Genomic DNA, 57,671 nt, shown 5'->3' on the forward strand with positions numbered 1-57,671 from the left:
GTAGCCGTAACGGCGAATGCCGTACTTCTCGTAGAACTCCATTGGAATGGCATAGAAATATGCCTCCGGAGCCATGGACTTGACGTGGAAGGAGGTATCGAAGGCCGCCGCGTGCGGAACGTTGGGAAGCTCCTCGCGCCCGATCTTGATGCCGAGCACGTTTGGCGGATTGTGCAGCGGCGCGCGGTGATTGCACTTCTCGATCTCGGCGAGAACCTCGTCGGTGATCAGCGTCGTTTCGGTGAACTGCTCGCCGCCGTGAATGACGCGGTGGCCCACCGCCGCGACGGAACCCAGGAGGTTCTGCTCCTTCAGGATTTCGATCAGCGTTCCAAGCGCGACATGGTGGTCGCCGCTGTTGGCCAAGGGGCGCTGTGTCTTCCCCCCGTTCTGCTTCACGGTGAGGCGGCTCTCGGGCTGGCCGAGGTTTTCCGCAAGGCCCGAAAGCATCGGCTCGCGCTCGCCCGCCGCCAGGAGCGCGAACTTCAACGATGAAGAACCGCAGTTGATGACCAGGATCAGAGGTTTATCGACCATGTCGTGTTCTTTGCCCACCGGGAAAAAAGTCATCCCGCAAAATATGTTGATCGGATACGCCTGTCGAATGCCTTAGGCCGGCAAAAGATCGAGCATTGCCTGGAAAGCTTTCTTTTCTCCTGGCTGCTGGCTCGAAAAATCGTCATCGTCCGTCTTTTCGATCAGGCCGTCATAACTCTCCCGAGGTCACTGAAGGACCAGCTCAGGATATCCCGTCAGATGACGCCTCCGAGCCATGTCATCATTGATCATGGTCAAGCCAACTCGCCGGGACTGCCGCGTCCTACATGGACAGCCCGGCCCAGTTCAATGCGGCCGCCACCGCATGGGTGCCATGAGTAAAATGGGCAGTGGCCTCCAGCTAAGCGCTTCAATCGTTTCGCATGCAAAAATTGACCACGAAAAGGCGATATTTGGCGATCTGGAGTGACCGCCGCGAGACGCTATGACGCATACGAAAGGGCTTGCGCGCCTCGCATAAAAGAGCACCCACCGCGATAGCGCAACGCACTCTTGCGTTTATGCACAGTCAAGGGCCGGAGGAGCAGCGGGACGCAGAGAGCGGGAATTTCGCCACGCTTTGAAGCGTCTTCAGTCGGATCGACTTGGCGCACGCCCGTCCTCGCGGGCCGAGAGGCCAAAGCCATGCACGAGGCTCGCGGTTTCGTGGGAGACATTGCCCGACGTGAAGATAGCAAGGTCCGGTGTGGTCGGAAGCTCCGAGGCGTCGTTGGGAAGGAGGTCGAGCGCCCGCCGGGCGATCGCTTCCGCAGGGTCGAGCCAGTCGACGGGCCAGGGCGCAATCTTGCGGAATGCGTTGGCAAGGAAGGGATAGTGGGTGCAGGCCAACGCGACGATGTCCGTGTGACGACCGTCCTTCTCGACAAAGCACTCCGCGATTTCGCTTTTGAGCTCATCCATGTCGAGCGAGCCACCGCGAAGGTGGAGCTCGGCCATGGTGGCGAGCCGCGCCGATCCGACAAGACGCACATGGCAGTGGCGGGCGAAATCGCGGATCAGTTCGCGCGTGTATTCGCGCTTCACGGTCCCCGGCGTCGCCAGGACGCTGATGAGGCCCGATCGACTACGCTCGGCGGCAGGCTTGATGGCGGGCACGGTGCCAACGAAGGGGAGGGGGAAACGGGCACGAAGGTCCGGCATGACGAGCGTCGATGCGGTGTTGCAGGCGATCACCGCCAAATGCGGATCGTAAGTGCGGATCAGCCGGTCAAAGAGCCGGACGATATGCTCCTTGAGTGCCGTTTCTTCCCAGTCGCCATAGGGGAACGCTGCATCGTCGGCCACGTAGACGAAGCGGCGGGCCGGCATCATCACCCGCAGCTCGCGGAGCACCGTGAGCCCGCCGATGCCGGAATCGAACACCAGAACCGGCCGTTCCCGTGTCATTTTTCGTCTCCGTCCGCCGGTTTGCGCGTAAGGGAGCGGATGACGCCGCGCAGCATCCGGACCTCGGGCTCCGAGAACCCCGCCTTCGTCAGCAGGGCGCGCAGATCCTCTACGATCACCTCCCGCCGCTCCGGCGGACGGAAGAAGCCGCGTCGCCCGAGCTCTTCCTCCAGATGCTCGAAAAGCCGGTACAGATCATCCTTGGAAGCAGGCGGTGCCTCGGGCGCTGAAAAACGCGGCGGTAGACGGCCCCGCGCGGACGACGCCATCCACTGATAGCTCATCAGAAGCACGGCCTGGGCGATGTTGAGCGAGGCGAAACTGGGATCGACCGGGAAGGTGACGATCTCGTCGGCCAGACCAACCTCGGCGTTGGAAAGACCGAAGCGCTCCCGCCCGAAAAGAATGCCGCTCTTCTGGCCTGCTCCCATGCGCAGGCGAAGCTCGTCCGTCGCCTCCTCGGGGCCTCTTACCCTCTTGAAGCTGTCGCGCGAGCGCGCCGTGGTGGCCAGAACATAGGTAAGGTCGGAAACGGCCTCCTCGACACTCTCAAATAGGCGCGCGCCGTCGATGACGTGGTCGGCGCGCGAGGCGGCGGCTCGAGCCTTCTCACTCGGCCAACCGTCGCGCGGCTTCACCAGGCGAAGGTCCGAGAGGCCGAAATTTGCCATGGCGCGCGCGACCATGCCGATGTTCTCGCCGAGCTGCGGCTCGACAAGGACGATGGCGGGGCCAAGGGCGAGAAGCGTGTCATCGCCAGCGCCAGCGTCTGATGGTGAGGTGCGGTCCATGCCCTCGCTGATAGATCAAGAGCCAGCCGCGGCCAAGAGGCGGCATCGAAGAGGCGCTCCCTTGCGCGGCGCGTCGGCGATGGTATACGCCGCACACTACCGAATTGTCGCACGTTTACCGCTATCACTTTGGCTGTCTAACCAGCCCCGTCACCCGCAGAGGATGGATTTCATGGCGAAGATCAAGGTCGATAACCCGGTCGTCGAGTTGGATGGCGACGAGATGACCCGGATCATCTGGCAGTTCATCAAGGAGAAGTTGATCCATCCTTATCTCGACGTTCCGCTGGAATATTACGACCTGTCGATCCAGAAGCGCGACGAGACCAACGACCAGATCACCGTCGATGCAGCCAACGCCATCAAGCGCCACGGCGTTGGCGTCAAATGCGCGACGATCACGCCCGACGAGGCCCGCGTCGAGGAGTTCGGCCTTAAGAAGATGTGGCGTTCGCCCAACGGGACGATCCGCAACATTCTCGGCGGCGTGATTTTCCGCGAGCCGATCATCATGAAGAACGTGCCGCGCCTCGTGCCGGGCTGGACGCAGCCGATCATCGTCGGCCGCCATGCCTTCGGCGATCAGTATCGCGCGACGGACTTCCGTTTCCCGGGCAAGGGCAAGCTGACCATCAAGTTCGTCGGCGAGGACGGCAACACCATCGAGCACGAGGTCTTCGACGCGCCGAGCTCTGGCGTGGCGATGGCCATGTACAACCTCGACGATTCGATCCGCGACTTTGCCCGCGCCTCGTTCAACTACGCCCTGCAGCGCGGCGTGCCCTGCTATCTCTCCACCAAGAACACGATCCTCAAGGCCTATGACGGCCGCTTCAAGGATCTCTTCCAGGAGATCTTCGACGCCGAGTTCAAGGCGGCGTTCGACGCGAAGAAGCTGACCTACGAGCATCGCCTGATCGACGACATGGTGGCGTCGGCCCTCAAGTGGTCGGGCGGCTATGTCTGGGCCTGCAAGAACTATGATGGCGACGTCCAGTCGGATATCGTCGCCCAGGGCTTCGGCTCGCTCGGCCTGATGACCTCGGTGCTGATGACGCCGGACGGCGAGACCGTCGAGGCGGAAGCTGCACACGGAACGGTGACCCGCCACTACAGGCAGCATCAGAAGGGGCAGGAGACCTCCACCAACCCCATCGCCTCCATCTTCGCCTGGACGCGCGGCCTCGCGCATCGCGCCAAGCTGGACGACAATGCCGACCTCAAGGCCTTCTCCGAGACGCTGGAAAAGGTCTGCATCGACACCGTCGAGAGCGGCTACATGACCAAGGATCTGGCGCTCCTCATCGGCCCGGACCAGGCGTGGCTGACGACCAACGGCTTCCTCGACAAGCTGGACGAGAACCTCAAGAAGGCGATGGCGGCCTAACGTTCAGCGGCATTGGCCGGGGGGAGGTTCCTCGCCAGAAAACGCGCCAGATCAGAATGTTGAAGCGGGATGCTGATTCAAGAAATCAGCATCCCGCTTCAATTCCTATATCGCAATGAAAAGGCCCGGCCGCACGAAGCGCCGGGCCTTTTCATTTGTCAGGGAGGATCAGAAGAAGAGCAGGCGGCTGGCAGCCTGCCGAGAACGGTGTCCTGTCCGCTTCAGGCGGCGGAGAGGGCCTTTTCGACTGCGGCGATCGCTTCGCTCGCCTTGTCTGCGTCCGGACCGCCAGCCTGCGCCATATCGGGCCGACCACCGCCGCCCTTGCCGCCGATCGCCTGGCTCGCCGCGCGAACCAAGCTGACGGCATCGAGGCGCGCGGTCAGGTCCTGCGTGACGCCGACGACCACGCTCGCCTTGCCGTCCGCCACACCAACGAAGGCGACAACTCCCGAGCCGAGAGACGCTTTTGCCTCGTCGACGAGGCCCTTGAGGTCCTTGCCGGAAACGCCTTCGAGGACGCGGCCGAGATATTGCACCCCGCCGACTTCCTTTGCGGGCGTGGCGGCCGCTCCGCCACCATCGCCAGCCAGAGCCAAACGCTTCTTGGCATCCGAGAGCTCACGCTCCAGGCGCCGGCGCTCCTCGATGATGGTCTCCAGTCGCTCGCACGCCTCTGCGGGAGAAACCTTCATGGCGGCAGCCATGCGCCGCACGCGGGCATCCTGCTCCAGGAGGTAGTCCCGCGCCGCGTCGCCCGTCAGCGCTTCGAGACGCCGCACGCCTGCCGCAACGGCTCCTTCCGAGACGACATGCACAAGGCCGATGTCGCCAGTGGAGCGTGCGTGGGTGCCGCCGCAAAGCTCGATCGAATAGGTCTTGCCCGCCTTTTCGCCTTCCTTTGCGACGCCCATCGAGACGACGCGGACCTCATCGCCGTATTTCTCACCGAATAGAGCCATGGCGCCGGTGGCGATCGCATCGTCAACCGCCATGATCCGCGTCTCGACCGGAGCATTCTGGAGGACAATGCCGTTCGCAAGGCGCTCGACCTCGGCAATCTCGGCCGCGTCCATCGGCTTGGGATGGGAAAAATCGAAGCGAAGGCGCTCCGGCGCGACCATCGATCCCTTCTGCGCGACATGCGTGCCCAGCACCTCGCGCAGCGCCTCATGCAGCAGATGCGTGGCGGAGTGATTGAGGCGGATGCGTCCCCGCCGCTCCTGATCGACGACCAGTTCCAGCGGCGTTTCGGGTTTTACCGTTCCCTCGACGACTTTGCCCTTATGAACGAAGAGGCCGTTCGCAACCTTCTGGGTGTCCTCGATCGCGATCCTGATGCCGTCGCCCTTCATGACGCCGGTATCGCCAAGCTGGCCGCCCGACTCGCCATAGAAGGGCGTCTGATTGACGATGACGGAGACATCCTCCCCGGTGCTCGCCGACGCGACTTCCGCGCCATCGCGCACGAGCGCCAACACGATCCCTTCGGCCTGCTCCGTATCGTAACCGAGGAACTCGGTTGCGCCGACGCGTTCGCGAATCGAGAACCAGACGCCTTCAGACGCGCGTTCTCCCGAACCGACCCAGCTCGCACGGGCCTCGGCACGCTGACGCTCCATCGCGTCCTGGAAACCCGCAAGGTCGACCGATATGCCGCGTTGGCGCAAGGCATCCTGGGTGAGGTCCAGCGGAAAGCCATAGGTGTCGTAGAGCTTGAACGCGGTGATGCCGGGAAGCAGGTCGCCCTTGGACATCGACTGCGTTTCTTCCGCCAGGAGGGCGAGGCCGCGATCGAGCGTCTGGAGGAAACGCTTCTCCTCCAGCTTCAGCGTCTCGGTGGTCAGCGCTTCGGCGCGAACCAGCTCAGGATAGGCGCGGCCCATCTCAGCGACCAGCGTGGGCAGGATCTTGTAAAGCACCGGCTCGCGCGCGCCGAGCAGCTTGGCGTGGCGCATAGCCCGCCGCATGATGCGGCGCAGCACGTAGCCGCGTCCCTCATTGGAAGGAAGAACGCCGTCGGCGATCAGGAACGCGCACGACCGGATGTGGTCCGCGATGACGCGGTGGCTGGGCGCCGCATCGCCCTTGGCCTCGGAGCCGATGGCATCCTCGACCGATCCGATGAGCCGCCGGAACAGATCGGTGTCGTAGTTGCTGTGAACGCCCTGGAGGACCGCCGCCATGCGCTCGAGGCCCATGCCGGTGTCGATGGACGGGCGAGGCAGATCGACGCGGGTATCCTTGTCGACCTGGTCGTACTGCATGAAGACCAGGTTCCAGAACTCCAGGAATCGGTCGCCATCCTCGTCGGCGCTTCCCGGAGGCCCGCCGAACACGTCCTCGCCCTGATCATAGAAGATCTCGGAGCAGGGCCCGCACGGACCGGTCTCGCCCATGGTCCAGAAGTTGTCCGAGGTCGGAATGCGGATGATGCGATCGTCGGAGAAGCCCGCGATCTTCTTCCACAGCGTGGCCGCCTCGTCGTCCTCGGAATAGACGGTGACGAGCAGACGATCCTTGGGCAGGGCGAACTCGCGCGTGATCAGCGTCCACGCCAGCTCGATCGCGTGCTCCTTGAAATAGTCCCCAAAGGAGAAATTCCCGAGCATCTCGAAGAAGGTGTGGTGACGGGCGGTATAGCCGACATTGTCCAGGTCGTTGTGCTTGCCGCCGGCGCGGACCACCTTCTGCGCCGTGGTCGCCCGCTGATAGGGACGCTGCTCAAGGCCGGTGAAGACGTTCTTGAACTGCACCATCCCCGCGTTGGTGAACATCAGCGTCGGATCGTTGCGCGGGACGAGAGGCGAGGACGGAACCTTCTCGTGCCCATCCTTGGCGAAGTAGTCGAGAAAGGTCGACCGGATTTCGTTGACGCCGCTCATGCCAGATCCTTCGAAGGACAACCGATGTGCCGGGCCGATCGATCGGGATTGGCAATCGGATTGACCGATTGTTTTGAAAGTAGGCCGGCCGATGAGGCCGGCTCACCCCGCCATGATCCGTTGGATCGGCGCTTGGCCGAGCCGGCTTTTTAGCGGCGGGATCAAGCGCTGTAAATGCGCCGGCAATCACGCGTTTGACCGGCACAAACCGCAGAGCGAGGTGTTGTCGGATCGGCCGCGCGAGGATGGCGCGCGGTCGAGAGGAGCCACCATGACGGGGGAGGGCGATGCACCAGCCTCCGTTCCCTGCCTTCGTCCTAATCTTCCGACGCTTCTTCTTCCCCACCGCGATCGAGAAGTTGATCGGCCAAGAGACCGGCATTTTGCCGGATCGCCGTCTCGATCTCGTTGGCGACATCCTTGTTGTCTCGCAGGAACTGCTTGGCGTTTTCCCGCCCCTGACCGAGGCGCTGGCTGTTGTAGGAGAACCAGGCGCCTGATTTCTCGACAATGCCGGTCTTGACGCCGAGATCGACGAGCTCGCCCATCTTCGACACGCCTTCACCGTACATGATGTCGAACTCCACCTGCTTGAAGGGGGGAGCAAGCTTGTTCTTCACCACCTTGACGCGGGTCTGATTGCCGACCACCTCGTCACGATCCTTGATCGACCCGATGCGGCGGATATCGAGACGGACGGAAGCATAGAACTTCAACGCATTGCCGCCGGTCGTCGTTTCGGGCGAGCCGAACATCACGCCGATCTTCATGCGGATCTGGTTGATGAAGATGACCATGCACTTGGAGCGCGAGATCGAGGCGGTCAGCTTGCGCAGTGCCTGGCTCATCAGGCGGGCCTGCATGCCAGGAAGGGAATCGCCCATCTCGCCTTCGATTTCGGCGCGGGGCGTTAGCGCCGCCACCGAATCGACGACGAGAACGTCGATCGCGCCGGAGCGCACCAGCGTGTCCGTAATTTCGAGCGCCTGCTCGCCGGTGTCGGGCTGTGAAATGAGAAGGTTCTCGAGGTCGACGCCCAGCTTGCGGGCGTAGACCGGGTCCAGCGCGTGCTCGGCGTCCACAAAGCCGCAGATGCCGCCCTTCTTCTGTGCCTCGGCGATCGTATGCAGCGCCAGGGTCGTCTTGCCCGAGCTTTCCGGACCATAAATCTCGACGATTCTTCCCTTGGGCAGGCCACCGACGCCGAGCGCGATATCCAGCCCGAGGGAGCCGGTGGGCACCGTCTCGACCTCGACGATCTTCTCGTTGCTGCCGAGCCGCATCACCGAGCCCTTGCCGAAAGCCCGCTCGATTTGCGCCAATGCGGCGTCCAGCGCCTTATCCTTGTCCAATGCGGTATCCTCTACGAGACGAAGCATGTTTTGAGCCATGGGACGCTGCCTTATTTCACGGGCGGGGAAGCGACGCAATGTGAGAACGCCAATCAGATGTACGTGGTTTGTTCTCATTTCGCAAGAGTGTGTGGTCTCGTTTTGTTCTTTTCTGGCCTGTTGATTCGCTTCGTGTCCCTCTGGTCATTCACCGCAAAATGGTGAATGGCATCCGCATGTCGAACGCACAGTCATTCCTGCTTGTGGGAGCCGCTCATATCGACCGGCGCGCCCGTTCCCAGTCTGCTTTCGTTCCCGCCGCGTCCAATCCTGGTCATCTCCACACTGCTGTCGGTGGGGCGGTCTTCAATGCCGCTGTCGTGCTGCGCGCTGTCGGCGCTGAGGTGGCATATCTAGGTGCACGTGGCGGCGACGCGGATGGCGAGTTGGTCGAATCGACGCTTTCGGAGATGGGCGTGCGTGATTGCGCGACGACCTGGCTCGACCGCGCCACGCCCAGCTACACGGCAATTCTCGACGACCACGGCGATCTCGTCGCGGGCATCGCCGATATGGCGCTCTATGATTTTCTTTCGCCGCGCTTTTTCGCGCGGCGCCATATTCGTGAGCTGATCGCCGGCAGCAACGCGCTCCTGTTTGACGCCAATTTGCCTTCTGCGACGATTGAGCGGCTCGTTCGGGAGGCTTCGGGCCGCCCCACCGCTGCCATTGGTGTTTCTCCGGCGAAGGTTACGCGGCTTAGAGGAGCGCTGCCGCTTCTGTCGGCGGTTTTTCTAAGCCGCGCCGAGGCGGCTGCACTGGTCGATGCCGATGCCTCGGCGGATGTGGTCGAACTCGCCAACGCGCTCGTCGAGCGCGGCATCCGGCAGGCGTCTATCAGCGATGGGCCGCGACTGCTCGCCATTCTTGACGACGGCGTCGTGCTACAACAGGAACCGCTCGTCCTCCCCAACGTCGCTGATGTCACCGGAGCCGGTGACACGCTGGCCGGCGCCGCGTTCTTCTGGTTTTGCCAGGGGGTGCCCTTTAAGGAAGCCGTTCGCCGAGGAATGGCCGCCGCCTTCGTTCGGGTCGCGGGGGGCGCGCTCACCGCGCCGGCCTTCAGTGAGAATTCATCCGCGGTGCTTGCGGAAATGCCGCCGGCCAGACCGGTCGCCAGATAGGATCCATAACGATGCACGATACGCCCTACGTCCTCTCGCCGGCTGTTGCCGAAGCCATTCGCGGCGGCCGCCCGGTGGTGGCCCTTGAGTCGACCATTATCACCCACGGAATGCCCTGGCCGTCGAACCTCGAAATGGCGGTGAAGGTCGAGGAGATTATCACGCAGGAAGGGGCCGTTCCCGCGACCATCGCGGTGGTCGACGGCGTGCTCCGAATTGGCCTCGAGCGTCCGACGCTGGAGGCGCTGGCGCAAACGAAGGATGCGATGAAGGTCTCGCGCGCGGACCTGGCCTTCGCGGTCGCGACGGGGCGCACGGGCGCGACGACGGTCGCCGCCACGATGATTGCCGCCGCACTGGCCGGGATTTCGGTCTTCGCGACAGGCGGAATCGGCGGTGTTCATCGCGGCGCCGAGCAGAGCTTCGACATCTCGGCGGATCTCGAGGAGTTCGCTCGCACGCCAGTCATTGTCGTCTCGGCCGGCGCCAAGGCGATTCTCGATTTGAAGAAAACGCTCGAAGTTCTGGAAACCAAGGGCGTTCCTGTGGTTGCCTTCGGCTCGGACGAATTCCCCTCATTCTGGTCGCGCTCGTCCGGTCTGCCGGCGCCTCTGCGCCTCGATGATGCGGTCGACGTGGCCTCATTTCAAAATGCCCGCGCGCGGCTCGGCCTCACCGGGGGAATGTTGGTCGCCAACCCCGTGCCGGAAGCCTCGGCTATCGATAATCAGACGATCGAGGCGTGGATCGCCACCGCGCTCGCCGATGCGGAAGCCGCGGGAATCTCCCACAAGGAGGTGACGCCGTTCCTCCTGTCGCGGATGTTCGAACTCAGCGGCGGCAAGACGCTCGAAACCAACATCGCACTGGTGGAATCGAACGCGCGGCTCGCTGCGCGCATCGCCCGCGCTCTCGCTCAGTCATAATCCTACACGCGGCGGGCGTTTCGATCCTGGCGGGGCCGGGCCGGGCGCCCACGCTTCATTTGCCGTATCGGCAGTTGACCTGTGTCAACCAGCCTTGATCGCGCGCGTTGTAACGAAACTGGCGTCCAGTGCGCTCTCCATGATACGTTGATCCGCATCTGGGAGGTAGCATCGCGGTTTCCACAAGCGCTTGATCTGGGTTGGAGGCAGGTGCATGACGCTGACAGAGAGCCTCAAGGCTGACGCCCAATGCATTTCCGGTTGCGAGGGTGATGGTTCCATCGCCGAGCGCTGCCTGACCTGCAACGAGCCGTCCCGCCCTCAAGGGCAGATCCGTCATTGCGTCATTGCGAATTCCCCCCGAGGCACGGGCCGCGATGCCCAGACGCTGCTGACCGCGCGTCGCCGCTTCCTTTCCGACGGGGTTATCCCGCGCGGTATCTCGCTGCCGGTCCTGCGCTCCTGGCGGCGCAGCGCCGCTCGCGGTCTAGATCCCGAGATGCGGCCGAAGATCGAGCATTCCACCCGCCACGAAATGCGCGAGGCGCTCCAGCGCAACGAAACGCTGATACAGGCGGCGTGGGGTGAGGTCGAGACGCTGTGCCGCGATGCCGAGCCGGCGGGAGGCATTGTCGTTCTGACCGACCCTAACGGGCTCGTCCTGTTGCGCGTCGGCGACGGCCAGTTTGCGGAGCAAGCCTCCGCCGCCGCGCTGCATCCCGGCGCGAACTGGAGCGAGGATTCAGTCGGCACCAGCGCCATCGGCGTATCGCTGGTAGAACAGGGTGAAATTTCGGTTTTCGGAGCCGAACATTTCCTCTCGCGGCACAGCTGCTTTTCCTGTTCCGCCATGCCGATCTTCGGACCCGATGGCGCAGTCGCAGGGGTCTTGGACCTCTCGACGCCGCACGATGTTTCCCACGCTTATAGTCTTGCTCTGGTGCGGCGCGCCGTCGAACAGGTGGAGCGGCGGCTTTTCGAGCGCCGGTTCGGCAAGCTCGAACAGATGCATCTCCACTCCAATCCCTACCTTGTCGGGGGGCCACACGAGGGCTTGCTGGCCTTCGACGGCGAGCGCCTGATCGGCGCCAACCGCAACGCGATCAATCTGCTGGGCCTTGCCTGGTCGGCGGTCGGCGCCATGCGTTTCGACCAGCTCTTTTCCGTGGAACGGGAGAGCATCGGCGTGGCCTCCGACAACTCCATGGTTCAGACAACGCGCGGGTCGACGCTGTTCGCGAGAATGCAGACGCCACCCGGCAGCAGCCACAGCGCGGCGCCGGTGCCGGCGGCGAGGAGACAGGCGACGGACGCCGAATGGTCGGTCGCCGAGGAGCCTGAGGCGAGAGAGGACAGCGAGAGCCGGACCATCGTCGACCGGCTGATGCCCTTCATGTCCAGCGGCCAGTTTTCCATGAGAAAGCTGAAGGCCGGAAGGCTGATCTATGGCTTCCAGGATCTCGATGACGACGAAGGCAGCCTGATGGTGGTGCGGAGCGGCCGCATCCGTTCCTTCGCCTCGTTCGAAGGCAAGGAGCTGACGCTTTTCACCCTTGATGCCGGCGACGCCATGATCCTCCACGACAACACCATGTTGGAGGTCAAGAAGGACGCGGAAATTCTCGTCGTGAGGAGCAGCGTGTTCCGGCAGCTGGTCAAGGCGGATCCGGAGCTGGCGCTCCAAATCGTGCCGGAGATCGAGCGGCGGCTGGGAAAGTCGATCCGCATGATCGAGGAGATGGCGTTCCACGGCGTGCGGTATCGGCTGGTTCGAACGCTCTGCGAGACGGCCGATCGAGACGGCCGCAAGGCCAACCGCGGTATCGTCATCGATATCGCGCCCCATGGCGAGGATTTGGCGATGCAGATTGGGGCGACGCGCCAGACCGTGTCGACGGTCATCGCGGAGCTCGTGCGGGGCGGAATTCTTCAGCGCAACGGGAACACCTCCATCATCATCCCCGACATCAACCGGCTCAAGGCAGAACTCGACCTGCCCAAATAGAGGCGGGCGCGCCCGTGAAGCGCTCGCGGCGCGGCGATCGGCCGGCGCGGGCGGAAACTGAAAAGGACTTAAGCTTATGTGCCAAACCTGTGGCTGCGGCGGACACCGCGCCAGCGACAGCGAAACGGTGACGGTGCTCGAAAATCTCCTGGCGGAGAATGATCGGGTCGCCAGTCACGTGCGCGAGCACTTCAACCAGCATGGCGTCCTGGCCGTGAACCTGATGTCCTCGCCCGGCTCGGGTAAGACCGCGCTCTTGGAAGCGACGGTCAAGGCCTTGCCGGCGGGCGTGAGGGCAGCTGTCGTGGTAGGCGACCTCGAAACCGAAAACGATGCTGACCGCATTCGGCGCCATGGTGTTCCAGCCGTGCAGATCACGACGGGCGTTACCTGCCATCTCGACGCCGTCATGGTGCATGACGCGCTTCACGATCTGTCCCTGGCCGATATCGACATTCTCTTCATCGAGAACGTCGGCAATCTCGTCTGTCCGGCGGACTTCGACCTCGGCCACCACAAGAACGTGGTGCTGCTCTCGGTGACGGAAGGCGACGACAAGCCCGAGAAGTACCCGGTGATGTTCCGCGCCTCCGATCTGGTTCTCGTCACGAAGGCGGACCTGCTGCCGTTCATCGAGGAGTTTGATCCGGAACGCGCGCGGCGCTCTATCGCTCGTGTCCGGGGCGAGGGGGCCGTGGTCGACGTCTCCTCGAAGAAGGGCGAGGGTATGGCCGCCTGGGCCGATTGGCTCGTGAGCCAACTCGCCGATCTTCGCCGGCAGTACCCCAAGGACGGCAAGGCGCACGGGCATAGTCACGATCACGATGAGGTGGCTGCAGACCATAGCCACGTTCACGAGCACGACCATGCCCATGGACATCACCACCATCATCATGAGCACGGCCACAGCCACGCTTGACGGGGCGTCCGGCGGGAGAGCCTCCCGCCGAACCCGTCGCCAATCGTCTCTGAGTCGTGGCCCGGTGTGAGAGGGCGGCTCGGACGCCGCCGCCCATAAGGGCAAGAGCTCAGCGTCTCGCGATCACTGGAGGGCGGCCGCCTGGGCAACGGCGTCTGCGCCCGCCGGTAGATGCATCGGACAGTTCGGGTCCGTCGCGGCCCGCCATACGCCTTCCGCGACGTCGAGAGGGCGGGTCACGAGGCTATCTTGCGCCCAGCTCGCGAAAACGCCCTGTGCGATGTCGGCATAGGCTTCGGGGATGCCGGCGGTCATGCGCGCCCGGGCATTGTCGCCAAAGCGCGTTTCCGGCGCCCGCCCCGGCAGGACGATGCGCGCGCGCACTCCGAACGGTTCGAGTTCCAGCGCCAGGCATTCGGTGAAGGCGTTCACCGCGGCCTTGCTCGCCGTGTAGACGGAGAGAAGGTGGAGGGGCTTCAGCGTCACCGTCGAGGTGACATTAACGATGACGCCCGACCCTCGCTCGCGCATCTGGGGGATGCCAGCCTGGGTCATGGCCATCGTGCCGAGCGTGTTCGTCTCGAATATCTCCCGCGCCGTCGGAATCGGCGTTCCTTCCAGCGGATTGAGCCAGCCGATACCGGCGTTGTTGACGAGCACGTCGATGGCGCCCGCATCGGCCACGGCGCGCTCGATGCTCGCGGCATCGGTGACGTCGAGCGCCAGCACCTTGAGACGGTCGGAAGCCGGCAGAACGTCCTCGCGTGGCTTTCGCATGGTGGCGACGACGTCCCAGCCTCGGTCGAGGAAAAGGCGGGCGGTCTCTAGGCCGAAGCCGGACGAACATCCGGTGATGAGTGCGGTGGGCATAATGCTACTCCTGTCGGTGGGTGGCGATGGCGAAGGAGATAGGCGCGGACCTTCGGACCTGCTACGATAGATCGTCCGTATGATCTTGGCGAAAGTCCGGAAATGGTCGATCCTTTGACGCAGGTCGTCAGTCTTCTCCAGCCACGGGCGGAGTTGTCGAAGGTGGTGACCGCCCACGGCGTCTGGCGTGTGAGGCGCACCGAGGCAGGCCGCCCCTTCTACTGTGCCGCGTTGGACGGATCGGCGCGCCTTCTCCTCAATGACCGCGAGCCGCTCGTGCTGGAGAAGGGGGATTTTCTCCTGATTCCGGCGGCCTTCGACTTCGCGATGGAGAGCATCGATCAGCCTTCAGGGAGAAGCCTGGATTCGGAACCGACGATGGTGCGGCCGGGTGCCGCCCGGATCGGCGACGAGGGCGACCTGCCCGTGACCCGGATGCTCGTCGGTTATTGCTCCTTCGGATCGAGCGATGCGGCGCTGCTGGTTTCCTTGCTGCCGCAGTTGGTTCATGTGTGGGGGGAGCGGCGCCTGACCATCCTCGTCAAGCTGGTCGATGAGGAGTCCCGTGGTTTTCGTCCGGGGCGCGAGGTCATCCTTTCGCGTCTCCTCGAGGTGCTCCTGATCGAGGCTCTGCGCGCGACGGCCGGCCCGAGCGCGGCGCCCGGCCTCCTCCGGGGGCTCGGCGATGAGCGCCTGGCGGCCGTTCTCCGGCGCATTCATGAGGAGCCGAGGAGGCCGTGGACCGTCGGCCAGCTGGCGCGGGAAGCCGCGCTGTCCCGCTCCTCCTTCTTCGAGCGCTTCCGGCGCGCGGTTGGCGTTGCGCCGATGGAATATCTTCTCGGCTGGCGGATGGCGCTGGCCAAGGATCTCCTTCGTCGCGGGGAGGGAGGTGTCGCCGAAGTGGCTGAGCGCATCGGATACGGGTCGGCGAGCACGTTCAGCGTCGCTTTCGCCCGCCACGTCGGCATGGCTCCGACCGCTTACGCGAGGATGCAGCGCGTTCCTTGAGGGGGGTTTCGGGACGTAGCCGAGAAGTCTCTCCGGCCCAGGGCCCGCGGTATGCCGAGCGATCAGATCGGGAGTGCGCCTGTCGGCGCCAGTCGCTTCCGCGCCGTCTCGTGTAGCAATTCCAGAAAGGCTCGGACGGCCGGATTGGCACGGCGGCTTTCCGGCCAGAGCGCAGTGATGTTGTTCCGTTCCACGGCAAATTCGGTAAGCAGCGGGACAAGTTCACCGCGCGCCACATGGGGAGCCGCGACAAAGGCGGTACTGATGCCGATTCCTCCGCCGGCCGCGAGGGCCGCGACCAGCGCATCGCTCACATCCACGACAATGCCGGACGGCGGCACAAGCTCGACCTCACGGCCACCGATCCGAAAAGGCCAGCGCATGGCGTGCCCGCTGCTCTGATAGCGCAGGCTGACGGTGTCGTGGGAGATCAGCTCGTCGGGGTGCTGCGGGGTGCCCCGGGCCGCCAGATAGGCAGGAGACGCGAACGCGCACAGACGATGCGACGCGATGCGACGCGAGAGCAGCCGGGAATCGGCGAGATCGCCGATGCGGATCGCGATATCGATGCCCTCTTCAACGATGTCGATGATCTGGTCGTTGAGCCGTAGATCGATCGCCACATTCGGATGGCGGGATCGGAACGCCGGCAGCATGGGCGCTATCAAATGGACACCGATCGGCAGAGGCGCCGCGATTCGCAAGGTACCGGCCGGCTCGGAGCGCGCTGAAAGAGCCACCTGCTCGATTTCTTCCGCCTCCTGCAACAGCCGCAGCGCGCGCTCGTGCAGCTCGCGGCCCTCCGGCGTCAGCGTCAGCGAACGCGTGGTGCGGGTGAACAGCGGGACGCCGAGATTCTGTTCGAGCCGCTGAACGCTCTTGCTGACCGCTGACGGCGAGACGGACAGCGAGCGAGCCGCAGCGGTGTAGCTTCCGAGCGCTCCCGCGCGGGCGAAGGCGATGAGGCCCGTCAGCCGCTCCAATGCCATTTGTTCCTTCATGGCATGAGTAATGCGAATTCCGGCGCAATTATCAATACTCAAGTTCGAATGCACATAGCCGCCGAAGCAATCAAGCTGATGGAGATACCCTATGAACGACGGGATGAAGGCGGTCCGCTTCCATGCATTCGGTGGCCCTGAGGTGCTGGTCTACGAAGACGCGGCAAAGCCCGAACCAAAGGCGGGGGAGGTGCTAGTTCGCGTCCGCGCGGTCGGCATCAACCCGCCCGACTGGTACTTGCGCGAGGGCTACAAAACGCTGCCCCCGGAATGGCGGCCAAGGGTGGCCTTTCCGGTGACGCCGGGAACCGACATCTCCGGCGTGGTCGAGGTCGTTGCCGAGGATGTCGAGGGCTTCCAGGTTGGTGACGACGTCTATTCCATGGTGCGGTTTCCGGAGGGGGGCGCGGGAGATAGCGCGGCCTATGCCGAATATGTCGCCGTGCCCGCCTCGCAGCTCGCGCTGAAGCCCACCGGAATCGATCATGCCCATGCCGCCGGAGCGCCGATGTCGCTGCTCACGGCTTGGCAATTCATGATCGAGCTGGGCCACGACGTGCCCAACCCGCTCCAACCCAACCGACATCGGCCGGTGCCGCTCGAGGGCAGGACCGTGCTCGTCAACGGCGCCGCCGGAGGCGTCGGGCACTTTGCGGTTCAGCTTGCGGTGTGGAAAGGGGCGCGGGTGATCGCCGCGGCATCCGCCAAGAACGAGACGCTTCTGCGAGACCTCGGCGCCGCCGAATTCATAGACTATGCCAAAAATCGCCCCGAGGATGTCGTTCGGGAGGCTGATCTGGTCGTCGATGCGGTCGGAGGACCAGCCACAAGCCGATTCCTTCGAACATTGAAGCGCGGCGGCGCCTTGTTCCCCATCTTTCCCCTGGGGTTTTCAGGCGCGGAAGAAGCCGAGCAGCGGGGCGTGACGGTCTCTTCGACCCAAGTCCGATCGAACGGCAGTCAGCTGGCCGAATTGGCGGCTCTGCTCGATGACAGCACCGTCCGCGTCGTCATCGACAGCACCTTCCCTCTCGCCGACGCCCGAAAGGCGCATGAGCGGGCCGCCAGAGGACATATCCAGGGAAAGATCGTGCTGACGGTGAATTGAGCCGTCGACACGGAGAAAGCCCGCCGAGAGGACCGGGGCCGTTGGGTCAGTCCTCGACTGACGCGCTCGTTTCGGTGCGCTCCCCCTCGAAGGTCTCGATGTAAAGTTCCCGGCCGGCGATGATTTCCGCATCGCCGGCCTGGCAGGAAGGGCATTCCAGACGATAGTTTTGCGTGACCCATACGGTTTCGCAGCGTCGGCAACGGGCGGAAACCGGGATCTCGTCGATGTCGAGGCGCGCGCCCTCGGCGAGGGTGCCTTCCGCGAAGAGTTCGAAACATCCTCGGATCTGACGGATATCGATGCCGCGCAGCCGCCCGATCTTGAGTCGCACCACCGAAATTCGACCGATATTGTTTTCCCGCGCCTTGTCTCTGAGGATGCGGATCAGGCCCTCGACGATGGCTGTCTCGTGCATTCTTGCTTCCCGACTCGTGCGCGTTGCCTGACGGCATTCTATCGTCTTTTCCCGGATGCTGTCATGCGCGGTGCCTCAGTCGTCTGATAACGTGTTGTAACTGTTGTATTTTTCGCCGAACTGTCGGCTAGCCGACAGTTCGGCCGCGATCGCTGTCGCCGAGACGACAGACCGGCACCTCCAACAGCGCTATCGACCGTAGCGTGGATGCGCATGTCCGGGGGAGGGCTCTGAAAGTGACAGCGAGTACACATGACCCTTTGGCCTGGGCTTGGCTCGGGACCATCTTTCTGCTGTTCGGAGAAATCGCCGCACTCATCAGCCTGCCAAATCTCACGCGCGTCGTCATTGTGTCGACCGTCGCCGAGCTTGGCTATGTGTTGATGGGCCTGGGCCTGGGAGGGGCCGTGGGCGACACGGGCGCGGTGATGCACATCGGCTATCAGCTGCTGATGCGCGGCCTCGTCGTCGTTGCCGGCTGGTATCTGATCCGCCGCACGGCGTCCTCGAACCTCAACGATCTCGCGGGCAGCGGCTACCGCATGCCCTTTGCCGCGACGCTGTTCGGCTTCGGCATGTTCTCGGTGATGGGCCTTTCTCCGTTCAAGGGTTCGTTCTCCAAGTTCCTCATCCTCTATGAGGCGATAGAGCAGGGACAGTGGGTCATGGCCGCTGTGGGCACGGTCGCCTCGATCGTCGCCGCGGCCTATTACATCCTGGTCATCCAGAAGGTGTGTTTCGAGCATCCCGGCAAGCGCATCGAGCTGCATGCCGCGCCATCCTTCGCGATTCCTGCTGCCGTGGCCCTGGCCGTAGCGACCATCGTCGTCAGCCTTTGGCCGCACCCCTTCCAGCATCTGGCGGAAGAGATCGTCGGCGTTGCCGGCTCCGCCACCGTGCCCGAGTTCGAGTCGCCCTGGGAGTGGCTCGTCATGGTGCCCTATGTGGGCGGCTTCCTGATCTACGGCATCGGCCGCTACAGCGCTGCGTGGCGCGATCGTGCCGCTGTTTGCCTCGCCGTGGCTACGGTGGCGATGACGGCGTTTTATGACGGGCTCGACCCGGCCTCGCGTCTCTTCGCGCTGCTCTTCGCCGGCATCGCCTGCGTCATGGTCGTCTATTCCGTCGGCGCCATGGCGCGCGCGGAATGGGCCAACCGCTACTACTTTTTCGTCTTTCTCATGATCGGCTCGATGCTCGGCCTCACCACCGCGCACGAGCTCGGCAATTTCTATGTCTTCTGGGAGTTGATGACCTGGACGTCCTATTTCCTGGTCATTCACAACCAGTCGCAGAAGGCCCTCAAGGCAGGCTTCCTCTACTTCATCATGTGCGCCGGCGGCGCCTACGTCATGCACTACGGCATTCTGCTCGTGCATGTGGAACTCGGAACCTTCGAGTTCGGCGAGATTGCCCAGCGCGTCTCCAGCCTTTCGCCTCTTGCGGGGCTCGTGACGGCCGCCTGTTTCTTCGTCGGCTTCGCGGTGAAGGCGGGGCTCTTCCCGCTCCATTCCTGGTTGCCGGCGGCCTATCCGCAGGCGCCCTCGGCGGCTTCCGGCCCCTTGTCCGGCATTCTTTCCAAGGCCGGCGTCTTCGGGATGGTGAAGGTGCTCTACGTCGTCTTCGGCGTAGGGGCGCTGTCGAGCTTCTCGATCCAGGGCTTCGACATCACCCATCTGATGCTGGTCCTCGGCTGCGTCACCATCCTCTATGGCGAGGGGCAGGCGCTGTTCCAGACCGAGCTGAAGCGGATGCTCGCCTATTCTTCGCTGGCACAGCTCGGCGAAATCATCGCCATCCTCGGCATCGGCACGGCGCTTGCCACGGACGCGGCGCTTCTGCATGTCACCAATCATGCCATAATGAAGACGCTGCTCTTTTACGCGGCCGGCGCCTTCATTCTTCGCACAGGCCTGCGTCATATCGACGACTTCGCCGGACTTGGCCGGGTCATGCCGGTCAGCGCCGGCGCCTATGCGCTGGCAAGCTTCGCCATCATGGGACTGCCGCCGTTCTCGGGCTTCACGTCCAAGTTCCTGATGATCTATGCCGCCGCGCATGCGGGCCACGTCCTCGTCGCCGCGATCATGCTTCTCGGCGGCATCATCGGCGTGGTCTATTACACACGCGTCGTCGCCGTGCTGTTCTATCACCCCTACAAGGGCGATGCCGCCGTCCGCGAGGCGCCGGCGACCATGCTGACCGCCATCTGCGTCCTTGCCGGCGCCATCGTGCTCGGTGGGATCGCCCCCGGCTATCAGCTCGATCTGGTGGCTCGCGTCGGCGATCTCGTCGCCAGCCGCGGTGGCCTTGCAATGGCCGAGCTGCCGAATCTCGTCACCCATTGGCCGCTCCCGGCGAGCATCGCCATGGTCGGGGCCATCGCCGTTCTCCTCACCGGCACCCGCTCGGTGAAGTGGGCAGGGCGGCTGGCCGTCTCGGTTCTGCTGGCCGCGCTCGTAGCCGTCCTCTTTGATGCCGGGCGCATGGACCTTCTGTCCTTCTGCTTCGCGATCCTGATCGCCGGCGTCGGCGCACTCAACATGATGCACACCACCGCCTATCTGGCACACAGCCACTCGCAGGCCCGCTTCTTTGCCGCCTTCACGGTGATGATCGCCGGTCTTCTCGGTATGACGGCGGCGAAGGACATCTTCACCTTCTTCGCCTTCTGGGAGCTGATGTCGAGCTGGGCGCTGTGGGCCGCCATCGTTCACGAGGAGACGGTTGCGGCGCGGCGGGAAGGCTTCAAGTACTTCCTCTTCAACTCGATCGGCGCCGCCTTCCTCTTTCTCGGGGTCGCGCTGGCGGCGGCCCAGGCCGGCACCTTCCAGCTCACCGACATGGGCGCTGCGCTCGCCGCGCTGCCGGCAATCAAGGTTGCTCCTGCGGTCGCCCTGATCTTCCTCGGCTTCGTCATGAAGGCCGCGATGCTGCCGGTCCGCATCGACTATCAGATGCACCCGGCTTTGGCGCCGACGCCCGTGTCTGGCTATATCTCGGCGGTTCTTCTGAAGGCCGGCCCGTGGGGCGTTCTGAAGTTCTTCGTGCTCTTCGGCGGAGCGGCCTTCTTCTCCAAGTTCGGCGGCACCTTCGACGGCCAGCCGCTGTTCATGGAGGCGATCTCCGTCATCGCGGGCGTGACCATCGTTTATGCCGGCGCGATGGCGGTGCTGCAGAACGGCATCAAGCTGCTGCTGATCTATTCCACTGTCTGCCAGCTCGGCTACGTGCTCATGGCGCTGTCCTTCGGCACCTCGCTCGGCGTCGCCGGCGGGCTCATGTATTTCGTCAATCACATGCTGCTCAAGGACTCCCTGTTCCTGGTCGCAGGCGCGATCATGGTTCAGGGGCATGCGACGATGCTCGACGAGCTCGGTGGCCTGGGGCGCAGGATGCCGATCACCTTCGGCGTATTCCTCTTCGCCGGGTTGTCGCTGGCCGGCATCCCGCCGCTCAACGGCTTCGCCTCCAAGTGGATGGTGTTCGAGGCCGCCTTCCAGTCGGGCCATTGGCTCCTGGGCTCCATGGCCATGATCTCAAGCCTCTTCACGCTGGCGGCCGTGCTGAAGTTCGCTCATGCGGCGTTCCTCGGCGCGCCCAGCGAAAAATCGCTTCAGGCGAGCGAGGCACCGCTGGCCATGCTGGTGCCCATGCTGGTGCTGACCGGAGCGAGCGTGGCGGTGGGCGTGATGCCGGGCCTCCTCCTGGTGCCCATCGCGGCGATCCAGGCTGATCTCGGCATGGTGCCCATCGAGGCGACCCTCGCCGGGCCGTTGCCGGGCGCCGGGGGCTGGAGCCCCGGTCTCATGTCGGTGCTGATGCTTGTGCTGACGCTCCTCACCATGCCGTGGCTGCGGCTCGGGCGCGGGGCGGGCGTGGTCAAGACGCCGGTCCATGAGTGCGGAGCGGAAGAGCTCTCGGCCGCCACGACCAGGGTCGGAGCCGGCAATCTCTATGAGGCACCCAGCGCCCTGATCCGCCGCACTCTGATTCCCTCGGGTCTGATCCCGGCGAAGAAGCTCAAGGGACGGTGAACGACAATGTCCAGTCAGATCGCCATTCTCATCGCCGTGTTGCTGTTTCCAGGCGGCCTGTTCGCTCTGGCCCTGGGCCTCGGCCTCAAGGGCGCCGATCGCAGGATCGCCGCCCGCCTGCAGGGGCGTGTCGGACCGCCGCTGGTTCAGCCCTTCCTGGATCTGGTGAAGCTCGCCTTCAAGCGCACCATGGTGCCGACGACGGCTCACGATCTGGTCTTCCTCGGCGCGCCGCTGATCGGCGTCGTCTCGATGTTGGTGGCGGCGGCCCTGGTGCCGATCTCGGGCGTCTATTCGCCCGCGCCGGCGCTCGGGAACCTGCTCGTCCTCATCTATCTCCTGCTGGTGCCGGCCGTGGTTCTGATGCTTGCCGGCTCGTCCTCCAGCTCGCCCTACGGCGCCATCGGTTTCTCGCGCGAGATGGCACTGATGATGGCCTACGAGGCGCCGCTCGTGTTGATCGTCGCGGCCGTGGCGGTGCGCACCGGGATGGCCCAGGGACATTGGGTCACATTCTCTCTCACCGAGATCGTGGAGTATCAGCGCACCCACGGGCTCTTCCTGCTCGATCCGGTGATGTGGCCGGCGGTCGCCGCCTTCGGCTTCTTCTATCCAGCCAATCTGGGGATCGTGCCCTTCGATATTCCGGAGGCGGAGACGGAGGTTCTGGAAGGTCCGTTGCTCGAGTACTCGGGGCCGGCGCTCGGCCTCTTCAAAATCATGTCGGCCTTGAAGGCGGTCGTCGTGATCGGGCTCGACATAGCGCTCTTCATGCCGCTGCCGCTCGATGGCGTCCCCGCCTTTCTGGGCTGGGTCGTCGAGATGGTGGTGCTGATGGTCGCGGGGGTGACGGTGCTGCGGATTTCGATGGGGCGCATGCGCATCGATCAGGCCTTCGTCTTTTTCCTTCGGTGGCCGCTGCTTCTGGCAGCCGCCAGCCTTGCCGTGGTCGTGGTCTGAGGAGAGAACCGATGAGCGTCATCGAAAGACTGAAGACCATGGCGACGAAGTCGCCTTGGATCTATCGGATCAACGCCGGCTCCTGCAACGGATGCGATGTGGAGATGGCGACCTGCGCGCTCATCCCGCGCTATGATGTGGAGCGCCTCGGCTGCCAATACTGCGGCAGCCCGCGCCACGCCGACATCGTCCTCATCTCGGGGCCGCTCACCCGGCGCGTGCTCGATGCGACGCTGCGCGTCTTCGACGAGATTCCCGACCCCAAGGTGACGGTCGCCGTTGGTGTCTGCCCGATCTCGGGCGGCATCTTCCGCGAGAGCTACGCCGTCCTCGCCCCCATCGACCAGTATTTCCCCGTCGACGTCAACGTGCCCGGCTGTCCGCCACGCCCCCAGGCGATCATCGAGGGCATCGCGCAAGCCGTGCAGATCTGGCGCGAGCGGCTGTAAGAAAAGGACGACCCGATGAACTTCCTTCGTCTTTTTGCGAGGAACCTGCGCGAAGGGCCTTATACAGAGGCCTTCCCGTTCGCGCCGGCGCCGACGGCCAAACGCTTTCGCGGCAAGATCGAGTTCGATGCGGAAACCTGTGAGGGTTGCCGCCTGTGCGAGCGCGTCTGCCCCGCCGGCGCCATCAAGATGGAGCGCACGGCCGAGGGCATGACCTTCGACTGCTGGCACGACACCTGCGTGTTCTGCGGCAACTGCGAATTCCATTGCCCGACGAAGTCGATCCATCAGACCGCCGACTGGCACCTGGCCCATCGCCAGGAAGACAAATACCGCATGGTCGAGCACGGGCTCATCCCGTTTCAGGTCTGCACGGAGTGCGGCAGCAAGGGCCTCGCCACGGCGCCGGCGGCCGGCTCGGCCAATCCGCCCCTGACGGCGGAAGAGTTTCAGCATGTGAAATCGCTCTGCCCGAAGTGCCGCGGCAAGTTCATGAGGGCCAGAAAGACGAAGGCGAAGGCATGACCCGTTTTCCCGAAGACCTGGAAGCGCGGCTCAGGGCCGCCGCACCCGCCGGAATAGATTTTTCGGCAGCCACGGATAGCCATGGGGTCACGTCCGCCTGGGTGGCTCTCGCCGACAAGGACGAGCTCAAGGCCGTGGGCGAAGTAATGGCCCGCCTCGGCGCGCGGCTCTCCTTGATCACCGGTTCCCAGACCCCGCCGCCGCCGGAAGTGGAGGACGAGGAGGAGGAAGAGGCCGAGGAGGGAGAGACAGCCGAAGCGGCGGAAAAGCCTGTGCCCATGACCTTCGGCGGCACGCCGATGGACGGAACGGCCTACGAGATCACCTACAGCTTCGACCTCGTCGGCGACACCGTGACGGTGATCGCCTACGCGCCCCAGGGCGGCTCCGTCGAATCTCTCACCTCGCTGTTCCGCACCGCCGACTGGCCGGAGCGCGAGATCATGGAGACCTACAACCTGCGGATCGAGAACCATCCCGATCCCCGCCGCCTGTTCCTCGACAAGTCGATCGAGCCGGCGGTGATGGAGCGGCTCATCCCATTCTCGACCCTGACCAACGCCAGCAGCACCACCGCGCTTTGGGAAAAGGTCATGGAAAGCGCCAAGGCCAAGGAGGCGAGCGAGTCATGAGCAGCGCTGTAACCACTCCTGGCAAGAGCGTCGGCAAGAGCAACTACACGATCCCGGTGGGGCCTTTGCACGTCGCGCTCGAGGAGCCGATGTATTTCCGCATCGACGTTTCCGGCGAGACCGTGAACGCGGTCGAGATCAACGCCGGCCACGTCCATCGTGGCATCGAGTATCTGGCGACCAAGCGCTCGCTCAACCAGAACATCGTTCTGACCGAGCGCATCTGCTCGCTGTGTTCCAACAGCCACCCGGAGGCCTTCGCCATGGCCGCCGAGACCATCGCCGGACTGACGGTCCCCGAGCGCGGGCAGTACCTGCGCGTGATCGCGGGCGAGGTGAAGCGGCTGGCCTCCAACCTCTTCAACGTCGCCATCCTGACACATCTCGTCGGCTACGAGTCGATGTTCATGCACATTATGCAGGTTCGCGAGACTGCCCAGGACATCAAGGAGGGCGTCTTCGGCAACCGCATGGACCTCGGCGCGATGTGCATCGGCGGCGTGCGCTACGACCTCGACGAGGAGACCATCGGCATCCTGACCGCCGGCCTCGACAAGATCGAACCGGAGGTCGCCGAGATCGTCAAGACCTTCAAGACCAACGGCTCGATCCTGCGGCGCACCAAGGAAATCGGCGTGCTGGCCAAGGAGGACGCCATCGCCTGCGGCGTGGTCGGCCCGGTCGCGCGCGGCAGCGGCGTCGATTACGACGTCCGGCGCGAGGCGCCCTACCACGTCTACGACAGAATGCCGTTGGAAGTGCGCACCTTCGACGATGGCGATGTCTGGTCCCGAGCGATGATCCGCCTGCATGAGGCGCAAAACGCCATCGCGATCATTCGAAGCTGCCTGAAAGAACTTCCGGGCGGTGCGGTCAATCTCGGCACCAAGCTCGACATCCCTCCCGGACACGCGGTGGCCAAGGCGGAAGCCCCTCGGGGCGAGCTCATCTACTACCTGAAAACCAACGACACCGAGCAGCCCGAGAGGCTGAAGTGGCGGGTGCCGACCTTCATGAATTGGGACGCACTCGGATTGATGCTGCGCAATGCCAAGGTGGCCGACATAGCCATCATCGTGAACAGCATCGACCCCTGCATCTCGTGCACGGAGCGTTGAGCACCCACGGTTCCCGTCAGGGGCGGTGACCGTCAAACCCCTCAAAAAATGGAGACGAGCATGGCCTACAAGATCGACAACGAAACCTGCACCTCGTGCGGCGACTGCGAAGAGAACTGCCCGAACGGCGCGATCTCGCACAAGGGCACGGTCTACAAGATCAACCCCGCGAAGTGCACCGAATGTGAGGGCGAGCATGACGAGCCGCAGTGCGGCGAAATCTGCCCGTCGGGCTCGTGCATTCCGGCCGCCGCGTAAGGGGGACGGATCAACCTCGCTTGCCCGGCCCGGGTTTTGACCCAGCGGCCGGGAGGCGTGGGGGAGGCGGCCGAACGGTGCGTGTGGCGCTCTCCGGCCGATAAGAAGGCACCAGCGGCTTCCGATAGCTCCCGCTTCTCTGCGGGAACAGGGGCCTCGCTGGCGATCCTGACGAGCCGATCCGCCCTGGAGGCGAGTGGAGAGGAGAAACTCGATGGGTTGTTGTTCGCTACGTGATTTCAAAGGCGGCATCGGTGTCGTCGTTCTGGCGTCCGGCGCCATGGATGCGCTCGCCGTCGACGAGCCATTCCTCGCGACCACGGAGGAAACGCCCATCGGTTTCACGCTTCGCTGTCTGGAAGAGGCGGGCTTACGGCGTGTGGAAATCGTCGTCGACCGGCAGGGGCGCCGGATGGAGCTGTCCCGTGATCCCAGCGACCGCGGCACCATCTTCGCGCTCACGGGCGGTGAGGCGGCGCGCGGCGGGATCGCTTTGCTTTCCCCTCTGCTCGACGGTTGTCTCGTGCTGCCGGCTGAGCTTCCCCTTCTGCGCCCCGGCACCATCGACAGGGTGCTGCGTGCCGCTTTCGAGACGGCGGCCCCCGTCGTCTATCCCACCTTCCAGGGAGACAGGGGATTCCCGGTCTATCTCGACCGGACCCTCTTTGCCGAAATCGTCGACGAGCCGGCGCCCGAGGCGCTTGCCGCCGTCCTCGCCCGTCATGAGGGAGAAGCGCGCGAAATCGCGGTCTTCGATCATGGCTGCGTCGAGGCTGCTGGCGTGGAGATGACAGACTGGACGGAGAAGCTCGCCAGCCACCACGCTCCTGACGACGCGGAGTGCGAAGCGATGATGGCGGTCGTGGCCATGGATGAGCCGGTGTGCCGTCATTGCCAAGCCGTGGCCGAGCTCGCGACCTGGCTCGCCGAGCAGCTCAACGAGAAGGGCCATGGCCTCGACGTCGGGCTTGTCCGCTCGGCAGCGCTTGTTCACGACATCGGCAAGGGCCACTCGCACCACGCCGAAGTGGGATCGGGGATGCTGCGTGTCTTCGGCTTCCCGAAAGTCGCCGACCTGGTGGCCGATCACCATCTGGGCGCTGCCTTCGACGGCAAGACCATCGATGAAAGAGCGGTGCTCTTTCTGGCTGAGAAGCTGGTTCAGGGAGAACGAAGAGTTTCCCTGGCCGAACGGTTCGCACCGGCCTTTACGAGGTTCGGCAGCGATCCCGAAGCCGTACGCGAGATCAGCGCGCGGCTGGCCACTGCCGAGACCATGCTCCACGCCGTGGAGTCAGAAATCGACATGACGCCTTTCGAACCTCTTTCCATCAGGGCTCCCGAGGGTGCCGTGATGGGAGATTTCTAGCAACGACCGAGGGCTCCGTTCGCCCCATTCGAGGCGAAAGGCGAAACATCGCCACGGCACCACAAACATCTGGAGATCCAAGAATGGATACCATCAACTTCGTAGCGTCGGACGACGGGAAGGCGAAGTATCCGGGCAAGCCGGAAGTGATTAACGGCAACGGCGCGGTTGCCTACGTGATGGGGCAGGTCTGCGGCGGTGTCATCGGCTATCCCATCACGCCGTCGACGGAAATCAGCGAGACGTTCGAGGCCTATCGCGCCGCGGGCGGCGTCAACGTCTTCGGCAAGCATCCGTTCTTCTATGAGCCGGAGGGCGAGCATTCGGCGCAGAGCGGCGCGCTTGGCGCTGCGCTGACCGGTGGCAAGTACGTCTCCAACGCCTCGTCCAGCCAGGGCATCCTCTACGGCCTCGAGTCCCACTACGTGACGGTCGGCAAGAAGGTCGGCGGCTTCGTTCTGCAGGTGGCGGCTCGCGTCGTCTCCAAGCACTCGCTGAACGTCATGGCCGGGCACGACGACGTTTATGCCCTGCTTCCCTCGGGCTATACGATCATGTTCGGCTCGAACCCGGAGGAGGCGGCGGACCTTGCCGCGATCTCCTATCGCACGGCGGCGCTGTCTCTGATCCCCGTCGCCAACTGCATGGACGGTTTCGCCACCAGCCACATGATGAGCGAGGCTCGCCTGCCTGAGCCCGCGCTGCTGAAGCAGTATCTCGGCGATCCCCAGAGCCGCATCAAGGCGCCGACCGTTGCTCAGGAGATCCTCTTCGGCGCCAAGGGGCGCGTCACGCAGCTGCGTCATTGGCTGATGCGCCATCGCACCGAGATCGGTGAAGCGGCGCGCGCCCAACTCGAAACCTATCTCAAGGACCATGCGGAAGCGGTGGAGACCGACAGCGCGGGCGCACTGCTGACGGCGACGCTGCCGAACGTGCCGGAATCCCTGCGCGGCCAATGGCGCCGCCAGTGGCTGAACGCCTGGGAGAAGGGCACCCGCCAGCTGGTTCCGGCACTCGTCGACGTCGACAATCCCGGCCTCACCGGCGGCGTGCAGAACCAGCCGGACTTCCAGTCCGGCGCGGTCGACCATCTCTCGCACTTCGCGGCCGATGTTCCGGCCCTGGCGCGTCAGGCGATGGCCGAATATTCGGCGCTCACCGGGCGTAGCTATACGCCGCTCAAGGCCTATCGTTGCGAGGACGCCGAGACCGTCATGGTCGGCCTCGGTTCCGTCACCGAGGACGTCGAGGCGGTGGTGGATCACCTGCGCAAGCAGGGCCGCAAGGTCGGCTCGATCTCCGTCAAGCTGCTTCAGCCGTTCCCGGAGGCTGAGCTGATTGAGGCTCTCGCCGGCAAGCGCGCCGTCACCATCCTGGAGCGCTCCGACGTCACGGCGCTGACCTCCTTCGTCACTGCCGCGCTCTTCAAGGCCCGCGCCAACGCCGACGGTGTGCGCCATCCGGGCATCAAGCCGATCGACGCGCTGCCGAAGCTCACCACCGCGATCTTCGGCCTTGGCGGCCATGACCTCCAGTCCCGGCACCTCATCGCCGGCTTCGATAACATGGACCGTGAGGCGAGCTCGCCCTTCGTCTATCTCGGCTCGCAGTTCTTCTTCAAGAATCCGAGCCCGGCGATGGCGGAGATCCAGGCCAGGCTGAAGGCGGCCTATCCGCAAACCGAGCTGATGGCGCTGGAGGCTGGCAGCAACCCGGCGCTTCTGCCCGAGGATGCCTTCCGCATCCGCTTCCACTCCGTCGGCGGTTACGGCACCATCGCCACCGGCAAGCTCCTGACGGACATTCTCGCGGGCGTTCTCGGCCTCTATTCCAAGGCCGCCCCGAAATACGGCTCGGAGAAGAGCGGTGCGCCGACCAACTACTACATCACGCTGAGCCCCGAGCCGGTGAAGATCACCAACGCGGAGATCGAGGACGTCGAGATCGTCATCTCGCCGGACCACAAGGTCTTCTCGCACACCGACCCGCTCAAGGGACTGGTGGAGGGCGGCACCTTCATTATGCAGTCGAACCTCTCGCCGATCGAGGTGTGGCGTTCGCTGCCGGCCCGCGCGCGCCAGACGATCCGGGATAAGAAGATCAAGTTCCGCATCATCGACGCGTTCGCCGTGGCGCGGCGTCATGCGCCTTCGGCCGAGCTCGAAACCCGCATGATGGGCATCGCCTTCATCGGCGCCCTGTGCGGCTCGGTCGAGCGCATCACGGCCGGCGCAGAGCAGTCGGCGATCCTCGAGAAGATCCGTCAGCAGATCAACAAGAAGTTCGGCGGCAAGGGCGATGCGGTCGTCGCCGGCAACATGGCCGTCATCCGCGAGGGCCTGGAAGCGACGCAGGTCGTTCCCTACGATGAGCCGGATTACCTCGCTGCGAGTGGCGGAACGCATCAGACGACCCACAAGGCCGGACAGTCGCTGGCGGCGCTGTGCCATGTCGATGCGCCGTTCTCGCCGACGGCCCTGTTCGACCCGGTCTACTATGACGAGACCATGCTGAAGGCCTTCAACGATGGCACGATCGGCGAATCGCCGGTGATGCCGGGCGCCGGCCTCTTCATGCCGCCGTCGAGCGGCGCCTCCAAGCAGAAGGGCCTGTTCCGGCGCACGGTTCCGCTCTTCGACGCGGAAAAGTGCACCGCCTGCCTGGAATGCACCTTGATCTGCCCCGATGCAGCCATGCCTTCGACGGTTCACGAGATCGGCGATCTGGTCTCGACCGCGGTGACCTATCTGCCGGAAGAGCGCCAGGCGGTGGTGGACCCGCATGTCGCGGCCATCGCCGAGGCGATCCGCGCGGACTACAAGGCCACACCGAAGGACAAGCCGTTCAACGTCGCCTTCGCGGCTGCTGCGGCGCCGATCGCCGAGCGCGATCCGTCTCTCGCCGCCGACCTTGAGAAGATGGAGAAGGTTCTCGCCAACTTCCCGGTCACGAAGTCCCGGCTGTTCTTCGATCAGGTCGAAAAGAAGTCGCCGGGCGAGGGCGGGTTGTTCTCGGTCGGCCTCGACCCCTCCAAGTGCAGCGGGTGCCTGGAATGCGTTTCGGTTTGCGGCGCCAACGCCCTGGTTCAGCAAGAGCAGGACGACGCTCTCCTCGAGACCCTGGAGGAGCGCTTCGAGTTCCTGATGAAGACGCCGAACACGGCCTCGCGCTTCACCGATCAGGTTTCGGGCCCCAACGCCAAGCGCCTGATCCTCGACCGCGACAACTACTACGCCACGACCGGCGGTCACGGCGCATGCCGGGGCTGCGGCGAGGCGACGGCGGTGCGGCTCGTGACCTCGGCGGGGCATGCCCTATCGAAGAAGCAGCGCAAGGCCGACGTCGTCGAGCTCGAGGATCTCCTCGGCCAGCTCGCCGACAAGCTGGCGAAGATCGGCTCCGATGAGGCTCGGCGAGGCCGCCTCGAAAGCGCCATGGCCGAGCTGGAGCGTGAGCTCTATCGGCTGGAGAGTGGCCCGACGGGCCAGGGTCCGGCCGCCTCGATCGTGGCGAACGCGACGGGCTGCTCCAGCGTCTATTCCTCGACCTTCCCCTTCACCCAATACCGGGACCCCTGGGTCAACAGCCTGTTCCAGGACACGCCGGCTTTGGCCAAGGGATTGTTCGAGGGCATGGCGGCGGGGGCCGTCGACACGGTGAAGGCGCGGCGCATCGCCGCTCTGGAACTGAGCGACGCCTATGATCCGGCCATTCACGACAAGCAGCTGAAGACGCTGGCTTGGGAAGACTTCACCGAAGAGGAGCTGGCGCGCCTGCCCAAGGTGTTCAGCATCGGCGGTGACGGCGCAACCTACGACATCGGCTTCGGCGCTCTTTCGCGGCTTCTGGCCACGAAGACCCCGATCAAGGTGCTGGTGCTGAACACCGGCGGCTACTCCAACACCGGTGGTCAGGCCTCGACCTCGAGCTTCACCGGCCAGGACGCGGACCTTGCGCGCTACGGTGCGGCCCATCCGGGCAAGACCGACTCGCGCAAGGAGCTCGGCATCATCGCCGCCTTCCACCCGAAGGTGATGGTGGTGCAGACGACGGCGGCGATGCAGGGTCACTTCCTGTCCAACGTCCTCACTGGTCTGTCGCGCACGTCCCATCCGGTGCTGTTCGACGTCTACGCTGGGTGCCAGGCGGAGAACGGTATCGCCGACGGCATCTCGGCAGAGCGCGGCAAGCTGGCGGTTCGCTGCCGCATGGCGCCGCTCTTCGTCCATGATCCGGAAGCCGGTCAGACCCTCGCCGAACGCTTCTCGCTGAAGGGCAACCCGGATGTCGATCAGGACTGGACGATGGAAGTCCTCGAATATGAGGACGAGAACGGTGAGACGCAGGAACTGGAATACCCGCTGACCCCGGCGCACTTCGCCATCGCCGAGGGACGCTTCAAGAAGCAGTTCCGCGCCAAGCCGATGGCCGACGACGTGGCGGGCGTGCCGGTGCATGAGTTCATCGACCTTTCGGCCGAGGAACAGGAAGGCAAGACGCCGTTCATCTGGCAGGTCAAGGGCCGCAAGCTCGTCCGCATCCCGGTCAGCGCGCCCATGGTCGAGCTGGTGAAGGAGCGGCGATACATCTGGCGCCTGCTTCGCTCGCTGGCGGGCGAGGAGCTCGATACCCTGGAGGAGAAGCATCGCCAGGAGGTCGACGCCCTCAAGCAGCAGTATGCGGCTTCTGCCGTGGCCGCTGAATAACCCTGACCAAAGGGACCAGAGGAAAGGGCGGCTGCCTCGCGCGGCCGCCCTTTTTGTTTGAGCGGAGCACCTTGCACGGTGTCTCGAAAGGCAAACAAAAACGCCCGGTTCGCAGGAGCCGGGCGCCGATCAGGTTGGACGAAACTCGAAGGAACGAGCCGAGGAGGGATCAGCCCTGAAGCCGCCTGGCCTCGCGAGCGAGGGTGGCGACGGCGCTCCGCAGCGCCGCGGCATCCGGTCCCGCGTGGGCGACGCTGCGCGAAGCCGTGGGAATGGCGCGGTCCGCCGCTGAGCCGAAAAGGCTCGCGATGTCGTCCAGGCTGGCACCCTGGGCACCGAGACCGGGCACGAGGAAGAGAGCCTTCGGCATCAGCGCGAGCGTGCGTTTCGCTTCCTCGCCGAGGGTCGCGCCCATCACGGCCGAGGCGGGGACTTCGCCTGGGAACGCATGGTTGACCTTCGCGATGCCGTCCGCGACGACGTCGGCGACCGGGCGGCCGCTGTGGTCGGCATTCTGCAGGCCGGCGCCTTCGGGATTGGAGGAGCGAACCACCACGAAGACCGTGCCGCCATTCGCAGCCGCCGTATCGAACAGCGGCCGGAGAGCCTCGACGCCGAGATAGGCATGCGCCGTGATGGCGTCGGCACGAAAGCCGCTGCCGGATGTTTCAAGCCAGGCGCGAGCATAGGCCGCTGTGCTGGTTCCAATATCGCCGCGCTTGACGTCGGCGATCACGAGGATGCCGCGCCGCCGCGCGTCTTCCATGACCTCGGCGAGCACCTCGAAGCCGGCGGGGCCGAAGGCCTCGAAGAAGGCGACCTGCGGCTTGACGACCGCGACGTGGCCCTCGCAGGCATCCAGCAGAGAGAGGCAGAACCGCCGCACGCCATCCGGCGTCTCATCCAGTCCCCAGGCCGCAAGGGTCGCAGGCGCAGGATCGAGCCCGACGCAAAGCGGGGAAAGATCCTTGGCAAGGCGCGACCAGCGCGCGTGAAAGGGTTCCTTGCTCGGCATGACGGCAGCTCCTTGGCGGGTGGGTGGCGCCCCATTTACCAGAGCCGGCCAGAGATGCGATAGGTTAGCCTTGCTCGATCGGCGATCAAACTCCTTGGGGCGCCGGGTGCCGAAGGCTCGGCGTTGGTGCCTTTTTCGGCTGGCCGCGTTCGTTGCCCGAATTTCGCCGACCGAATCCTCGAAGCCAGGGGCAACCCGCCCGTGACGCGCCGGTGCGTCGGAAATCGAATCGAATTTGGAGTTCATGAATGGCGAGAACGGGGCCCAAGCGCGACCTGCCGGTCGGCGAGGTTCGTCGCTATCTCGAGCCTGGGCCGATCGTCCTGATTTCTTCCCGGCTCCATGACAAGACCAACATCATGACGCTGGGTTGGCACACCATAATGGCCTTTTCGCCCTCTCTGGTCGGCCTGATGATCTCGTCGGGAAACCACAGCTTCGACCTGATTCGCACGAGCCGCGAATGCGTCATCAACCTGCCGACCACCGCTCTGACCGACGAGGCCATCGCCGTCGGCAACACATCGGGCATCGAGATCGACAAATTCGCTGAATTCGGCCTGACGGCGGAAGAGGGCGAGGAGGTCGGCGCGCCCATGATCGGCGAGTGCCACGCAAACTTCGAGTGCCGGCTCTACGACGATGCGCTCGTCAACCGGTACAACTTCTTCATCTTCGAGGTGGTGAAGGCGCATGTCGCCGAGAGCCCCAAGCATCCAAAGACGCTTCACTACACGGGTGACGGGGTCTTCATGGTGTCGGGGCGCGTCATCAGCCGCCGCTCGCAATTTCGACCAGACATGCTCGGATGATCGGGGCGTCTGTTCTGGGACAGAATGCGTCCTTGGCTCAATTTATGCCGTCCCTATGACAACGGCACGGGCGACAGATGCCGCCCGCGCCGCTTCTCGAATCGTGATTTTCGATTGGGATCAGGCGCCGTCGTTTCGCGCGACGCTGGCTCGGGCCTCGCCGAAGAAGAAGGGACGCATCCTGACGCCGAGGATGTTTCCAGCGAAGGCCGCGACAGCCCACAGCCAGCCATGCAGGCTGCCCGAGGCGATGCCGGAGAAATAGGCGCCAATATTGCAGCCATAGGCGATGCGGGCACCGTACCCCAGAAGGATGCCGCCGATAGCCGCGGCCAGGAGCGAGCGCGCGGGGATTCGGAAGTTCGGGGCGAAACGGCCGGCGAGGGAAGCGGCGAGCATCGCGCCGGCGATGATGCCGAAATCCATCACCGAGGTGACGTCGGCGAAGACGCTGCCCTGCAAGGCCGCCGCGTTGCCGGGCTTCTGCCAATAGCCCCATGCGCTGGGATCGACACCGACGAGCTGGACGGCCTTAGCGCCCCATAGGGCGAAGGCCGAGGTGATGCCCCAGGGGCGACCGGCGATCGCCAGCGTGGCGAAGTTGAGGACCGCCAGCGCCACCGCGCCGGCGAGCAGCGGCCAGGGGCCGCGAAGGTAGCGCTTCAGGCCATGGCGTGGCGCCTCAGGCGCGCTTTCGAGGGTGTTGTGGCGCCGCTTCTCGACGATCACGGTCAGCCCGGCGATCAACGCGAACAGGGCGAGCGAGACGGCGATGCCCGCAGGCGCGCCAAGCGAAACGAGGCTGTATGGCGCGAGCGAGGGCAGCGAAACCCACCAGTCGAAATGGATGGTGGCGAGCACGGAGCCGACGATGAAGAAGAACAGCGTCACCAGCATACGGGCATTGCCGCCGCCGGCGGTGAAGAGCGTGCCTGACGCGCACCCGCCGCCCAACTGCATGCCGAGGCCGAACATGAAGGCGCCGATGATCACGGAGGTGCCGAGCGGCGAAACCAGCCCCCTGACCTCGTGACCGAAGAGCATTCCCGATGCGAGGAAGGGGAAGAACAGCAGGACCGTGAGCGCGAGCAGCACCATCTGTGCCCTCAAGCCACGGCCACGGCCGTCGAGAATGAAAACGCGCCACGCCGATGTGAAGCCGAAAGACGCATGATAGAGGGCGATGCCAAGGCCGCCGCCCACCAGGAACAGCGCGCCCTTCGCCGGCCCGAAGGTCAGGACAAGCGCTATGCTTCCGAGAATAAGGACTGCGAGCGCAACGAAGCCCGAGGTTCCAAGCGGGGACGCCGGTAGACGAGTGGGAGAAGTGACGAGCGTCGACATGAGAGAGAAACTCCGTGAGATGCCGCACTATGATCGATCGCCAGCATTGGCGCGACGAAGGAAATTCTCTCTCAGTCACGAAATCCAGGTAGATCGTCGCCGATTCACGTTGTCCGGAAACAAATGTTCTTCGGATAGACGGTGGATGGCTCGGTTTCAGCCCTCGTTGCGCGCGGCGGCGCGGGCCTGTTCCCGCCGATGGGTCGCTGTCAGGAAGGCGGCATGGCTCCAGGCGAGATCCTTGGCCGAGGTTTGCCGGCCATCGGTCTGGTCGAATTGTTCCGATAGCTCGCCGGAAGGCGGGGTGAAGGCGCGTGCCGTTTTCAGGAATGCATCTCCGCGATGAAGGAACCGCTCGCTGACCTCGGGAGATGGTCGGACCACAGCACAGTCCGCAGCGACCAGGTCTTCTCCGAGGCAGCGAAGCAGGAACGGGCGGTTTGCGAGCGTGATCGGCAGGCGGGCGCCGAGACTGGTCGCAAGAGCCAGGGTGAAATGGAATTCGGCCGCTGCGAAGGTCGAGAAATAATAGGCGCCGCCGCTGAAATAGTGGTCGCCGGGGTAGCGGCCCATGGCGGGGGCGAGGGCGCCCGGACCCTCCTTGTTGATCGGATAGGCCATGGCGAAATGATCCTCCAACCTCAAGAAGGTCGCTTGAACAGAAGGATCGAGAACGCTGTGGCGGCCGTCGTCAAAATCTGAATGGAGCACGGCAAAGATCGTCGCCATGTCGAGGCACTTGCGCTCGTCCGTGCCCGAGGTGGGCAGGCGGCTGTGGTACCAGCCTTCGTCGCAGACATAGCGGGCGAGCTTATCCTCCAGCCGCTCCGCCGCCTCGTCACAGGCCGCGCTGCCCGGCTCGCCCAGCTTCGTGAACAGCACCGCCGCCACCTTGAGCGCGGCACACTGGAGCAGGTCCGTGTAATAGTGATCGCCGAGTTCTTCCTCCCAGATGTCATAGCTCGGTTCGTCGAGGTGGGAGCGGATCGCGTGAAGATCCTCCACGATGAGGTCGAGCGCCGTGGGGCGGATATCCGGTCCGATCCGATCCCACCATCGCGCGAGAGTCAAAGCGCGAGCTGCTGGGCCGTCTTTCTGCGGGCGGGCCCAGCGGGTGAAATCGAGCGTGCCATCGGCGTTGACCCGCGCCTCGCGCGAGACATCCTCTCCGTGCACCGCAGCCAGATCGGAAGGCGGGCGCAGATACTGCTGGAATTCGGGGGCCGTCGACGCCTCGCGGCTTGGAGCTTCCGCGCCGTTGAGGTGGCGAAGGTCATCATTGAAGCGGATGAAATCGGCGAAGAGAGCATTCGCTGAGGATATTTCCTCCGAAACGCGCAGCGCCTCCATGATGACGGCGGAATCGCGGAACCAGTGGAAGAAATAGTCGGGGTCGGGATCGTAATGAGCGGAGACGGGCGACGCGAGCACCGAGCCTCGCCGCGGCCGGATCGTAACGCCAAAGCCCTTGCGCTCATGCGTCAGGTCCTCGCGGGAGATCGCCCCGCGCAGCGCCGCCTCCGACACCGCTTTCTGGCGAGTGATCCAGTCCTCGATTCCGCCCTGTGCCCGATCCATCGCGGTCATGCCTCGCCGGCCCGCAGGTAAGGACTGTCGAAGCCCAGCCGGCGCAGACCGATACGCACGTCCGGGTCGCTCATGAAAAGGCGCCAGAGCAACCCGGTGCGGAAGTTCTCGATCATGCAGATGATCGGACCCTGGTCGATGGCCAGGAACGTGTCGGCCGTCCAGTCGCGGTTGTCGCAGAACGCATCGACAAAACCGTAGCGGCCGAAAATCCGCTCGCCCCGATCGCCGATGAAGTGGCGCAGTGCCGCCATCGCCTGATCCGGCGCATAAGGAAAGCTTGAAAGGGCTGCCGTCGGCGAAATCGAGCCGTTGTCGTTGTCGGGAGCATGAGCCGAGTAGCCGTCGGGATCGTCGCTCGCGGTCAGGCCCCAGCATGCCTCGCCATAGCCGCTGTGCCCGGCGGCATTATGCCGGCAATGCTCGTAATTGATCAGCGTATGGCTGACATTTTGCTTGAAATAGTCCGCATAACGGTCTGTCAAACCATGTGGATCGAGCCCGCAGAAGGAGTAATGGCTGAAGAACAACGGGCCGCCGCAGTTCATGCCGAGCGGCAGCTCGATGTCGTAATAGCGCCGCTCGTTGCGGAAGGCCGGCCCGCCGGCCCAGCCACGATGATAGACATCGGGATCGATGGCATAGGTCGGGGAGGACGCGGCCAGGACGTAGGTGATCAGGCACTCGTTCCAGCCGCGAATCTCATGATCCAGGCTCCAGCCGTTGTTCGGGCTCCAGTGCCAGGTGAGCACCTTGCGGCCGTCGCGGGTGTGCCAGTTCCACTCGACTTCCCGCCAAAGATTGGTGATGCGCCCGCGCACGGCCTGTTCTGCCGGGTCGGGGCCATCGAAATAGCGGCGCGCTATCAGCAGGCCCTGAAACAGCAGCGACGTCTCGACGAGATCGGCACCGTCATCCTTGCGGAAGAAGGGGATCGTCGCGCCCGTCCGCCCGTTCATGAAGTGCGGATAGACGCCGTGGTAGCAGGTCGCCCGTTCCAGGCAGGCCAGCATCGTGTCGAGCCTTGCCAGGGCGTCTGGCCGGCTGACCCAGCCACGCTCGACCGCCACGACCAGCGCCATGACGCCGAAGCCGGAACCGCCGATCGCCACGAGATCGTCGGAAGGGTCGGGATCGACGGAATTTCGGCAGCGATCGCGCGCCAATCCGCTGGTTGGCTGCGCGCCTTCCCAGAAGAAGCGGAACGTCTCGCGCTGGACGAACTCCAGAAGGTCCTGGTCGGGCAGGGTGGACAGGGCATGAAAGTCCGGCATCTCGAATCGCTTTCGTTGAGACCGGCCAGCGTCAGCCTTCGGCTTCGGCCGGTGTCTTCCTCTTTTTCTGCTTCTGCTTGTTCCGGGCCAGCGCGGCCGGCTTTGTCGAGAAATGCCGGCCTCCGGGGTCGCGAACCAGATGCAGGGTGCGCTCGAAGAAGCTCTCCGAGTCGCTGCGGCCGATGTTGATGATGCCCGCCCGCGGCAGATCCTGCCGCATCACGTCCAGGATCGCACGGCTTCCCCGTTCCTCGAAGCTGCCCAGCGCCTGATCGATCACGATCCAACGCGGGCGGTGCAGCAGCATGCGCGCGAAGGCGACGCACTGCAGCTCTTCGTGGGACAATTCCCGATCCCAGCGCGCCCGGCGGTCGAGAGTGGCGATCAGGCGCTCAAGGCCAACCTTGCCGAGCACGGACGCAAAGTCCGCATCGGTGAAGAGTTCTGCGGTCGAGGGATAGGCGAGAATGGCGCGCAGCGTGTCCGGCGGGATGTAGGGCTGGCGGGGCATGAAGGCGATGTCGTCGCCGGCAGGCAGCCCGATCCGCCCCGAGCCCATGGGCCAAAGCTGCGCCAGGGCGCGGAAGAGATAGTGGCCGCCGAAGCCGGACTGGCCAATGACCTGCACGTGCTCACCCGGGAGAATCTCCACATGCTGCTCGTCGAGCAGCACGGTTCCGGCCGGAGAGGCGACCTTGAGGTCGTCGATGACGAGCTTGTCCTCCAGCAAGGTCGTGTACTCGATACGCTCGACCTGCGCATCCGCGACCACGTCCATGGCAACCACGGCATGCCGGAAGCTCGCGACGCGGTTGAAGGTCGCTCTCCAGTCCGCGATCGTGCTGAAATTGTCGATCGACCAGCGCAGCGCCTGCTGCACCTGATTGAAGGCGCCGACCACCATCATCAGCTGGCCGAAGGTCAGTTCCCCGCCGAAATAGCCGGGCGCCGCAACGAGAATGGGGGCGATCAGCGTGAACCAGCCGTAGCCGGTCGTGACCCAGTTCAGCCTTGTCTGCGCGAAGATGACCAGGCGCACGATTCGCAGTACGTTGCGCAGTTCCATATTGAGGCGAAGCTTCTCCTCGCCTTCGCCACGCGACAGGGTGATGTCGTCGATCTTCTCGTTGAGCCGAACCAGGGCGAAGCGAAGCTCGGCCTCCTGGGCGTAACGGGCGGTGTTGAGGCGGACGAGCGGCCGGCCGACGAGATAGCTGAACAGCGAGGCTGTGCCGGCGTAGAACAGGGCGCACCACACCATGTAGCCCGGAATCGAAAAGCTCTCTCCGGCGACATGGAAGACCACATCGCGCGACAGCACCCAAAGCACGCCGACGAAGCTGAGGAGCAGCATGCTCGCCTGGAAAAGGCCGACGGCGAGGTCTGTCGACAGCTCCGTAAGGTGGCGCGCGTCCTCGTGGATACGCTGGTCCGGATTGGCGCCTATTTCGCCCGCACCGGACAGTTTGAAGGCGCGGCCCGGCAGCAGCCACTGTTCGAAGAGTTCGTGCGTCAAACCCTCCCTCAGCCGCAGCTTCGTCATCTGGTTGAGCCAGTTCTGCGAGACGTTGAGGACCAGAAGACAGCCGGCGATGATCCCGAAGACGAGCAACTGAGTGAGGAATTGATCGAGGTCGCGCCGCGACAATGAGTCGTAGAAGGGCTGATTCCAAGCGTTCAGCCTGATCTGACCGTAGGCCGTCAGCAAGATGACGACGACCAGCCCGCTTGCGAGCACGAGGACGCGATTACGAACCCCTGAATGTTGAAAGGCTTCCAGCATCATCTTGAGCTGAAGGATGAAGCTGTTTTCGCCGTTCGGTTCGGTTTTGTCCTGGGTGCCGTCGGTCATCACGCAGAGATTCTCGCGAGACTAGTTCAGATATTTAGATAGCCGTGCGATCATGCGCCGGCCTGGAAGCGCGCCTTATTGCGTCTCTCGCTGCGAGGGCCGGCGCGCTGGATTTTCGGAGTTGGCGATGAACCGTGTCAACGCCCTTTTGTCCGCAATGACGATCGAAGAAAAGATCGGACAGCTTACGATGGTCACGGCCGGCTGGGCCGTGACAGGGCCGGTGCTCGCCGGCGACCCGCGCGAAGGCGTGCGTGCGGGGCGCATCGGGAGCCTGCTCAATCTCTGGGGACGCGACGTCGTCGACGATATTCAGCGACTCGCCGTGGAAGAGAGCCGGATGGGCATTCCGCTTCTCCTCGGCTTCGACGTCGTGCATGGCCACCGCACGGTGTTTCCGATTCCACTGGGCGAGGCCGCGGCCTTCGATCCCGATCTGTGGGAGAAAACCGCTGCCGCCGCGGCGGCAGAAGCCGGCGCTGACGGTCTGACCATGACGTTCGCGCCGATGATCGACGTCGCGCGCGATCCGCGTTGGGGGCGCATCGCCGAGGGGCCGGGAGAAGATCCGCTCGTGGCCAGCCGCATGGCGGTCGCCAAGGTGCAGGGCTTCCAGGGGAAGTCGCTGGCCAGCGTGGATCGCGTGGCCGCGACTGCGAAGCATTTCTGTGCCTATGGCGCCGCCACGGCGGGGCGCGACTACGCCTCGGTCGATATCGCCGAGCGCACTCTGGCGGAGGTTTATCTGCCGCCCTTCGAGGCTGCCGTCCGGGCGGGTGCCGCCGCCATCATGCCGTCGTTCAACGATATCGCCGGCGTGCCGATGACGGTTCATGTCCCGCTGCTGCGCGAGTGGCTGCGAGACCGGACCGGCTTCGATGGGGTGCTGGTCAGCGATTACACCGCGATCCCCGAGCTCTTGAAGCACGGCGTCGCCGCCGATCTGGTCGAGGCGGCCGCGCTCGCGCTGAAGGCGGGCGTCGATATCGACATGATGGGCTTTGCCTATGAGAAAGGTCTCGTCCCCGCGTTGGAGCGTGGCCTGATCGAGGAAAAACACATCAACGAATCGGTGCTCCGCGTCCTCGTCCTCAAGGAGCGTCTGGGCCTGCTTGACGATCCTTATCGGCATGGGACGCCCCGGTCGAGCGGCCAGCCCATTCCGGACCGGACAGCCCTGGCGCGCGAGGCGGCGCGCCGCTCGATGGTGCTGTTGAAGAACGATGGCGGGACGCTGCCGTTGTCCTCCGGGCTCGCCAGCATTGCTGTGGTCGGGCCGCTTGCCGAGGCGCGAGGAGACATGCGCGGCCCATGGTCGGCGGCGGGGCGCGATACCGATCCCGTGACCATCGTCGAGGGGCTGCGCGCGGCGCTTCCCGGCTGCCGGATCAGCACGGCTCCCGGCGTGGCGGTCGACGATCCGGACACAAAGGGCATTGCCGCCGCCGTCGAACTTTGTAGCAGGGCCGAAGCCGTCGTCCTCTGCCTCGGCGAGACCGCGACAATGAGCGGCGAAGCGGCCAGTCGCGCCGATCCCTGCATTCCAGGACGGCAGCGCGAGTTGGCGGAGGCCATCCTCGGGACTGGCCGCCCTGTCGTCGTGCTGCTGTCGTCGGGACGTCCCCTGGTCGCGCCCTGGCTGTTCGAGCGGGCCGACTGTGTGGTGGCGACCTGGTTTCTCGGCACCGAGGCAGGCCACGCGATCGCGGACGTCATCACCGGCAAGGCGGAGCCGACGGGCCGGCTCCCGGTGACATGGCCGCGCGCCGAGGGCCAGATCCCCATTTTCTACGGACAGCGTCCCTCGGGGCGCCCGTCCAACCCCGCCGACCATTACACAAGCAAATATCTGGATGTACCCGTGGAGCCGCAGTTCGCCTTCGGGCACGGCTGTTCCTATGGTCGGATCGACGTTGCGGCTGTGAGGGCGTCGCCGTCACACTTACGGGCAGACGGGCGGATTAGCGTTGAAGTCGACCTCACGAATGACGGCGAGCGGGCGAGCGAGACCACGGTGTTCGTTTTCATTCGCGATCCCGTGGCGAGCATCGCGCGACCCGTTCTGGAGCTCAAGGACTTCAAGCGAGCGGCACTGGACATCGGGCAGCGCCTGACGCTGCGCTTCGAGCTCAAGGCTGACGATCTTGCGTTCCTTGGGCACGACCTCGCGCCATGCCTGGAGCCGGGCGTGTTCGAGATCGCCGTGGGACAGAGCGCCGACCCGGTCCATCTGACGCGGACGACCGTCTGCCTCGACGGATAGGCGTGAGACGGGACGCGCAGGATCAGGCGGAGCTGCGCATCACTAGGCGCGCGGGAAACAGCGTCGAGCTGCCGGGCGTCACGGCTTTGGCGGAGGCGCTGCCGTCTTCGTTCTCGGTCGTCGCTTCCAGCAGGAGGTTGAGGCTGGTCGAGGCGATGGCGGCAAAATCCTGCGCCACTGTCGTCAGGGCCGGGCAGGAATAGTGGCTCAAGGGGTGGTCGTCGTGTCCGGCGACCCTGAGATCGGCCTCTGGGCCGCGCCCGATCTTCAGGCCATTCTGGCAGGCCGCCGCCATGACGCCAAACGCGATGCGGTCATTGGCGCACATCACGGTGCGCGTCGGAAAGCCGCCGGATGCAATCTGGCGGCTTGCTTCGGTGAAGCCGATTTCCTCGAAGCTCCAGTTCGCTGCGGTGGTCGTGATGATGCGCGCCTCCTGTCCCGCCTGGGCCATCGCCCGGGCATAGGCCTCGCGCCGCTCGACGGCGTTGGTCGTCACCTCGGGCATATCCATGTAGCAGGGCACCTCGCCGGTCCGGCACAGATAGTCGACCATCAACGCGATGCTTTGCTCGTTGTCGGTGCCGACGAACGGCGCGTCGACATCAATTCTGGAGTCGAGAAGAACGAGTTCGATTCGATCGTTCAGATTTCGGATGAGATCGACGTCGGTCTTGTAGCCGAGCGGCGCGACGATCGCGCCGGCGAGGTTCAACGACAGGAGGGTCTCGAATGCGGCGGTCTCGATGGCCTCCTCGCCATGCGAGCTGAGGACGATCGCCCAATAGCCTTCCTCGATGCACCGCAGTTCGATGCGCCGGACGATCTCCGCGAAGAACGGGTCGACCAGATGGGGCACGACGATCCCGATCGTCTTCGGTTTGCGACGGTTGAGGTTCTGCGCGAAGCGGTTGGGGCGGTAGTCGTATTGCTCAAGCGCCTCTTCGATCTGCCGCCGGGTGTTGTCGCGAACCGAACGGGGGTCCGAGAAATACTTGGCCACGGTCGGCCTCGACAAACCGCTGGCGGTGGCAAAGTCGCTCATCGTCCTGATCTTCTTTGCCATGGCCAGTTCGCCTTCGTCTGCTCGTCTCGAGAGGTACGATGCCGCGCCATTACGGACGCTCATCGCGGCTCAGTCAACAAAAATTATCACGTGCAAAGAATCAAGTTGACGCGTGAAATGTCATGAGGGATATATTCAGCATGGAAAGCGGCGGGAAGTCGGGTTCGCCCTGATTGGCCGACTTTCCGGGCACCGGAGGAGGTTCATCTCGCATCCGAGAGGGATGACCCGACCGGCGCTGAGGGAGGAGGGCGCATGCAGAAAGTCGTCACGATCGGCGAAATCGTCGTCGAGATCATGGCTTCCGAGCCCGGCGTCGGGTTTCTGGAGCCTTTGACCCTCAAAGGTCCTTTCCCCTCTGGTGCGCCGGCGATCTTCATCGACCAGGTCGCGCGCCTCGGCCAGCCCTGCGGCATTGTCAGCTGCGTCGGCAACGACGATTTCGGCCGGCTCAATGTCAATCGGCTCAAGGCCGACGGGGTGGATGTGTCCGCAATCCGGGTCATTCCCGAGTTTGCCACCGGCAGCGCCTTCGTGCGCTACCGCGAGGACGGCAATCGTGACTTCGTCTTCAACATCAAGCAGAGCGCCAACGGTCAGATTGGTCCCGCACCCGAGGTCGACGCGCTGCTGGCCAGTGCCGATTGTCTGCACGTCATGGGCTCGGCCTTGTTCTGCGAAGGGGTCGTCTCGCTGACTCTTCAGGCGATCGACGCCATCAAGGCCGAGCACGGCCTGATAAGTTTCGACCCCAATTTGCGCAAGGAAATGCTCGATCTGCCGGGCATGCGGCAGGCGATGGAGTCGATCCTCGAGCGGGCCGACCTGTTCCTGCCCAGCGGGCCGGAGCTTAATCTTTTGACGCAAGCCAAGGACGAGGCCGGCGCCATTGCCGAACTTTTGGCGAGCGGGGTCAAGGCGGTGGTCCTTAAGTGCGGCGCGCATGGCGCCAGCTATTTCGATGCTCAAGGTCGTATCGATCAGGCGGCCTTTCCGGTGGAAGAGATCGACCCCACCGGCGCCGGAGATTGTTTCGGCGGTGCTTTTGTCACAGCATGGCTGAGGGGGGAGAAGCCGGCCGACGCGCTTCGCCTTGCGGCGGGCGCTGGAGCGCTGGCCGTGACCCGAAAAGGGCCGATGGAAGGCACCTCGACGCGGGCGGAGATCGACGCGTTCTTGAGCCGCCAGGGTGCATCCGATCCCGTGGCCTGACGTAATTTCCTGACCGGCGAACGGCCGCGAAAGGGTGGCCTGCCGGTCTAGCCCAAGGAGGGGCGGGGATGGCAGCGATATCGAGTTTGGGCGAAGCAATCCTGACACATCGGCTCAACGGCCAGGAGGTCCACGAGATCATCCTGACGAATCCCGCCGGTGCGCGCGCCTCGATCCTTTCGTGGGGCGCCGTGGTGCGGGATCTTCTGGTTCCGCTGAAGGGCGGGACGCTGCGTCGCGTCGTGCTCGGTTATGCGGACATCAGCCAGTATGGCGAGAACGGCCCGCATCTCGGCACGGTCTGTGGCCGCGTCTGCAATCGCATCGCCCACGGACGTTTCACGCTCGACGGCAAGGACTATCAACTACCGGTGAACGGCGCGGGCGACGTGCACCTGCATGGCGGTCCGAAGGGCTTCACATTGCGCAACTGGGAGGTGGTCGAAGCTTCTGGTGATACCGTTCTGCTGCGGATCGTCTCGCCGGACGGCGAGGAAGGCTATCCCGGCACGGTCACTGTCACCTGCCGCTATACGCTCACCGGTGACAATACTCTGCGTATGGAGCTCGAAGGCGCGAGCGATGCGGCGACGCTCCTCAATATGACCAACCACAGCTATTTTACCCTGGCCGAGGGCGCTGTGGCCCAGGATCATTGGCTGGAGGTCGTCTCCGACCTTTACACGCCGACGCGGCCGAACCTGATCCCGACCGGCGAAGTGCTGCGGGTCGACGACAGCCGCTATGATTTCCGCGAGTTGCGCCGGCTCGGCGACAATTTCGAGGCCAATTTTGTGCTTCGCGGGGCCCGCGGCGCCGTCGTGCCTGTCGCGCGCCTGGCTTCTCCTGCGCGCGACCTCGAGATGGAAGTGGCGACCGATCAGCCGGGGCTGCTTCTCTACACCGCCGCCGGCCTCCGTGAAGGAGCCGGAACCGATGGCCAGCGCCTGGGGCCTAGTCTCGGAATTTGTCTCGAGGCCGCCGGGTTCTGCGACTCAGTGAACTGGCGGCACTTCCCGTCGCCGATTTTGCGTCCCGGCGAGACCTATCGCAACACCTGCGAGTATCGCTTTCGGGCGCTGTGACAAGCCTGGGGAGACACACAGCCTGGGAAGACCAATGACGGCGGGCCGGGTGCTCGCCGGTTCTGACCGGCCACTCAACAGATGGCCCCATGAGGAGGAATGACATGAAGCTCGAAGGAAAAGCAGCTCTCATTACCGGCGCGGCTCGCGGCATCGGCAAGGCCTTCGCCGAAGCCTACATCAGGGAAGGCGCGACCGTCTGCATCGCCGACATCAATGAGGAAGGCGCCAAGGCGACGGCCGCCGAGCTAGGCCCGAAGGCGTTCCCGCTGTTCATGGACGTCAGCAAGCAGGACTCGATCGAAAACGCCATCAGGACGATGGAAGAGAAGTGCGGCGGGATCGACATCCTGATCAACAACGCCGCCATCTTCCACATGGCCCCGATCACGGAGATCACGCGCGAGGACTACCAGAGGGTCTTCGACGTCAATCTGGCGAGCGTGATCTTTACCACCGAGGCGGCGGCCAATTCGATGATCAAGCGCGGGAAGGGCGGCAAGATCATCAACATGTCGAGCCAGGCCGGCCGTCGCGGCGAGGCCTTGGTCACGCTCTATTGCGCCACCAAGGCCGCGATCATCTCGATCACCCAGTCCTCGGCGCTGCACCTGATCAAATACGGCATCAACGTCAACGCGATCGCTCCGGGCGTCGTCAATGACGAACATTGGGACGGCGTCGACGCCGCGTTCGCCAAGGCCGAGGGGCTGAAGCCGGGTGAAAAGAAGGCGATGGTCGACAAGGCCGTGCCATTCGGACGCATGGCGAAGCCCGAGGAACTGGCGCCGATGGCGGTGTTCCTGGCCTCCGATGACGCGAACTACATTCTCGCCCAGTGCTACAATGTCGACGGCGGTCAGTGGATGAGCTGACGACCTTCGGGTCGACCGGCGGCGCGATTTGCTCGTGCCGCCGGACCGGAAGCCTGCTCCAGGACTGCTTGTAATAACCAAGGCGCCGGCAACAGCTCGATCCCGATGGACGGCTGATCCGTTCCGCGCGCCTCAGTTTTTGCGATCCTACTAAAACGTCACAGTACTACGTTTTAGCTTGCGATAATCGAATGGCCATGGTACCCCTGAGAACACATCGCGGAGGATGGAACGGCCGGAGGACCTGACTGAGGTTGGGAGGCCTTCCGACAGGAGCGTTCCTTCAAATCAATCAAAAACGTGTCGGCGGGATGCCTGCCGCACGGCGACGCCTGGCGCCATTCGGAGCGCCGGCACCAATTGCGCTGCCTGAAATTGAGCGGCACCCGCGAGGGCGGGAGAGGTGCGAGGAAACCGATGAAAAGCTTCAACTATTATCAACCGACGCGCTTGCTCTTCGGGTCGGGCCGGCGTTCGGAAGCCGGGGCCGCGGCGAAGACGCTGGCGGACAGCGCCTTGTTTGTCGTCGATCCAGTTCTTCTGAAGGTCGCCGCCGACAAGGTGGAGGATGTTCAAAAGTCGCTCAGCGAAGCGGGCGTACGGGCCGTGACCTTTAGCGACGTCGTTCCCAACCCGACGCTCGACGCGATTCAGCGCGGGGCCGAGATCGCCAAGTCCGAGGGGGTGAAAGCCGTGATCGGCATGGGTGGCGGTAGCGCCATCGACACCGCCAAAGCTATTGCCGTCGCCGCGACCCATCCCGGCACTGCATGGGACTATCTCTATTTCAAGAAGGCGCCGACCTCCGCCACGCTTCCCATCATGGCGATCAACACCACCTCGGGCACCGGCACACAGACCTCAAAGGTGTCGGTCTTCACCAACACCGAGGAGAGCTGCAAGTCGGCGATGTGGAACGACAATCTGCTCTGCCGCATCGCGATCATCGATCCGGAGCTCATGCTGAGCCTGCCTACGGGCGTTACCGCCTCGACGGGTTTCGACATCTTCACCCACACCTTTGAATCCTACATCAACACCGGAGCCTCGGAAGCCGTCGATGCCATAGCGCTCGACGCGATTGCGCGGGTGCTGCGCTCGCTGCCGGTCGCGGTGGTCAACGGTTCGAACCTCTCCGCGCGGGAGGATCTCGCCTGGGCCGATACGCTGGCCGGGCAGTGCCTTGCCAATGTCGGCACGACTCTTCCTCACGCCGCCGGTCAGCCGATCAGCGGACACTTTCCTAAGGTGAGCCACGGGGAGTCCCTTGCGGTGATCTATCCGGCCTTTGCCGAGTTCACTTGGCGCGGTGCCGTGGGCAAGTTCGCGAAGGTGGCGCGCATGTTCAATCCGGCCTTGTCGACCGCCTCGGAAGAGGTGGCGGCGCAGTCGCTGGAGCTTGAGATCGAGCGCTTCCTCAAGATGATCGGGCTTTACCGCCGTCTCGACGATTTCGGTATCACGCCTGCCGATATTCCGCCGATCCTCGCCCACGCCATGGAGTTTCCGGACAGCCAGGGCAACCCGATCGTCCCGAGCGAGGAGGATATGCGGCAGATCTACATGAAGAGCTTCCGCAAAGCCTAGAGCGCGGCGCGCGTGGGTATGACCTGCGAGGGAGGTGCCGCGCCGAGAGGCGAGCCGTCCGGGAGGGATGGCGGTTTAGAGCGATCGCGATTCGTCCCGGGCGGAGATGATGAGGCTCGCTAGCGCCTGCGCGATGAGCGCTCCACGATGACGCGGTTCCTTCGCCGAGGGCGGAGGGGCCGGATGCGAAACGATCGATGTGGGAGGCATGGATGTCTGCAGTGATCAGCGGGCAAGCCGCGCGAATTCCTGAGGGAGAGGTCGCCGACCCGATCCTCAAGGCCCGCGGCGTGGTCAAGCGGTTCCCCGGCGTGCTGGCGCTCAACAACATCCAGCTCGAATTGCGGCGCGGCGAGGTGCATGCGCTGTGTGGGGAGAATGGGGCGGGCAAGTCGACCTTGATGAAGGTCGTCACCGGCCAGCTTCAGCCGGACGAGGGCGAAGTCACCTACAAAGGGCAACCGGTTCACTTCGACACGCTCCAGGACAGCGAGGCCGCCGGTATCACGATGATCCACCAGGAGCTGAACCTGGTGCCGCACCTCACCGTTGCCGAGAATATCTTCCTGGCGCGCGAGCCGAAAAAGGGCTGGTTCGTTGACCGCAAGAAGATGGAGGCCGACGCACAGATCTTTCTCGATCGCCTGAAGGTCAACATCAAGGCGTCGGACCTCGTGCTCTCCCTTTCGGTCGCGCGCCAGCAGATGGTGGAGATCGCCAAGGCACTCTCGCTCAATGCCGAAGTGCTGATCATGGACGAACCAACGTCTGCGCTCACCGAGTCCGAGATCGACCAGCTTTTCGCGATCATTCACGAGCTGAAGCGCCAGGGCGTCGCCATCGCCTATATCTCGCATCGTCTGCAGGAGCTCGGGCGCATCGTCGATCGTGTCACCGTAATGCGAGACGGTGGCTACGTCTGGACCAAGCCTTTCGACGAAGTGACGGTGGACGATATCGTCGCCGCCATGGTCGGGCGCTCGCTCGAACAGCAGTTCCCCGAGCGCGTGTCCACACCGACGGACGAGCTCATCTTCGAGGTCAGGAACCTGTCCGGCGTCAGGAATTGCAGGAACGTCAATTTCACGCTCCGGCGCGGCGAAATCCTCGGCTTTGCCGGACTGATGGGCGCCGGGCGCACCGAAACCGCGCGCGCCATCTTCGGCGCTGATCCCAAGACGGGCGGCGAGGTGCTGCTGGAAGGTGAGGAAATCACCATCGCAAGCCCAGTGGACGCGATCAAGGCGGGCATCGCCTATCTGGCAGAGGACCGCAAGCTGAACGGCCTGTCGGTCAAGATGACCGTCAAGGAGAACATCACGATGGCCAATATCGAGGCTGTCGTCCGGCATGGACTGATCGACAAGGCCGCCGAGGCGCAGGCCGCCCGCCAGTCCATCGCCAAGCTCGGAATCAAGACGCCGTCGATCGATCAGGTGGTCCGCAATCTATCGGGCGGTAACCAACAGAAGGTCGTTATCGGCAAGTGGCTGTTTCGCGAGAGCCGTGTGCTCTTCTTCGACGAGCCGACACGCGGCATCGATGTAGGCGCGAAGTTCGCGATCTACCAATTGCTCGATCAGTTGGCGAGCGAGGGCATCGGCGTCGTGATGATTACCTCGGAGCTTCCGGAAATACTGGGAATGACCGACCGCGTCGTGGTTTTCCACGAAGGGGAGGTGTCGGGAATTCTGGAAACCAGGAAGACCGACCAGGAAGAGATCATGCAGTACGCCTCCGGCGTCAAACGCATGAGCCTGTGAAGAAAAACGCTGGAGGAGAACGAAAATGGCCAGTCTCGACTCGGCGATCGCGCATGAAAAAAGGTCCATCGACCGGAAGGCGATCATCCAGAAATTTGCCGCTCTCGCCGGCCTCGTGCTGCTGGTGATCGCATTCTCGCTGACGAGCGGCGCGTTCTTGACCATGAGCAACGTGGTCACGATCGCGCTTCAGACGTCGACCATCGCGTTCATCGGCATCGGCGCCACTGTCACGATCATCACCGCCGGCATCGACCTCAGCCTCGGCTCGGTCCTGGCGTTAGCCGGCGTCGTGGCCGCGATGGCCGCTCAAATGGGAGTGCCGGTACCGCTCGCGTTCCTCATCGGGGTGGCGACCGGCGGCGTGTGCGGGGTCTTCAACGGGCTGGTCATCACGCGGCTGAAGCTGCCGCCCTTCATCGCTACGCTCGGCATGATGATGATCGCGCGCGGCGTTGCGCTGCAAATCACGGGCGCGCGGCCGGTGTCGGGGCTTCCGTCCAGCTTTGGAACGCTGGGCAACGACTCGCTGTGGCGGGTCCTGACTGAAACGGCCAACGGCTTCCCGAAGATCGTGTTTCCGGGAATTCCTTATCCCGTGATCCTGATGGCCGTGCTTGCGATCATCATGGCGGTAGTGCTGCGTAAGACCCCCTTCGGCCGCCATCTCTATTCCATCGGCTCCAACGAGGAAGCGGCGCGCCTCTCCGGCGTGAAGATCACCAAGGTCAAGATCGGAGCCTATGTCCTGTCCGGGCTGATGGCGGGCGTGGCAGGCATTGTTCTGATGTCGCGTCTCGTGACCGGGCAGCCGAACGAGGGTGTTGCTTACGAGCTTGATGCCATCGCGGCGGCTGTCATCGGCGGCACTTCGCTCGCCGGCGGGGTCGGCACCATCTCGGGAACGATCATCGGCGCCTTCATCATCGGCATTCTTCGCAACGGGCTGAACATGAACGGCGTGTCGAGCTTCACGCAGATGATCATCATCGGACTCGTCATCATTGGCACGGTCTGGATCGACCAGCTTCGTAACCGACGCTGAGGTGCAAGGGGCGGGGTGCATCAGCTCTGAAAGAGTGCCCGGCGCGGTGGAATGCGCTGGCGCCCTCAAGTCCACCGAAACAGCCGGCCGGATCGGCTCCGCCGCTCACCAAACAAGAGGACCGCGCGCCCATGCCTGCGCGCTCCGTATGACAGATCGGGTCAGCCATTCGGCCGGACCGAGAACTCGACCAAAGGAGGAAAGGAGAGTTCCATGAAGACTTTGCTGATCAGCTTGATGGCCGCAACCGCGATGATGGCTTCCGCGCCAGCATGGGCCCAGAGCAACGAAATCGCGGTCATCGTCAAGACGGCCAACTCCAACTTCTGGCAGAACGTCAACAAGGGCGCCGAGGCGGCGCTCAAGGACTTGCCGGACTACACGATGACCTTCCAGGGACCGGCGGCCGAATCCAATGTGGCCGATCAGGTCAACATGGTGGAGAACGCGGTCAATCGCCACGTGGCAGGCATCGTCCTCGCGCCGTCCGATCCCGACGCGCTGATCCCCTCGATCAAGAAGGCTTGGGAAAACGCCATCCCCGTCGTTCTGATCGACAGCGGCCTGTCGGAGGAGGGCAGCAAATATTACCAGTCGTTCCTGTCCACCGACAACAAGGCGGCCGGCGAGCTGTGCGCCAAGGAAATGATCGAGCGCATGGGCAAGGAGGGCAAGGTCGCGATCATGTCCTATGTCCCCGGCGTCGGTTCGGAGATCGGGCGCGTCGGCGGGTTTACCGATTATATCAAGCAGAACTCGAACATCGAGATCGTCGGACCGCTCTATTCGCAGTCCCTCATGGCAACCGCGCTGAACCAGACGGTCGACACCCTGGCGGCTAACCCCGATCTGAAGGGCATCTTCGGCGCCAACGAGCCCACAGCGGCAGGCATGGGGCGGGCCATCGAACAGGCCGGCAAGGCCGGACAACTGACGGCGATCGGCTTCGACGGCAATCAGGACCTGCAGAACTTCGTGCGCAACGGCACATTGGATGGCATCGCCGTGCAGGGCTCGTTCCAGATGGGCGAACTCGGCATCCAGACCGTCGCGAAAGTCATCGCCGGCGACAAGGTCGAGAAGTTCATTGACACGGGCGTTGTCTTCGTCACGAAAGAGAATATCGATAAGCCGGAAGCAAAGAACGTCCTCTACTAAGGGCGGATGAATGGCTTGCCCGAGGGAACTGAGCCTTCGGGCAAGTTGCGAGACTGACGAGCTCTGTCGCGCGAGCCGACATGAGCAGATCGGACGAATGGCGTTTAACGGCTCGCTAGATGTGTCCGCCTGCCGAGAGGCTGGTGACGCGCGCCATGCGCCAAGGTGGCGCTGCCTTGCCGATGATAGAGACGACGATGAAATCCCTTCAGCTTTACCGCGACACCTTGGAATCCAACCGGGCTGGCAAAGGCGGGGCCGTGGCCTCGATTTGCTCGGCGCACCCTTATGTCCTGCGAGCGCTGTTCCGCTCGGCGCGTGAGCGCGAGACCGTGACACTAGTGGAATCCACCTCCAACCAGGTGGATCAGTATGGCGGATACACCGGCATGAAGCCGGCGGATTTCGTTCGGCTCGTCCGCGAGATCGCCGACGAGGAAGGTTTTCCGCAGGAGCGGCTGCTTCTGGGGGGCGATCATCTCGGCCCCAACTCCTGGCGCGCCGAAGGCTCTGTTGCGGCGATGGAGAAGACGCGGGCATTGGTGGAAGCCTACGTCAAGGCGGGCTATCGCAAGATCCATCTCGACGCCTCCTTCGTCTGCGCGGATGATAAAGCGCCCCTGACCGACGAGATCGTCGCCGAGCGTGCCGCCGAGATGGCGAAAGTCGCCGAAGCGAGTTGGGACGGCGAGCCGCCGCTCTACATTGTCGGCACCGAGGTGCCGACGCCGGGCGGCGCGCTCGATGACGAGGAAATGCACGTCACCGGTCTGGAGGATGTGCGCAAGACCTTGGAAACGTTTCAGGCCGCGTTTCGGCGCCACGGGCTCGATGCGGCGTGGGAGCGCGTCACGGGGCTCGTCGTCCAGCCGGGCGTCGAGTTCGGCGACGGGATGGTGCATGACTATGCCGGCGCGCCGGATCTGTCCCTGACCATCCTGGACTACCCTGGAATGGTCTTCGAGGCCCATTCCACCGACTATCAGACGCCCGAGAACCTCAGCCGCCTCGTTCGCGACCATTTTGGCATCCTCAAGGTCGGGCCTTGGCTGACCTACGCGGTGCGCGAAGGATTGATGGCGCTGGAGTTGATGGAACGGGAGTCGAAGCCGGCTGAGCCGTCCCATTTCCGCGATGTCCTGACCCGCGTCATGAAGGAAAATCCGAAGCACTGGAAATCCTATTACACGGGCGATCAGGCCGAGATCGACCATAAGCTGATCTACAGCTATTCCGATCGCGCCCGCTATTACCTGCCACACCCCGGCGTGAAGGCAGCCATCGGGCGGCTGATCCAGAATCTTCCGGCCCTGGTGCCGGAGCCCTTGCTCAGCCAGTACCTGCCGGCCCAGTATCGCGCCGTGCGCGCGGGCCATTTGAAGGCGGCGCCGGTTGACCTGGTGATCTCGCATGTCAGTGAGGTCATCGACTTCTATCTCGACGCCTAAAGGAGCTTGTTCCGTGCTTCGCAATATTTCTCCGCTGCTTTCGCCGGATCTCCTCGTTGCCCTCTACCGCATGGGGCATGGCGACGAGATCGTCCTGGCCGACGCGCATTTCCCGGCCGACAGCGTCAACACCCGCGTCATCCGCGCCGACGGTCTGTCCATCGCGCCGCTGATCGATGCGATCCTGCCGCTTTTCGTGCTGGACACCTATGTTACCGACCCCCTCGTGATGATGTCGGCGGCTTCCGGCGACAGCCTCGACCCCGAAATGTTGAAAGGCTACCGTTCGGCCATCGGGAAGCACGCTCCGGATGCGCCGGACATCCAGTTCATCGAGCGCTTTGCCTTCTATGATCGAGCCCGCAGCGCCTATGCCGTCGTCTTGACCGGAGAAACGGCGAAGTACGGCAACATCATTCTGAAGAAGGGTGTCACCCCGGCGGAGTGACGCGGAAGGGGCGGAGTGCTGCGGCTATCCGCTGTCCGCCTCACTCCAGATTGCCGGTTCCTGCTGCAAGAGCGTGAAAGGGCTGCATTTTGACGGCCTCTTGCGCTACGGCATTCTACTCGATCGATGATAGTTTGGCTTTAGAGGACTTCCGTGTCCGCTTCGCGGAAGGCATGGGATGCGCCGCCCGGACGAAGTGGAATCGGTCGTGGGATGTCGTGCTTTGAAAGGACCGGGACCGCGATGCGGGAGAAAAAGAGCAATACCCAGGGTGCCAGACCCGTTTCCATCCGGGGCATCGCCGGCATCACTGGGTTCTCCACGACGACAGTCAGTCTCGTGCTCAATGGGCGCGCGGAAAACTTCAACATCTCGAACGAGACGCGAGATCTTATCCTGGCGAAGGCCAAGGAGCTAAACTATCAGCCGAATCTCCATGCTCGCAATCTTCGGAGCGGGCGAAGCGACATCCTTGGACTGACGGTGCCGACCCTGCGCAATCCCTTCTTCGGGGAATTGGCCGAAGCCTTCGAGGCGCGGGCGAGGGCTGAGGGCAAACTGGCGCTGATCTACGTGACCCAGTATGAGCGCGCCGAGGAACTGGGCGCGATCCGCTATTTCCTCTCCCAGCAGGCCGACTGCATCTTCGTGGCGAACCCTATGGGAGCGGAGGAGATCGCCGCGCTTTGCGAGCGCGGCAGCACGCGCCAGATCTTCATCGACGCCGAGGCCGAAGGCCGGACGACGGTCAGCACGGATAACCTCAAGGCGGCGGAGGAACTGACGCGGGCTACAATGGCCTCGATGGTGCGGGAGGGACGGCGCGGGCGCATCTACTTCTTCGGCGGCATGGCGGACCATCAGGTGACACGTCTTCGCCTGGAAGGTTTCAAGGCGGCCCTTGCCGAGGCGGGACTGCCCTTTTCGCCGTCGCAGGTCATCTGGTCTCCGTTCAACGCCGAAGAATCCTACGAGATCATCCGGGACCATATTCGGTCGAGCGGCGACATCGCGGGCATGTTCGTCAACTCCATCGTGCCGATGGAGGGGCTCATCCGATACTTCCCAGAGAACCCCGAGGTCTGCGGCGCGATCCACTACGGCGTCTTCGACAGCTCCCCCTATTTGCGGCTGCTCACCAATCTGAGGATCGCGAGCGTCAAGCAAGATTCCAGGGGCATCATGGGCGCGGCCTTCGATCTGTTCAGGTCCGGCGCGTCCGGAAAAGAGGGCGTGGCCATCAACGTCCCTTATGAGCTTATCGCGCCGGTCGCCGGCGGCGCCAGCCAGCCAGCCGGCGAGCATTCCTGACCGCTCGGACGCTCGGCGGACGCCGAGCAATACCGTAGCTAGAGGACGCCGCGCCCGATCCCGCCCATGGCCGATAGGTGACGGAGCCTAAGCAAGGGCGGCCACCGTTTCCGAGCCTTCCGATTTCCCGATGAGACGCGATCTCGTTGGGGGCGCGCTGGCCACCACGCGTCCCGAGAGATCGTCGTTGACAGCATGACAAATGCGATGCTAGACCAATGCACACGTGAGCATTGCTGCTTTTGCGCGCTGTGACCGGCGCATGGCTGCTCATGGGCAATGGGAAAAAGCGGTAGGGCAGCCGTCCATCGATGGGCGAGTTGTGGCTTTCGGAGGAGTTGGAATGGCCGACGGGTTCGTCGATCTTGCTGCTGACGAAGATGCGGCACGGCTTGTCCTGGAGCGCATGGGCCTACTGGAGCGCGCCGAAGCTTTCTCCGTGGAACCGCTTGCGGGTGGGGTCTCCTCAAACGTCCTAAAGATATCTCGCCGTGGCGAAACGTTTTGCCTAAAGCAAGCCCTGCCGAAGCTGAAGGTCTCCAAGGATTGGCAGGCGCCGATTGAGCGCGTTTTCAGCGAGATCGATTGGCTGACCGTTGCGGGCGCCATCGTGCCGGAGGCAGTTCCCGCCATCCGGGGCATCGATCGAGAGACCGGCTGCTTTGCTATGGATTTTCTGCCGGCGGAGGACCATGCCAACTGGAAGACGCTGCTTCTTGCCGGCACACTGGACATGGGGTTCGCCAACAGCGTCGGGCGCGTGTTGGGGTGCATTCATCAAGCGACAGCAAACGATGCCGGCTTGGCGGCGCAGTTTGCCAACGACGCCAATTTCGATGCGCTGCGCCTCGATCCCTATCTCGGAGAAACGGAGCGCCAGAACCCGGATCTCGCCGACGAGATCAAGGCGGTCAGGCTGCGGACGCGCGAAACCCGGCGCGCCTTGGTTCACGGCGATGTCAGCCCGAAGAACATTCTGAGCGGTCCCCGTGGCCCGGTGCTTCTGGATGCCGAGTGCGCTTGGTACGGCGATCCGGCCTTCGACCTTGCCTTCTGCCTCAACCATCTGCTGCTGAAGAGTGTGCGCGATCCGGCGCGTGCTGAGGCTCTGCTTCAGTTGTTTGACGCTTTTGTCGCCGCCTATTTCAGCGAAGTTTCGTTCGAGCCGGCTCCCGAATTGGAGAAGCGCACGGCACATCTGCTGGCCTGCCTGCTTCTGGCGCGCGTCGATGGCAAATCGCCGGTCGAGTATCTCGACGACGACCAGCGCGCGAGGCTGCGGAGCTTGGCCCGCGAGCTTGTGCGGCAGATGCCGTCATCCTTGCAGAGTTTCAAGCAATCCTTCGAAGGGGGCATCCGCTCGTGAGCACCATCAAAGAGGTCAAGGCGCGCCGCGTATGGGATTCGCGCGGCTGGCCAACCGTGGAAGTCGACGTCGTGCTGGAGAGCGGTCGCTTCGGGCGCGGCATGGCGCCGGCGGGCGCCTCGCGCGGGACGCACGAGGCCGTCGATCTTCGCGATGGCGGAACAGCATTGGCCGGCAAGGATGTGCAGAAGGCGCTGAACGCGATCGAAACCGAGATCGCACCCGTGCTAAAAGGCATGAACGTCGTTGATCAGGCAGCTATCGACGGTCGGATGAAGGAGATGGACGGCACCGCCAATCTGGCGAGGCTGGGCGGCAATGCGGTCATCGCCACGTCCATGGCGGTTCTCAACGCGGCCGCGGCCGACGTCGAGCTTCCGCTCTGGCGCCACCTGGCGGGCGATGCGCCTGTTCGCCTGCCGCTGCCGCAGATCCAGATTTTTGGCGGCGGCGCCCACGCCTCGCGCCGGATCGACATTCAGGACCTGATGGTGATCGCCATCGGCGCCACTTCCTTCCGTCAGGCGACGGAGATGACGGCCGAGGTTTATTTGAGCGCCGGGCGCATCATGGCCGAGCGTGGCCTGTTGCAGGGCGTCGCCGACGAGGGCGGTTATTGGCCGGCCTTCGACAACAACGAACAGGCGCTGGACACGCTGGTCAAGGCGATCGAGGGCGCCGGCTACGTGCCGGGCGAGGACGTGGCGATCGCTCTCGACATCGCGTCTTCGGAGTTCGGCAAGAACGGGCGCTATCGTCTCGCCCTGGAATCGCGCGACTACGATTCCGACGGCATGTGCGAGCTCCTGCTGAAGTGGCTCGACCGCTATCCCATCGTCTCCATTGAGGACCCGCTGGCCGAGGACGACGAAGCCGGATTGATCGCCTTCACGAATGCGGCGGGCGCCAAGGTCCAGATTGTCGGTGACGACTATCTGGTGACGGACGGCCAAAGGGTTCGTCGCGCCTCGGAGATCGGCGCCTGCAACTGCGTGCTGGTCAAGCCCAATCAGGCCGGCACCATCACCGATACCAGGGCCGCGCTGGATGCCGCCAGGCAGGCAGGCTTCGGCGCGATTGTTTCGGCGCGCTCGGGAGAGACGGAAGATTTCATCATCGTCCATCTGTCCACCGGCTGGGACGCGGGTCAGCTCAAGGTCGGTTCCTTCGCGCGCTCCGAGCGCATGGCCAAGTGGAACGAGGCGATCCGCATCGAGGAGAGCGATTTGCCCTTTGCCGGGCGCGGCGCATTGGTCCGTTCCTGAATTGAAAGAGCCGGTGCGACGGCTTGAGGAGGTGTCATGAAGATCGTCGTTCTCGACGGAT

General features: G+C 64.1%; 45 protein-coding genes (2 of these 45 cut by a window edge). 31 read left to right on the forward strand and 14 right to left on the reverse strand.

The annotated features are described in order from the left end of the window. The 3 genes from B5D38_RS00920 to B5D38_RS00930 form a co-directional block, all read right to left on the reverse strand. A protein-coding gene (locus B5D38_RS00920) for an acetate/propionate family kinase (protein ID WP_078706490.1) crosses the window boundary here: on the reverse strand, positions 1–537 show its 5' portion. The gene continues 669 nt to the left of window position 1, outside the view; the window shows 537 of its 1,206 coding nt (coding positions 1–537); its start codon is at positions 535–537; its stop codon lies beyond the left edge, outside the window. A 591-nt stretch (positions 538–1,128) separates the two neighbouring features. After that, positions 1,129–1,944, reverse strand: a complete 816-nt coding sequence (murI, locus tag B5D38_RS00925) for a glutamate racemase (RefSeq protein ID WP_078706491.1) — start codon at positions 1,942–1,944, stop codon at positions 1,129–1,131. Continuing rightward, positions 1,941–2,735 carry an RNA methyltransferase gene (locus B5D38_RS00930; protein ID WP_078706492.1) on the reverse strand — a complete coding sequence of 265 codons (795 nt, stop codon included), beginning with the start codon at positions 2,733–2,735 and terminating at the stop codon, positions 1,941–1,943. Before B5D38_RS00930 ends, murI begins: the two co-directional genes overlap by 4 nt. Before the next feature lie 172 nt (positions 2,736–2,907). Here B5D38_RS00930 and B5D38_RS00935 point away from each other — a divergent pair, with 172 nt between their 5' ends. Further along, entirely contained in the window at positions 2,908–4,122 is a 1,215-nt protein-coding gene (locus B5D38_RS00935; protein WP_078706493.1) for an NADP-dependent isocitrate dehydrogenase, read from the forward strand. A 221-nt stretch (positions 4,123–4,343) separates the two neighbouring features. On the opposite strand, the gene alaS is transcribed toward B5D38_RS00935, so the two are convergent. After that, a complete protein-coding gene (gene alaS, locus B5D38_RS00940) occupies positions 4,344–7,007 on the reverse strand; it encodes an alanine--tRNA ligase (RefSeq protein WP_078706494.1) in 2,664 nt (887 codons plus the stop codon). Positions 7,008–7,324: 317 nt separating this feature from the next. Next, on the reverse strand, positions 7,325–8,398 hold the full coding sequence (gene recA, locus B5D38_RS00945) for a recombinase RecA (protein WP_078706495.1): 1,074 nt from the start codon (positions 8,396–8,398) through the stop codon (positions 7,325–7,327). 68 nt (positions 8,399–8,466) lie between these two features. On the opposite strand from recA, the gene B5D38_RS00950 reads away from it, so the two are divergent. The 4 genes from B5D38_RS00950 to hypB all read left to right on the forward strand — a co-directional run bounded on the left by B5D38_RS00950 (position 8,467) and on the right by hypB (position 13,372). Beyond that, positions 8,467–9,522 (forward strand): PfkB family carbohydrate kinase, encoded by a 1,056-nt coding sequence (locus B5D38_RS00950; RefSeq protein ID WP_131829838.1) that lies wholly within the window; start codon positions 8,467–8,469, stop codon positions 9,520–9,522. 11 nt (positions 9,523–9,533) lie between these two features. Further along, positions 9,534–10,448 carry a pseudouridine-5'-phosphate glycosidase gene (locus B5D38_RS00955; RefSeq protein ID WP_078706497.1) on the forward strand — a complete coding sequence of 305 codons (915 nt, stop codon included), beginning with the start codon at positions 9,534–9,536 and terminating at the stop codon, positions 10,446–10,448. 214 nt (positions 10,449–10,662) lie between these two features. Continuing rightward, on the forward strand, positions 10,663–12,453 hold the full coding sequence (locus B5D38_RS00960) for a helix-turn-helix domain-containing protein (protein WP_078706498.1): 1,791 nt from the start codon (positions 10,663–10,665) through the stop codon (positions 12,451–12,453). Between the two features lie 76 nt (positions 12,454–12,529). Further along, positions 12,530–13,372: a hydrogenase nickel incorporation protein HypB gene (gene hypB / locus B5D38_RS00965; RefSeq protein ID WP_078706499.1), complete on the forward strand. Its 843-nt coding sequence runs from the start codon at positions 12,530–12,532 to the stop codon at positions 13,370–13,372. A gap of 123 nt (positions 13,373–13,495) precedes the next feature. On the opposite strand, the gene B5D38_RS00970 is transcribed toward hypB, so the two are convergent. Beyond that, the gene (locus B5D38_RS00970; protein ID WP_078706500.1) at positions 13,496–14,242 is read right to left on the reverse strand and encodes an SDR family oxidoreductase; all 747 of its coding nucleotides are present in this window, start codon (positions 14,240–14,242) and stop codon (positions 13,496–13,498) included. Positions 14,243–14,344: 102 nt separating this feature from the next. Here B5D38_RS00970 and B5D38_RS00975 point away from each other — a divergent pair, with 102 nt between their 5' ends. Then, positions 14,345–15,250 (forward strand): AraC family transcriptional regulator, encoded by a 906-nt coding sequence (locus B5D38_RS00975; RefSeq protein ID WP_078706501.1) that lies wholly within the window; start codon positions 14,345–14,347, stop codon positions 15,248–15,250. 62 nt (positions 15,251–15,312) lie between these two features. Here B5D38_RS00975 and B5D38_RS00980 read toward each other — a convergent pair whose 3' ends face one another. After that, positions 15,313–16,251, reverse strand: a complete 939-nt coding sequence (locus B5D38_RS00980) for a LysR family transcriptional regulator (protein WP_078706502.1) — start codon at positions 16,249–16,251, stop codon at positions 15,313–15,315. Positions 16,252–16,342: 91 nt separating this feature from the next. Between B5D38_RS00980 and B5D38_RS00985 the strand changes: the two genes are divergently transcribed. Then, positions 16,343–17,359 carry an NADP-dependent oxidoreductase gene (locus tag B5D38_RS00985; protein WP_207552866.1) on the forward strand — a complete coding sequence of 339 codons (1,017 nt, stop codon included), beginning with the start codon at positions 16,343–16,345 and terminating at the stop codon, positions 17,357–17,359. 46 nt (positions 17,360–17,405) lie between these two features. On the opposite strand, the gene hypA is transcribed toward B5D38_RS00985, so the two are convergent. Beyond that, positions 17,406–17,777 carry a hydrogenase maturation nickel metallochaperone HypA gene (gene hypA / locus B5D38_RS00990; protein ID WP_078706503.1) on the reverse strand — a complete coding sequence of 124 codons (372 nt, stop codon included), beginning with the start codon at positions 17,775–17,777 and terminating at the stop codon, positions 17,406–17,408. A gap of 236 nt (positions 17,778–18,013) precedes the next feature. Between hypA and B5D38_RS00995 the strand changes: the two genes are divergently transcribed. The 9 genes from B5D38_RS00995 to B5D38_RS01035 all read left to right on the forward strand — a co-directional run bounded on the left by B5D38_RS00995 (position 18,014) and on the right by B5D38_RS01035 (position 31,834). After that, positions 18,014–21,814, forward strand: coding sequence for a proton-conducting transporter transmembrane domain-containing protein (locus B5D38_RS00995; protein WP_078706504.1), 3,801 nt, complete (start codon positions 18,014–18,016; stop codon positions 21,812–21,814). Between the two features lie 6 nt (positions 21,815–21,820). After that, positions 21,821–22,774: a respiratory chain complex I subunit 1 family protein gene (locus B5D38_RS01000; protein WP_078706505.1), complete on the forward strand. Its 954-nt coding sequence runs from the start codon at positions 21,821–21,823 to the stop codon at positions 22,772–22,774. Positions 22,775–22,785: 11 nt separating this feature from the next. Next, positions 22,786–23,223 carry an NADH-quinone oxidoreductase subunit B family protein gene (locus tag B5D38_RS01005; protein ID WP_078706506.1) on the forward strand — a complete coding sequence of 146 codons (438 nt, stop codon included), beginning with the start codon at positions 22,786–22,788 and terminating at the stop codon, positions 23,221–23,223. Between the two features lie 15 nt (positions 23,224–23,238). Beyond that, positions 23,239–23,748 carry a 4Fe-4S dicluster domain-containing protein gene (locus B5D38_RS01010; protein ID WP_078706507.1) on the forward strand — a complete coding sequence of 170 codons (510 nt, stop codon included), beginning with the start codon at positions 23,239–23,241 and terminating at the stop codon, positions 23,746–23,748. Then, positions 23,745–24,380: an NADH-quinone oxidoreductase subunit C gene (locus B5D38_RS01015; RefSeq protein WP_078706508.1), complete on the forward strand. Its 636-nt coding sequence runs from the start codon at positions 23,745–23,747 to the stop codon at positions 24,378–24,380. Before B5D38_RS01010 ends, B5D38_RS01015 begins: the two co-directional genes overlap by 4 nt. Continuing rightward, the gene (locus B5D38_RS01020) at positions 24,377–25,498 is read left to right on the forward strand and encodes a hydrogenase large subunit (RefSeq protein ID WP_078706509.1); all 1,122 of its coding nucleotides are present in this window, start codon (positions 24,377–24,379) and stop codon (positions 25,496–25,498) included. The genes B5D38_RS01015 and B5D38_RS01020 overlap by 4 nt, the downstream gene beginning before the upstream one ends. A gap of 60 nt (positions 25,499–25,558) precedes the next feature. Beyond that, positions 25,559–25,756: a 4Fe-4S dicluster domain-containing protein gene (locus tag B5D38_RS01025; RefSeq protein ID WP_078706708.1), complete on the forward strand. Its 198-nt coding sequence runs from the start codon at positions 25,559–25,561 to the stop codon at positions 25,754–25,756. A gap of 214 nt (positions 25,757–25,970) precedes the next feature. After that, entirely contained in the window at positions 25,971–27,125 is a 1,155-nt protein-coding gene (locus tag B5D38_RS01030) for an HD domain-containing protein (RefSeq protein WP_078706510.1), read from the forward strand. An 83-nt stretch (positions 27,126–27,208) separates the two neighbouring features. Further along, a complete protein-coding gene (locus tag B5D38_RS01035) occupies positions 27,209–31,834 on the forward strand; it encodes a 2-oxoacid:acceptor oxidoreductase family protein (RefSeq protein WP_078706511.1) in 4,626 nt (1,541 codons plus the stop codon). 169 nt (positions 31,835–32,003) lie between these two features. Here the strand turns inward: B5D38_RS01035 and pyrF are convergent, their stop codons facing one another. Beyond that, positions 32,004–32,849 (reverse strand): orotidine-5'-phosphate decarboxylase, encoded by an 846-nt coding sequence (gene pyrF / locus B5D38_RS01040; RefSeq protein ID WP_078706512.1) that lies wholly within the window; start codon positions 32,847–32,849, stop codon positions 32,004–32,006. Between the two features lie 248 nt (positions 32,850–33,097). Here pyrF and B5D38_RS01045 point away from each other — a divergent pair, with 248 nt between their 5' ends. Then, positions 33,098–33,661, forward strand: a complete 564-nt coding sequence (locus tag B5D38_RS01045) for a flavin reductase family protein (RefSeq protein ID WP_078706513.1) — start codon at positions 33,098–33,100, stop codon at positions 33,659–33,661. Between the two features lie 120 nt (positions 33,662–33,781). Here the strand turns inward: B5D38_RS01045 and B5D38_RS01050 are convergent, their stop codons facing one another. The 4 genes from B5D38_RS01050 to B5D38_RS01065 all read right to left on the reverse strand — a co-directional run bounded on the left by B5D38_RS01050 (position 33,782) and on the right by B5D38_RS01065 (position 39,718). Further along, positions 33,782–35,005 carry a YeeE/YedE family protein gene (locus tag B5D38_RS01050; protein WP_078706514.1) on the reverse strand — a complete coding sequence of 408 codons (1,224 nt, stop codon included), beginning with the start codon at positions 35,003–35,005 and terminating at the stop codon, positions 33,782–33,784. 156 nt (positions 35,006–35,161) lie between these two features. After that, positions 35,162–36,583: a glycoside hydrolase family 15 protein gene (locus B5D38_RS01055; protein WP_165690747.1), complete on the reverse strand. Its 1,422-nt coding sequence runs from the start codon at positions 36,581–36,583 to the stop codon at positions 35,162–35,164. A gap of 5 nt (positions 36,584–36,588) precedes the next feature. After that, positions 36,589–37,866: a glucoamylase family protein gene (locus tag B5D38_RS01060; RefSeq protein ID WP_078706516.1), complete on the reverse strand. Its 1,278-nt coding sequence runs from the start codon at positions 37,864–37,866 to the stop codon at positions 36,589–36,591. 31 nt (positions 37,867–37,897) lie between these two features. Then, the gene (locus B5D38_RS01065) at positions 37,898–39,718 is read right to left on the reverse strand and encodes an ABC transporter ATP-binding protein/permease (RefSeq protein ID WP_078706517.1); all 1,821 of its coding nucleotides are present in this window, start codon (positions 39,716–39,718) and stop codon (positions 37,898–37,900) included. Positions 39,719–39,845: 127 nt separating this feature from the next. On the opposite strand from B5D38_RS01065, the gene B5D38_RS01070 reads away from it, so the two are divergent. Further along, entirely contained in the window at positions 39,846–41,981 is a 2,136-nt protein-coding gene (locus B5D38_RS01070) for a glycoside hydrolase family 3 N-terminal domain-containing protein (RefSeq protein WP_078706518.1), read from the forward strand. Positions 41,982–42,003: 22 nt separating this feature from the next. Here the strand turns inward: B5D38_RS01070 and B5D38_RS01075 are convergent, their stop codons facing one another. Further along, positions 42,004–43,047 (reverse strand): LacI family DNA-binding transcriptional regulator, encoded by a 1,044-nt coding sequence (locus B5D38_RS01075; RefSeq protein WP_078706519.1) that lies wholly within the window; start codon positions 43,045–43,047, stop codon positions 42,004–42,006. A gap of 255 nt (positions 43,048–43,302) precedes the next feature. Between B5D38_RS01075 and B5D38_RS01080 the strand changes: the two genes are divergently transcribed. From B5D38_RS01080 to B5D38_RS01140, 13 genes are all read left to right on the forward strand, one after another. Then, entirely contained in the window at positions 43,303–44,259 is a 957-nt protein-coding gene (locus B5D38_RS01080) for a tagatose kinase (protein ID WP_078706520.1), read from the forward strand. Positions 44,260–44,327: 68 nt separating this feature from the next. After that, positions 44,328–45,344 (forward strand): aldose epimerase family protein, encoded by a 1,017-nt coding sequence (locus tag B5D38_RS01085; RefSeq protein ID WP_078706521.1) that lies wholly within the window; start codon positions 44,328–44,330, stop codon positions 45,342–45,344. Positions 45,345–45,448: 104 nt separating this feature from the next. Next, positions 45,449–46,219 (forward strand): L-iditol 2-dehydrogenase, encoded by a 771-nt coding sequence (locus B5D38_RS01090; RefSeq protein WP_078706522.1) that lies wholly within the window; start codon positions 45,449–45,451, stop codon positions 46,217–46,219. A gap of 417 nt (positions 46,220–46,636) precedes the next feature. After that, on the forward strand, positions 46,637–47,806 hold the full coding sequence (locus B5D38_RS01095) for an iron-containing alcohol dehydrogenase (RefSeq protein WP_078706523.1): 1,170 nt from the start codon (positions 46,637–46,639) through the stop codon (positions 47,804–47,806). Between the two features lie 212 nt (positions 47,807–48,018). Further along, positions 48,019–49,569 carry a sugar ABC transporter ATP-binding protein gene (locus tag B5D38_RS01100; protein WP_078706524.1) on the forward strand — a complete coding sequence of 517 codons (1,551 nt, stop codon included), beginning with the start codon at positions 48,019–48,021 and terminating at the stop codon, positions 49,567–49,569. A gap of 25 nt (positions 49,570–49,594) precedes the next feature. Beyond that, entirely contained in the window at positions 49,595–50,614 is a 1,020-nt protein-coding gene (locus tag B5D38_RS01105) for an ABC transporter permease (protein WP_078706525.1), read from the forward strand. A gap of 213 nt (positions 50,615–50,827) precedes the next feature. Next, positions 50,828–51,772, forward strand: coding sequence for an ABC transporter substrate-binding protein (locus B5D38_RS01110; protein ID WP_078706526.1), 945 nt, complete (start codon positions 50,828–50,830; stop codon positions 51,770–51,772). 197 nt (positions 51,773–51,969) lie between these two features. After that, complete coding sequence (locus tag B5D38_RS01115; RefSeq protein WP_078706709.1) at positions 51,970–53,220, forward strand: class II D-tagatose-bisphosphate aldolase, non-catalytic subunit; 1,251 nt, start codon at positions 51,970–51,972, stop codon at positions 53,218–53,220. Between the two features lie 13 nt (positions 53,221–53,233). Continuing rightward, positions 53,234–53,668: an L-fucose mutarotase gene (fucU, locus tag B5D38_RS01120; RefSeq protein WP_078706527.1), complete on the forward strand. Its 435-nt coding sequence runs from the start codon at positions 53,234–53,236 to the stop codon at positions 53,666–53,668. A gap of 243 nt (positions 53,669–53,911) precedes the next feature. Then, positions 53,912–54,979, forward strand: a complete 1,068-nt coding sequence (locus B5D38_RS01125) for a LacI family DNA-binding transcriptional regulator (protein WP_165690748.1) — start codon at positions 53,912–53,914, stop codon at positions 54,977–54,979. 343 nt (positions 54,980–55,322) lie between these two features. Next, positions 55,323–56,345, forward strand: coding sequence for a phosphotransferase (locus B5D38_RS01130; RefSeq protein WP_078706529.1), 1,023 nt, complete (start codon positions 55,323–55,325; stop codon positions 56,343–56,345). Further along, complete coding sequence (gene eno, locus B5D38_RS01135) at positions 56,342–57,610, forward strand: phosphopyruvate hydratase (RefSeq protein WP_116002539.1); 1,269 nt, start codon at positions 56,342–56,344, stop codon at positions 57,608–57,610. Before B5D38_RS01130 ends, eno begins: the two co-directional genes overlap by 4 nt. A gap of 36 nt (positions 57,611–57,646) precedes the next feature. Beyond that, positions 57,647–57,671: the start of a D-2-hydroxyacid dehydrogenase gene (locus B5D38_RS01140; RefSeq protein ID WP_078706531.1), read on the forward strand. It continues 935 nt past the right edge of the window; the window shows 25 of its 960 coding nt (coding positions 1–25); it begins with the start codon at positions 57,647–57,649; its stop codon lies off the right edge, out of view.

Source organism: Consotaella salsifontis (genome assembly GCF_900167365.1).
Lineage (GTDB): Bacteria > Pseudomonadota > Alphaproteobacteria > Rhizobiales > Rhizobiaceae > Consotaella > Consotaella salsifontis.

What these genes read in the sequence shown, in the direction of transcription:
- murI (WP_078706491.1), bottom strand. Translation starts at nt 1,944, where the DNA reads ATGACACGGGAACGGCCGGTTCTGGTGTTCGATTCCGGCATCGGCGGG.
- B5D38_RS00930 (WP_078706492.1), bottom strand. Translation starts at nt 2,735, where the DNA reads ATGGACCGCACCTCACCATCAGACGCTGGCGCTGGCGATGACACGCTT.
- B5D38_RS00935 (WP_078706493.1), top strand. Translation starts at nt 2,908, where the DNA reads ATGGCGAAGATCAAGGTCGATAACCCGGTCGTCGAGTTGGATGGCGAC.
- alaS (WP_078706494.1), bottom strand. Translation starts at nt 7,007, where the DNA reads ATGAGCGGCGTCAACGAAATCCGGTCGACCTTTCTCGACTACTTCGCC.
- recA (WP_078706495.1), bottom strand. Translation starts at nt 8,398, where the DNA reads ATGGCTCAAAACATGCTTCGTCTCGTAGAGGATACCGCATTGGACAAG.
- B5D38_RS00955 (WP_078706497.1), top strand. Translation starts at nt 9,534, where the DNA reads ATGCACGATACGCCCTACGTCCTCTCGCCGGCTGTTGCCGAAGCCATT.
- B5D38_RS00960 (WP_078706498.1), top strand. Translation starts at nt 10,663, where the DNA reads ATGACGCTGACAGAGAGCCTCAAGGCTGACGCCCAATGCATTTCCGGT.
- hypB (WP_078706499.1), top strand. Translation starts at nt 12,530, where the DNA reads ATGTGCCAAACCTGTGGCTGCGGCGGACACCGCGCCAGCGACAGCGAA.
- B5D38_RS00970 (WP_078706500.1), bottom strand. Translation starts at nt 14,242, where the DNA reads ATGCCCACCGCACTCATCACCGGATGTTCGTCCGGCTTCGGCCTAGAG.
- B5D38_RS00975 (WP_078706501.1), top strand. Translation starts at nt 14,345, where the DNA reads ATGGTCGATCCTTTGACGCAGGTCGTCAGTCTTCTCCAGCCACGGGCG.
- B5D38_RS00980 (WP_078706502.1), bottom strand. Translation starts at nt 16,251, where the DNA reads ATGAAGGAACAAATGGCATTGGAGCGGCTGACGGGCCTCATCGCCTTC.
- B5D38_RS00985 (WP_207552866.1), top strand. Translation starts at nt 16,343, where the DNA reads ATGAACGACGGGATGAAGGCGGTCCGCTTCCATGCATTCGGTGGCCCT.
- hypA (WP_078706503.1), bottom strand. Translation starts at nt 17,777, where the DNA reads ATGCACGAGACAGCCATCGTCGAGGGCCTGATCCGCATCCTCAGAGAC.
- B5D38_RS01000 (WP_078706505.1), top strand. Translation starts at nt 21,821, where the DNA reads ATGTCCAGTCAGATCGCCATTCTCATCGCCGTGTTGCTGTTTCCAGGC.
- B5D38_RS01005 (WP_078706506.1), top strand. Translation starts at nt 22,786, where the DNA reads ATGAGCGTCATCGAAAGACTGAAGACCATGGCGACGAAGTCGCCTTGG.
- B5D38_RS01010 (WP_078706507.1), top strand. Translation starts at nt 23,239, where the DNA reads ATGAACTTCCTTCGTCTTTTTGCGAGGAACCTGCGCGAAGGGCCTTAT.
- B5D38_RS01015 (WP_078706508.1), top strand. Translation starts at nt 23,745, where the DNA reads ATGACCCGTTTTCCCGAAGACCTGGAAGCGCGGCTCAGGGCCGCCGCA.
- B5D38_RS01020 (WP_078706509.1), top strand. Translation starts at nt 24,377, where the DNA reads ATGAGCAGCGCTGTAACCACTCCTGGCAAGAGCGTCGGCAAGAGCAAC.
- B5D38_RS01025 (WP_078706708.1), top strand. Translation starts at nt 25,559, where the DNA reads ATGGCCTACAAGATCGACAACGAAACCTGCACCTCGTGCGGCGACTGC.
- B5D38_RS01030 (WP_078706510.1), top strand. Translation starts at nt 25,971, where the DNA reads ATGGGTTGTTGTTCGCTACGTGATTTCAAAGGCGGCATCGGTGTCGTC.
- B5D38_RS01035 (WP_078706511.1), top strand. Translation starts at nt 27,209, where the DNA reads ATGGATACCATCAACTTCGTAGCGTCGGACGACGGGAAGGCGAAGTAT.
- pyrF (WP_078706512.1), bottom strand. Translation starts at nt 32,849, where the DNA reads ATGCCGAGCAAGGAACCCTTTCACGCGCGCTGGTCGCGCCTTGCCAAG.
- B5D38_RS01045 (WP_078706513.1), top strand. Translation starts at nt 33,098, where the DNA reads ATGGCGAGAACGGGGCCCAAGCGCGACCTGCCGGTCGGCGAGGTTCGT.
- B5D38_RS01050 (WP_078706514.1), bottom strand. Translation starts at nt 35,005, where the DNA reads ATGTCGACGCTCGTCACTTCTCCCACTCGTCTACCGGCGTCCCCGCTT.
- B5D38_RS01055 (WP_165690747.1), bottom strand. Translation starts at nt 36,583, where the DNA reads ATGGATCGGGCACAGGGCGGAATCGAGGACTGGATCACTCGCCAGAAA.
- B5D38_RS01060 (WP_078706516.1), bottom strand. Translation starts at nt 37,866, where the DNA reads ATGCCGGACTTTCATGCCCTGTCCACCCTGCCCGACCAGGACCTTCTG.
- B5D38_RS01065 (WP_078706517.1), bottom strand. Translation starts at nt 39,718, where the DNA reads ATGACCGACGGCACCCAGGACAAAACCGAACCGAACGGCGAAAACAGC.
- B5D38_RS01070 (WP_078706518.1), top strand. Translation starts at nt 39,846, where the DNA reads ATGAACCGTGTCAACGCCCTTTTGTCCGCAATGACGATCGAAGAAAAG.
- B5D38_RS01075 (WP_078706519.1), bottom strand. Translation starts at nt 43,047, where the DNA reads ATGGCAAAGAAGATCAGGACGATGAGCGACTTTGCCACCGCCAGCGGT.
- B5D38_RS01080 (WP_078706520.1), top strand. Translation starts at nt 43,303, where the DNA reads ATGCAGAAAGTCGTCACGATCGGCGAAATCGTCGTCGAGATCATGGCT.
- B5D38_RS01085 (WP_078706521.1), top strand. Translation starts at nt 44,328, where the DNA reads ATGGCAGCGATATCGAGTTTGGGCGAAGCAATCCTGACACATCGGCTC.
- B5D38_RS01090 (WP_078706522.1), top strand. Translation starts at nt 45,449, where the DNA reads ATGAAGCTCGAAGGAAAAGCAGCTCTCATTACCGGCGCGGCTCGCGGC.
- B5D38_RS01095 (WP_078706523.1), top strand. Translation starts at nt 46,637, where the DNA reads ATGAAAAGCTTCAACTATTATCAACCGACGCGCTTGCTCTTCGGGTCG.
- B5D38_RS01100 (WP_078706524.1), top strand. Translation starts at nt 48,019, where the DNA reads ATGTCTGCAGTGATCAGCGGGCAAGCCGCGCGAATTCCTGAGGGAGAG.
- B5D38_RS01105 (WP_078706525.1), top strand. Translation starts at nt 49,595, where the DNA reads ATGGCCAGTCTCGACTCGGCGATCGCGCATGAAAAAAGGTCCATCGAC.
- B5D38_RS01110 (WP_078706526.1), top strand. Translation starts at nt 50,828, where the DNA reads ATGAAGACTTTGCTGATCAGCTTGATGGCCGCAACCGCGATGATGGCT.
- B5D38_RS01115 (WP_078706709.1), top strand. Translation starts at nt 51,970, where the DNA reads ATGAAATCCCTTCAGCTTTACCGCGACACCTTGGAATCCAACCGGGCT.
- B5D38_RS01125 (WP_165690748.1), top strand. Translation starts at nt 53,912, where the DNA reads ATGCGGGAGAAAAAGAGCAATACCCAGGGTGCCAGACCCGTTTCCATC.
- B5D38_RS01130 (WP_078706529.1), top strand. Translation starts at nt 55,323, where the DNA reads ATGGCCGACGGGTTCGTCGATCTTGCTGCTGACGAAGATGCGGCACGG.